This is a genomic window from Xanthomonas sp. AC360 (assembly GCF_979258225.1).
In genome coordinates, this window is record NZ_OZ409846.1 from 856,959 (window position 1) to 914,629 (window position 57,671).

47 protein-coding genes, 2 other RNA genes and 2 pseudogenes (2 of these 51 cut by a window edge) are annotated in these 57,671 nt (G+C 64.6%); 16 read left to right on the forward strand and 35 right to left on the reverse strand.

Annotated elements, in window-relative coordinates:
• The 5 genes from ACZZ0O_RS03845 to dusA all read right to left on the reverse strand — a co-directional run.
• On the reverse strand, positions 1-1,168 hold the 5' portion of the coding sequence (locus tag ACZZ0O_RS03845; protein WP_463592269.1) for a DUF1800 domain-containing protein. Its footprint begins 422 nt before the window's first position; 1,168 of the gene's 1,590 nt are visible here — the first part of the coding sequence; the start codon lies at positions 1,166-1,168; its stop codon lies off the left edge, out of view.
• A gap of 123 nt (positions 1,169-1,291) precedes the next feature.
• Positions 1,292-2,662 (reverse strand): ATP-binding protein, encoded by a 1,371-nt coding sequence (locus ACZZ0O_RS03850; RefSeq protein WP_172797239.1) that lies wholly within the window; start codon positions 2,660-2,662, stop codon positions 1,292-1,294.
• Between the two features lie 74 nt (positions 2,663-2,736).
• Positions 2,737-3,420 (reverse strand): response regulator transcription factor, encoded by a 684-nt coding sequence (locus ACZZ0O_RS03855; protein WP_002808458.1) that lies wholly within the window; start codon positions 3,418-3,420, stop codon positions 2,737-2,739.
• A 71-nt stretch (positions 3,421-3,491) separates the two neighbouring features.
• Positions 3,492-3,800, reverse strand: coding sequence for a hypothetical protein (locus tag ACZZ0O_RS03860; protein WP_463592540.1), 309 nt, complete (start codon positions 3,798-3,800; stop codon positions 3,492-3,494).
• Positions 3,801-4,136: 336 nt separating this feature from the next.
• Positions 4,137-5,141, reverse strand: coding sequence for a tRNA dihydrouridine(20/20a) synthase DusA (dusA, locus tag ACZZ0O_RS03865; RefSeq protein WP_463592270.1), 1,005 nt, complete (start codon positions 5,139-5,141; stop codon positions 4,137-4,139).
• 208 nt (positions 5,142-5,349) lie between these two features.
• Here dusA and ACZZ0O_RS03870 point away from each other — a divergent pair, with 208 nt between their 5' ends.
• Complete coding sequence (locus tag ACZZ0O_RS03870; RefSeq protein WP_463592541.1) at positions 5,350-5,661, forward strand: NIPSNAP family protein; 312 nt, start codon at positions 5,350-5,352, stop codon at positions 5,659-5,661.
• On the opposite strand, the gene ACZZ0O_RS03875 is transcribed toward ACZZ0O_RS03870, so the two are convergent.
• The 7 genes and pseudogenes from ACZZ0O_RS03875 to aroE form a co-directional block, all read right to left on the reverse strand.
• A complete protein-coding gene (locus ACZZ0O_RS03875) occupies positions 5,601-5,825 on the reverse strand; it encodes a hypothetical protein (protein ID WP_055847177.1) in 225 nt (74 codons plus the stop codon). The genes ACZZ0O_RS03870 and ACZZ0O_RS03875 overlap by 61 nt on opposite strands.
• A 1,048-nt stretch (positions 5,826-6,873) precedes the next feature.
• Positions 6,874-7,449, reverse strand: coding sequence for an ankyrin repeat domain-containing protein (locus tag ACZZ0O_RS03880; protein WP_055847175.1), 576 nt, complete (start codon positions 7,447-7,449; stop codon positions 6,874-6,876).
• Between the two features lie 57 nt (positions 7,450-7,506).
• Positions 7,507-9,012 carry a catalase KatB gene (katB, locus tag ACZZ0O_RS03885; protein WP_193552479.1) on the reverse strand — a complete coding sequence of 502 codons (1,506 nt, stop codon included), beginning with the start codon at positions 9,010-9,012 and terminating at the stop codon, positions 7,507-7,509.
• Between the two features lie 512 nt (positions 9,013-9,524).
• Positions 9,525-11,661, reverse strand: a pseudogene (dinG, locus tag ACZZ0O_RS03890) (ATP-dependent DNA helicase DinG).
• 292 nt (positions 11,662-11,953) lie between these two features.
• Positions 11,954-12,181: a hypothetical protein gene (locus ACZZ0O_RS03895; RefSeq protein ID WP_055847167.1), complete on the reverse strand. Its 228-nt coding sequence runs from the start codon at positions 12,179-12,181 to the stop codon at positions 11,954-11,956.
• Positions 12,178-12,531 (reverse strand): hypothetical protein, encoded by a 354-nt coding sequence (locus ACZZ0O_RS03900; protein ID WP_055847164.1) that lies wholly within the window; start codon positions 12,529-12,531, stop codon positions 12,178-12,180. Before ACZZ0O_RS03900 ends, ACZZ0O_RS03895 begins: the two co-directional genes overlap by 4 nt.
• Positions 12,532-12,541: 10 nt before the next feature.
• Positions 12,542-13,393 (reverse strand): shikimate dehydrogenase, encoded by an 852-nt coding sequence (aroE, locus tag ACZZ0O_RS03905; protein ID WP_055847161.1) that lies wholly within the window; start codon positions 13,391-13,393, stop codon positions 12,542-12,544.
• A 52-nt stretch (positions 13,394-13,445) separates the two neighbouring features.
• On the opposite strand from aroE, the gene ACZZ0O_RS03910 reads away from it, so the two are divergent.
• The gene (locus ACZZ0O_RS03910) at positions 13,446-14,327 is read left to right on the forward strand and encodes a TolB family protein (protein ID WP_463592271.1); all 882 of its coding nucleotides are present in this window, start codon (positions 13,446-13,448) and stop codon (positions 14,325-14,327) included.
• 604 nt (positions 14,328-14,931) lie between these two features.
• Here the strand turns inward: ACZZ0O_RS03910 and ACZZ0O_RS03915 are convergent.
• From ACZZ0O_RS03915 to ACZZ0O_RS03925, 3 genes are all read right to left on the reverse strand, one after another.
• Positions 14,932-17,466, reverse strand: a complete 2,535-nt coding sequence (locus tag ACZZ0O_RS03915) for a PepSY domain-containing protein (RefSeq protein WP_463592272.1) — start codon at positions 17,464-17,466, stop codon at positions 14,932-14,934.
• A 376-nt stretch (positions 17,467-17,842) separates the two neighbouring features.
• Entirely contained in the window at positions 17,843-18,832 is a 990-nt protein-coding gene (gene hemB, locus ACZZ0O_RS03920; protein ID WP_316689210.1) for a porphobilinogen synthase, read from the reverse strand.
• Positions 18,833-19,046: 214 nt separating this feature from the next.
• A complete protein-coding gene (locus ACZZ0O_RS03925; protein WP_193589340.1) occupies positions 19,047-19,289 on the reverse strand; it encodes a hypothetical protein in 243 nt (80 codons plus the stop codon).
• A 213-nt stretch (positions 19,290-19,502) separates the two neighbouring features.
• Between ACZZ0O_RS03925 and ACZZ0O_RS03930 the strand changes: the two genes are divergently transcribed.
• Positions 19,503-19,578: non-coding RNA, sX9 sRNA (locus tag ACZZ0O_RS03930), on the forward strand.
• A gap of 59 nt (positions 19,579-19,637) precedes the next feature.
• Positions 19,638-20,093 (forward strand): hypothetical protein, encoded by a 456-nt coding sequence (locus ACZZ0O_RS03935; protein WP_115529411.1) that lies wholly within the window; start codon positions 19,638-19,640, stop codon positions 20,091-20,093.
• A 75-nt stretch (positions 20,094-20,168) separates the two neighbouring features.
• Here the strand turns inward: ACZZ0O_RS03935 and ACZZ0O_RS03940 are convergent, their stop codons facing one another.
• The 5 genes from ACZZ0O_RS03940 to ACZZ0O_RS03960 all read right to left on the reverse strand — a co-directional run bounded on the left by ACZZ0O_RS03940 (position 20,169) and on the right by ACZZ0O_RS03960 (position 26,130).
• Complete coding sequence (locus tag ACZZ0O_RS03940) at positions 20,169-21,959, reverse strand: DUF885 domain-containing protein (protein ID WP_463592273.1); 1,791 nt, start codon at positions 21,957-21,959, stop codon at positions 20,169-20,171.
• A gap of 68 nt (positions 21,960-22,027) precedes the next feature.
• A complete protein-coding gene (locus ACZZ0O_RS03945; RefSeq protein WP_463592274.1) occupies positions 22,028-22,510 on the reverse strand; it encodes a cytochrome c oxidase assembly factor Coa1 family protein in 483 nt (160 codons plus the stop codon).
• Positions 22,511-22,573: 63 nt separating this feature from the next.
• A complete protein-coding gene (locus tag ACZZ0O_RS03950) occupies positions 22,574-24,811 on the reverse strand; it encodes a S9 family peptidase (protein WP_463592275.1) in 2,238 nt (745 codons plus the stop codon).
• 306 nt (positions 24,812-25,117) lie between these two features.
• Positions 25,118-25,405, reverse strand: a complete 288-nt coding sequence (locus ACZZ0O_RS03955) for a hypothetical protein (protein ID WP_463592276.1) — start codon at positions 25,403-25,405, stop codon at positions 25,118-25,120.
• A gap of 35 nt (positions 25,406-25,440) precedes the next feature.
• Positions 25,441-26,130 (reverse strand): glutathione binding-like protein, encoded by a 690-nt coding sequence (locus tag ACZZ0O_RS03960; protein ID WP_115514187.1) that lies wholly within the window; start codon positions 26,128-26,130, stop codon positions 25,441-25,443.
• A 412-nt stretch (positions 26,131-26,542) separates the two neighbouring features.
• Here ACZZ0O_RS03960 and ACZZ0O_RS03965 point away from each other — a divergent pair, with 412 nt between their 5' ends.
• From ACZZ0O_RS03965 to ACZZ0O_RS03985, 5 genes are all read left to right on the forward strand, one after another.
• Complete coding sequence (locus ACZZ0O_RS03965) at positions 26,543-29,557, forward strand: TonB-dependent receptor (RefSeq protein WP_463592277.1); 3,015 nt, start codon at positions 26,543-26,545, stop codon at positions 29,555-29,557.
• 152 nt (positions 29,558-29,709) lie between these two features.
• A complete protein-coding gene (locus tag ACZZ0O_RS03970; protein WP_055847138.1) occupies positions 29,710-30,411 on the forward strand; it encodes a SapC family protein in 702 nt (233 codons plus the stop codon).
• Entirely contained in the window at positions 30,401-31,414 is a 1,014-nt protein-coding gene (locus ACZZ0O_RS03975; protein WP_463592278.1) for a cupin-like domain-containing protein, read from the forward strand. Before ACZZ0O_RS03970 ends, ACZZ0O_RS03975 begins: the two co-directional genes overlap by 11 nt.
• A 10-nt stretch (positions 31,415-31,424) precedes the next feature.
• Entirely contained in the window at positions 31,425-32,990 is a 1,566-nt protein-coding gene (locus tag ACZZ0O_RS03980; RefSeq protein WP_055847132.1) for a tryptophan halogenase family protein, read from the forward strand.
• Positions 32,991-33,129: 139 nt separating this feature from the next.
• Complete coding sequence (locus ACZZ0O_RS03985; protein WP_311239327.1) at positions 33,130-34,140, forward strand: energy transducer TonB; 1,011 nt, start codon at positions 33,130-33,132, stop codon at positions 34,138-34,140.
• Positions 34,141-34,945: 805 nt separating this feature from the next.
• On the opposite strand, the gene ACZZ0O_RS03990 is transcribed toward ACZZ0O_RS03985, so the two are convergent.
• From ACZZ0O_RS03990 to ACZZ0O_RS04015, 6 genes are all read right to left on the reverse strand, one after another.
• A non-coding RNA gene (locus ACZZ0O_RS03990) (sX9 sRNA) lies at positions 34,946-35,022 on the reverse strand.
• Positions 35,023-35,139: 117 nt separating this feature from the next.
• Positions 35,140-36,333 carry an ABC transporter permease gene (locus tag ACZZ0O_RS03995; RefSeq protein WP_311239328.1) on the reverse strand — a complete coding sequence of 398 codons (1,194 nt, stop codon included), beginning with the start codon at positions 36,331-36,333 and terminating at the stop codon, positions 35,140-35,142.
• Positions 36,330-37,076, reverse strand: coding sequence for an ABC transporter ATP-binding protein (locus ACZZ0O_RS04000; protein ID WP_463592279.1), 747 nt, complete (start codon positions 37,074-37,076; stop codon positions 36,330-36,332). Before ACZZ0O_RS04000 ends, ACZZ0O_RS03995 begins: the two co-directional genes overlap by 4 nt.
• Before the next feature lie 31 nt (positions 37,077-37,107).
• Positions 37,108-38,691 carry an alpha/beta hydrolase gene (locus ACZZ0O_RS04005; protein ID WP_463592280.1) on the reverse strand — a complete coding sequence of 528 codons (1,584 nt, stop codon included), beginning with the start codon at positions 38,689-38,691 and terminating at the stop codon, positions 37,108-37,110.
• 55 nt (positions 38,692-38,746) lie between these two features.
• Positions 38,747-38,947 carry a helix-turn-helix transcriptional regulator gene (locus ACZZ0O_RS04010; RefSeq protein WP_055847119.1) on the reverse strand — a complete coding sequence of 67 codons (201 nt, stop codon included), beginning with the start codon at positions 38,945-38,947 and terminating at the stop codon, positions 38,747-38,749.
• Entirely contained in the window at positions 38,944-39,531 is a 588-nt protein-coding gene (locus ACZZ0O_RS04015; RefSeq protein WP_115554863.1) for a hypothetical protein, read from the reverse strand. Before ACZZ0O_RS04015 ends, ACZZ0O_RS04010 begins: the two co-directional genes overlap by 4 nt.
• 644 nt (positions 39,532-40,175) lie before the next feature.
• Here ACZZ0O_RS04015 and ACZZ0O_RS04020 point away from each other — a divergent pair.
• Positions 40,176-41,735: a GH39 family glycosyl hydrolase gene (locus ACZZ0O_RS04020; protein WP_463592281.1), complete on the forward strand. Its 1,560-nt coding sequence runs from the start codon at positions 40,176-40,178 to the stop codon at positions 41,733-41,735.
• A 121-nt stretch (positions 41,736-41,856) separates the two neighbouring features.
• Here the strand turns inward: ACZZ0O_RS04020 and ACZZ0O_RS04025 are convergent, their stop codons facing one another.
• Positions 41,857-42,129: a metal/formaldehyde-sensitive transcriptional repressor gene (locus tag ACZZ0O_RS04025; protein WP_055847097.1), complete on the reverse strand. Its 273-nt coding sequence runs from the start codon at positions 42,127-42,129 to the stop codon at positions 41,857-41,859.
• Between the two features lie 65 nt (positions 42,130-42,194).
• Between ACZZ0O_RS04025 and dmeF the strand changes: the two genes are divergently transcribed.
• The gene (gene dmeF / locus ACZZ0O_RS04030) at positions 42,195-43,196 is read left to right on the forward strand and encodes a CDF family Co(II)/Ni(II) efflux transporter DmeF (RefSeq protein WP_463592282.1); all 1,002 of its coding nucleotides are present in this window, start codon (positions 42,195-42,197) and stop codon (positions 43,194-43,196) included.
• Positions 43,197-43,283: 87 nt separating this feature from the next.
• Here the strand turns inward: dmeF and ACZZ0O_RS04035 are convergent, their stop codons facing one another.
• Positions 43,284-44,111 (reverse strand): ferredoxin--NADP reductase, encoded by an 828-nt coding sequence (locus ACZZ0O_RS04035; protein WP_323523510.1) that lies wholly within the window; start codon positions 44,109-44,111, stop codon positions 43,284-43,286.
• A 35-nt stretch (positions 44,112-44,146) separates the two neighbouring features.
• On the opposite strand from ACZZ0O_RS04035, the gene ACZZ0O_RS04040 reads away from it, so the two are divergent.
• The 5 genes from ACZZ0O_RS04040 to ACZZ0O_RS04060 all read left to right on the forward strand — a co-directional run bounded on the left by ACZZ0O_RS04040 (position 44,147) and on the right by ACZZ0O_RS04060 (position 48,602).
• Positions 44,147-45,145, forward strand: a complete 999-nt coding sequence (locus ACZZ0O_RS04040; RefSeq protein ID WP_463592283.1) for an ABC transporter ATP-binding protein — start codon at positions 44,147-44,149, stop codon at positions 45,143-45,145.
• Positions 45,142-45,954, forward strand: a complete 813-nt coding sequence (locus ACZZ0O_RS04045; protein WP_193552480.1) for an ABC transporter permease — start codon at positions 45,142-45,144, stop codon at positions 45,952-45,954. The genes ACZZ0O_RS04040 and ACZZ0O_RS04045 overlap by 4 nt, the downstream gene beginning before the upstream one ends.
• Before the next feature lies 1 nt (position 45,955).
• The gene (locus tag ACZZ0O_RS04050) at positions 45,956-46,534 is read left to right on the forward strand and encodes a hypothetical protein (protein WP_463592284.1); all 579 of its coding nucleotides are present in this window, start codon (positions 45,956-45,958) and stop codon (positions 46,532-46,534) included.
• A 116-nt stretch (positions 46,535-46,650) separates the two neighbouring features.
• Positions 46,651-47,589: a 2-dehydropantoate 2-reductase gene (gene panE, locus ACZZ0O_RS04055; RefSeq protein WP_463592285.1), complete on the forward strand. Its 939-nt coding sequence runs from the start codon at positions 46,651-46,653 to the stop codon at positions 47,587-47,589.
• Between the two features lie 497 nt (positions 47,590-48,086).
• Positions 48,087-48,602: a hypothetical protein gene (locus tag ACZZ0O_RS04060; RefSeq protein WP_055847079.1), complete on the forward strand. Its 516-nt coding sequence runs from the start codon at positions 48,087-48,089 to the stop codon at positions 48,600-48,602.
• A 138-nt stretch (positions 48,603-48,740) separates the two neighbouring features.
• Here the strand turns inward: ACZZ0O_RS04060 and ACZZ0O_RS04065 are convergent, their stop codons facing one another.
• From ACZZ0O_RS04065 to ACZZ0O_RS04095, 7 genes and pseudogenes are all read right to left on the reverse strand, one after another.
• On the reverse strand, positions 48,741-49,151 hold the full coding sequence (locus ACZZ0O_RS04065; protein ID WP_115514689.1) for an acyl-CoA thioesterase: 411 nt from the start codon (positions 49,149-49,151) through the stop codon (positions 48,741-48,743).
• Between the two features lie 270 nt (positions 49,152-49,421).
• Positions 49,422-49,748, reverse strand: coding sequence for a thioredoxin family protein (locus ACZZ0O_RS04070; protein WP_463592286.1), 327 nt, complete (start codon positions 49,746-49,748; stop codon positions 49,422-49,424).
• Positions 49,720-50,205 (reverse strand): flavodoxin, encoded by a 486-nt coding sequence (locus ACZZ0O_RS04075; protein ID WP_115514208.1) that lies wholly within the window; start codon positions 50,203-50,205, stop codon positions 49,720-49,722. Before ACZZ0O_RS04075 ends, ACZZ0O_RS04070 begins: the two co-directional genes overlap by 29 nt.
• 88 nt (positions 50,206-50,293) lie before the next feature.
• Positions 50,294-51,337, reverse strand: a complete 1,044-nt coding sequence (locus ACZZ0O_RS04080; RefSeq protein ID WP_115514209.1) for a ribonucleotide-diphosphate reductase subunit beta — start codon at positions 51,335-51,337, stop codon at positions 50,294-50,296.
• A 179-nt stretch (positions 51,338-51,516) separates the two neighbouring features.
• A pseudogene (locus ACZZ0O_RS04085) lies at positions 51,517-54,014 on the reverse strand (ribonucleoside-diphosphate reductase subunit alpha).
• Between the two features lie 1,291 nt (positions 54,015-55,305).
• The gene (locus ACZZ0O_RS04090) at positions 55,306-56,346 is read right to left on the reverse strand and encodes a DUF475 domain-containing protein (RefSeq protein WP_463592287.1); all 1,041 of its coding nucleotides are present in this window, start codon (positions 56,344-56,346) and stop codon (positions 55,306-55,308) included.
• Positions 56,347-56,452: 106 nt separating this feature from the next.
• A protein-coding gene (locus ACZZ0O_RS04095; RefSeq protein ID WP_055847053.1) for a bifunctional acetate--CoA ligase family protein/GNAT family N-acetyltransferase crosses the window boundary here: on the reverse strand, positions 56,453-57,671 show its end. The gene runs 1,490 nt beyond the window's last position; 1,219 of the gene's 2,709 nt are visible here — the last part of the coding sequence; its start codon lies beyond the right edge, outside the window; its stop codon occupies positions 56,453-56,455.

Sequence of the window (57,671 nt, forward strand, 5' to 3'; positions counted from 1 at the left end):
GTTGCGCCTGTGCAAACTCTGCAGAATTCACCATGGTCTGCATGACCTTGGCGATATCGCCATCGCTGCGCTGGAAGGTGCTGGCCATGCGCGCGACCAGTGCCGGCGGCGGCGTGTCGCTGACGAAGTACTCGGCCATGCGCTGCGAGACGAAGCGTGCACATGCCGGCTGGCGCACCAACAGTTGCACGGCGCGTTCGATTTCATCCAGCCCACCGCCGGCAATCGGCTGACCCAACAACACCTTGTCGCCGGGTTGATGGCGCGCTGGATTGAATTCGAACACTCCTTTGCGCACCACCTGCGGCTGGCCACGCACGGGTACTGGCACGGGCGGCGCACCTGCGGCCTTGATCGGCACCAGGCCCGCGCCGGTGAGGATCAACGCCAGCTGCTGCACGTCCTGCTGGGTGTAGCCCCCATGCACGCCGAGGGTGTGCAGTTCCATCAGTTCGCGCGCGTAGTTTTCGTTGACCTTGCCCTTCGCGTTCTTGGCGTTGTCCAGATACTCGAGCATCGCCGGGCTTTGCAGCGTGGCCATAACAAGATCCGCAAACTTGCCGGTGGCGTTAGGGCGGATCGCGTTTTCCATGTAATCGGCGGCCATCCACTTCACGCGGCCTTTGTCGGCATACACGCTGAAGTGATTGAGCCAGAACCACACCAACTGCTCGCGTAGCTGATCCGGCGCGTACACCGCGCGCAGTAATTGCGCCTGACGCGCCTGGGTGAGCATCTGTCCGCCGCGCGCTTGCCAGTCCTTGCGCAAGGCGACTTTCTCATCGCCGTCGGGCATGGCTTGCAGCCGAATCTTGTCGGCCTCGTAGCGGGTCAACAAGGTTTCCAGCGGGGTGTGCAGTGCATCGAAGCCTTGCAGCTGCGCGCGGATCGGTGCCGGTAACACAGCGTCGTCACTGGGTTGGAGCAGCAATGCGCCATAGCGCTTGGGGCCAAGCCGTTGCAACTGCGCGGCGCCATCGGCATCCACACCGTAGGTGGCACGTTGCAACCAGCGCGTCTGGGTCGGCGTCAACGGCGCTTCGGCAGCGTGGCCGAGGGCGGCAACCGCACCACCGGCAAGCAGCAACGCCAGGCGCCACCTGCGCGGCCATCGCCGTGGCAAAGGATGCGTTTCCGCGCAAGAGACCTGTGCAACGCGCTCGATCATGCGGCTCTCCATCGCAACTGCCTGCAACCGGACCAGTATGGTCAAGCAAACGTTCGAGGCGTTAAACGGTTGTCGGAGCAGCGCAGGCCATTGCCCACGGGTTCATCCGAACACGCAGGCGCGTCACAGCCCCGGAGGCAGGGTCACATCGAAGCGGGCGCCGCCCAGTTCCTGCGAGCGCACCACCTGCAGTTCACCGCGGTAGGCCTTGATCAGATCCTGCACGATCGACATGCCGATGCCATGCCCCTGCACGCGCTCATCGCCACGCACACCACGCTGCAGAATCTTGGCGACATCTTCCGGCGCAATGCCGGGGCCGTCGTCTTCCACCGACAGGATCAGGCCGGCACGCCGGCTGCCGGTGGTCGGACCCGGCTGTGCGGTCAGCAGCACCCGGCTGCGCGCCCATTTGAAGCCGTTTTCCAGCAGATTACCGAGCAGTTCCTGCAGATCGCCCGGCTCGCCATGAAAGCGCGCATCCGGCGAAATGTCGAACTCGCACAGCACGCCCTTGATCGAATACACCTTCTCCAGCCCGCGCACGATTTCTTCGGCGGACGGCTCGATCGGCAAGGGCGCGGCAAACAGCTTGTGACCGCTGGAGGCAGCACGCGCCAACTGATACGACACCAGATCGTTCATGCGCCGCAGCTGCACGTCCATCTCTTTATGCAGATCGTGCTCGGAGGCGCCGCTGTCGAGCTGCGTGCGCAGCACCGCGATCGGCGTCTTGAGGCTGTGCGCCAGATCGGCCAGCGTGTTGCGTTGGCGCTCCAGATTGTCGCGCTCGCTCTCGATGAAGGCGTTGATGCTGTCAGTCAGCGGCTCCAGCTCGCGCGGATGCTGTTCGCTCATGCGCTGAATTTCGCCGCGCTGCACCTTGGTCAGCTCGTTGATCACACGCCGCAGCGGGCGCAGGCTCCATTGCAGGATGAACGCCTGCAGCACCAACAACACCACGCCGGCACTGCCGAGGTAAAACCACACCGCGCCACGGAACACACGCAGCTGCGCGCCCATCGAGCGCGCGTCTTCCATCACATAGATGGTGTAAGGAATCTCGCCGCCGTGTTCGCGTTCGACGTAACTGACGCCCAGACCATAGCGATACAACTGGCCCAGGCTGCCATCGATCTGGGTCATCTCCAGCGGGCCGATGAATTCTTCCTGGCGCGGCTCCAGCATGCGGCCATGCGGAATGTTCGGGCCTTCGGCCGACATCGAGGTCCAGCTTTCGTCGGGACGCACGACTTCCACATACAAGCCGCCACCGGGCACATCGAAGCGCGGGTCGGGCGGTTGCCCGCCGATGTAGATCGAACCGTCGCGGACAAAGTCGATGTTGGCGGCGTAGGCAGAGGCGTAGTTCTTCAGCCGCTCACGCAGGTTCTTTTCGGCGGTATCGGCAAAGGCGACATCCAGCGCGTAGCCCGCCAACGCCAGGAAGGCCACCAAGCTGAGGCTGGCGGCCAACAGCTGGCGGGCCTGCAGGGAGCGCGGCCGCCAACGTCTGTACCACTTGGAGCGGCCCGGCACCTGATCTTCCTGTTTACCGACGCGCGGACTCAGCCTTCGGTACGCGGGATGGCGAAGCGGTAGCCCCGACCACGCACGGTCTCGATGGGCTTGAGTTCACCATCCGGGTCGAGCTTCTTGCGCAGACGACCGATGAACACTTCGAGCACGTTGGAGTCGCGATCGAAGTCCTGCTGATAGATATGTTCGGTGAGGTCGGCCTTGGAGACCAGTTCGCCGGCATGCATCATCAGGTACTCGAGCACCTTGTACTCATAGCTGGTCAGATCGACGTTGGCGCCGTTGACGCTTACCGTCTGCGCGGCCAGATCCAGTGCCACCGGGCCGCATTCCAGCGTGGGCTTGCTCCAGCCAGCGGCACGGCGCAGTAGCGCGTTGACGCGAGCCAGCAGCTCTTCGACATGGAACGGCTTGACCAGATAATCGTCGGCGCCCTGCTTGAGGCCTTCGACCTTGTCCTGCCAGCTCGAACGCGCGGTCAGGATCAACACCGGGAATTTCTTGCCTTCGTCGCGCAGCGCCTTGATCAGCTCCATACCCGACATCTTGGGCAGGCCAAGGTCGATGATGCCGACGTCGAACGGCACTTCGCGGCCCATGTACAGGCCTTCTTCGCCGTCTTGTGCAGCGTCGACCGCAAAGCCTTCACGCTTCAGACGCGCGGCAAGGGTCTCGCGCAGCGGAGCTTCGTCTTCGACCAAAAGAATACGCATGCACTCTCCCTAGTAACGTTATCGGCCAACGGCCGGGGAATTTATGAGACTGAACGCAGAACTATCTACGTTCAGTGGTTATCGCTGCGTGGTGGCGCTGGCGGATCGGGCGGGGCAGCGCTGGGCGGTGGAGCGGCCTGCGGCTGCTCTAGCTCGTCCACGGTGTGGATGCGCCCGTTCTTCAAGTACTTGACCCGATTGAGGTTGCCGCCATCGTACGGCACACGCTCGGCAGCCAAAATTTGTCCACCGGTAGACCGCTGCACATGGCGGATGGTGTCCGACAAGGTGCGGCTGTTACCGCGTGCAGATGCCGGCATGCCCTCGCGACCACCCTGCACCATGGGATACCCCTGACCCCACGCCGACGGCGCGGCCAGGACACCCCAGAGGGCGACCAGGGCGACATAGCGAACGCGGCTGAGCGGATGGGTCACAACTGGATCCTAGCGGGTTGTTCAGGAACATTCAAAATTCGTAAAACCGAGCATGCATCACACAATGCCTGGGTTCCGTAAATTGAGCCAAATTCTTGATTTTTGGGGGTGAATCCGATCTGAACTTTTTAGCTTCGTGTTAACGCCATTCAGCCAAATGAATGCCACGAAGGAGCAGACGCCCTGCCAGCAAGGCTTTCGCGCTCGATGACGGACTCCGAGACCGTAATCAACAACGGTCCTGGCCTGCCTGTTCAGCTAATGCAAGCGCTGGGCCAATCAGGCAACGACGCGCCAGAGCTGGCTGTCGGTTCGCTGCAATGCCTGCTCGACCAGCTCCCAGCCAGCGCCCGGACGGTGTGCGCCCTCGCTCAGCACCTGACGGAACGCCCGCCCGCCTGGCTGCCCATGGAACAGGCCCAGCACGTGCCGGGTGATGTGCTTCAGCGCCAGCCCCTGTTCCAGTTGGGACTCCACGTAGGGACGCAGCCCACGTAGCAGCGTCTCGCGCGCCTGCACCGGGCGTTGGGTCAGTGCGGCATCGAGCTGATGCAGGACATACGGGTCGTGATATGCGGCGCGACCGAGCATCACGCCATCGGTCTGCTGCAGATGCGCCAGCGCGGCGTCGACGGCGGCGATGCCGCCATTGAGCACCACCGGCACGTTGGGACGCTCCTGCTTGAGGCGATACGCCCAGTCGTAGCGCAGCGGCGGCACCTCGCGGTTTTCCTTCGGCGACAGGCCTTTGAGCCATGCATTGCGGGCGTGCACTACCACCATCGCCGCGCCGGCTGCGACGACTTGATCGACAAAGCGGGCGAACACGGCGTAATCGTCGTCATCGTCCACACCCAGGCGGCATTTGACCGTGATCGGAAGCTGGGTGGCCGCGCACATGGCCGCGACGCACTCGGCCACCAGCGCCGGCTCGCGCATCAGACAGGCGCCGAAGCGCCCCGCCTGCACGCGATCGGACGGGCAGCCGCAGTTGAGGTTGATTTCGTCATAGCCCCATTCCTGCGCGATACCGGCCGCCTGCGCGAGCAGGGCCGGATCGCTGCCGCCGAGCTGCAGCGCCAGCGGGTGTTCGACCGGGTCGAAACCGATCAGCCGCGTGCGATCGCCATGGATCACCGCGTTGGCATGCACCATCTCGGTATACAAGCGTGCGGACGGCGCCAGCAGGCGGTGGAACACCCGGCAATGCCGGTCGGTCCAGTCCATCATCGGGGCAACGGATAGGCGCAAGGAGGCGGTGTAACGATCGGCAGAAGCGGTCATCGACGGTTGGCCGCAGCGAGCGGCCATTGGAATGCGAAGCAGGATCAATAGCTTACACGGGCGTCGATGAATCTGCGGCAGTGCGACCTGGCATGCTGAGGCGCCGTGACGCCGGACCCGGCCGCACGATCACCTGCTTGCTGCGCTAGGGGACCGACCGCTATCAACTGGCCGAATTCGAACACGACACGCGGTGTGGATCCCGCTGGTGGCGCGCTTTGGCGGCCAGCATCACGGCTATTTTCTGCCGTCGGAAGGGGCGAACAACATCGCGTTGGCGCTGTTTTCGTTTCCCTCGCGCGCCGAGTACGAACGCTATCGGGTGGCATCGCTGCAGGATGCGGGGTGTCTGTCGGCGTTGCCTAAGTGGAGCGAACGCGGTGCATCGTCAATGACGAGCGCAACTTCTTGGGTCCGGTACTGGCGTAACGCTGCGCGCGTTTCCGGACGTAGGTGCGATTACGGGTTACGGAAGCCAACACGCTCTTCGGCGCTCAGCGGCTTGCCGAGGGCGTGGTAAGAGGCAGCCAGGGTGATCAGGGACGTGCCCATCACCGCGTAGAAGCTCCACGAGGTGGCCAATACGTGCACCTGGCCGAACACCAGCGCGACAACGGCGGTGGCGGTGCACAGCACCATGGCGAGCAGGGACATCAGGAAAGGGATGGAAGGATCGAGCTTCATGGCCGGGGGTTCCAAGGTGCGATAGCTTCAGCATCGGCGTTCCTGGCTCGTTCTTGAACTGTTTTTTGCGCTTTTTTCGAAGCAATTTTAAGCAAGTCAGCGCGCGCTCAGTTTTATGTCAAAGCCTTGGCGCACAAGGGTTTCGACGTCAGAAATCTCCTGACAGGATGGCAGAAAAATCATCACCACCGCCAGACTTCCAACGCAGGCGTGGCGGAAAACCGACGGGATGGCCATCACGGTTTGGCGTGGCCGCATCCAGGTCGCTTACGTCACGATCGTGTGCTGTCGTTGCCCTGCTGATTTGCGCGCGACACACGGAGGTGATCGCGCCGGGCAGCCCCAGATGCAGGCAGCAGCCCGGTCAAAGACGTGTCCGTCCGCGCGGTTGCCGGAACCGTGAGACATCGTGGCCAGGGGCGTGCGGAGCCATCCGGACGCGTCGGTGCTCTGGGCTGGATGCCCTACTCGTCGTCTGTCCGCAACAAGCGCGGGGACCAGGAGCGGTTAACACCACTGGCGGGCAGTTGTCAGGTGGGCGTGGACGCTACGCTCAGAGCCGGAGTGGACGAATGTGGTCATGCCGCACTGAACAACGTGCACGCCGTCTGGCGGCTGCACCATCGCTTGGTGAGCTGCGCTAAACCTGCCTACGCACTCTCATACCTTGACCGCATGCCGAGCGTGGCCATTGAGCGCTATCGAAGGCCCTGCGACTGGCTGACAACGCTAGCGACCAAGGATCGAATAGATGCGGACGCTACGGAGCTACCGCAGCCTCCGCGTGATACATGCCGAATTGGGAGCATCGGCCGCGCCGATCTGGAAGGCTTCGCGGCCGTGGCTGGACGATGGTCTTGTTGGCCGCTTGCGCGCACTAAGGTCGCTGCCGTTCGGAGCATTGGTAGCGTGATGGCAAAACACGCCTGGCGGATGTTGCTGCGGACTATCGTCCGCGCCCCGGCCAGTGGCGCACCCTCAAGAACAGCTTACACAGGCGCGCAACTTGCGGAGCATGCACGGCCGCAGGTCGCGCTACCGAACACGCTCAGCGTGCCGGGGCGGTGGCGAATTCGCCGCGCTGCAACTTGGTCACATCGTTGCCCTGCCCGTCCTTGAGGCTGAGGTCAGCGCCCTTGGCGGCCAGGTCCTTGAGCACGTCTGTCCGCTGGAACAGCGCTGCATACATCGCCGCGGTCTGGCCGGCGTTGTTGCGTTGGTCGGGTGCGCAATCGGCCTGCATCAGACGCTTTGCGATGCCGAGCTCGCCTTTGAAGATCGCGCCCATCAGCGCAGTGTTGCCGCGTTTGTCCTGCGCGCAGGGGTCGGCTCCTGCGCTCAGCAACTGCTCTACCGCCGGGCGTTGGCCGTGGTAGGCGGCCAGGATCAGCGCGGTATAGCCCTTCTCATCGCGGGCGTTGAGGTCGTAATGCGAGCGGATGAACTCGGCCAGCATCTCCTGGCGGCCTTCGCGCGCGGCATCGAAGAAGTACTCACGTAGCTGCAGCTTGATCTGCTCGGGGCTGGACGTGGATGGGGTAGTCGCTGCGGGCGTGGCAGACGGCGAGGCAGCGATGGCTGGCGCACATAGGGCGCTCAGCATGATCAATAGCAGAGTGCGCATATCGCTCTCCCAAGACGGGGACGGCACCGCGGCGTGGCCGCGATGCCGTCGGATGGATCAGTCCTGCAGGCTGGAGGCCAGCTGCTTGACGCGGGCCAGGTCGCCCTTGGCAACACGGGCCACACCGGTGCCGTACTCCGGGTCGGCTTTGTACAGGAACGACAGGATGATGTGCTTGCTCTCGGTGTCGGTGTTGGACAGCGACTCGCCGAAGCTCTGCACCAGATCTGCACGATCCTTCTTGCCGTAGGAGCGGTACAACTCACCGGCCTGCTTGAAGTTCTGCTCTCGGGTGATCTTAGCCTGCTGGGTGGTACCGGACAGCGGCAGTTCGCTGTAACGCGCGGCGGTGTCCTGCGGACGCGGCTCCAGGCGGCTCGGCTCGTAGTTCACGCCGCTGCTGGTCTGACCGATGTTGCCCTGACCATCCTGATTGCCGTTATTGACGGCCACGCGCGGACGGTTGACCGGCAGGCTCAGGCCGTTGGCACCGATGCGATACAACTGGGTGTCGGCGTAGGAGAAGATACGGCCCTGCAACAGGCGGTCTTCAGACGGTTCGATACCCGGCACCAAATTGGCCGGCGCCATCGCGACCTGCTCGGTCTCCTGGAAGAAGTTGTCGACGTTCTTGTTCAACACCATCTGGCCGACCTTCTGTTCCGGCACGTCCGGCCAGATCTTGGTGGCATCGAGCGGATCGAAATCGAACTTGGCCAGGTCTTCCGGCTTGAGCACCTGCACATACAGGTCCCACTTTGGGTAATCGCCCTTCTTGATCGCGCCGACCAGATCGTTGGTCAGGTGGCTGTAGTCCTTGGACTGTACAGCGGCAACCTGCTTGGGATCGAGGTTCTTGATGCCTTGCAGCGTTTTCCAATGGAACTTGACGTAGTGCACTTCGCCCTGCGCGTTGACCAGCTTGTAGGCGTGCACGCCGTTGCCATCCATGAAGCGATAGCCGGCAGGCGTGCCTTCGTTGGAATACAGCAGCGTCAGCGTGCGCGTGCCTTCAGGCACGTGCGAGAAGAAATCGAATCGGCGCGAGTCGTCGTCGAGATTGGTGCGCGGGTCCGGCTTGAACGCGTGGACCATGTCGGGGAACTTGATCGCATCGCGGATGAAGAAGGTGGGGAAGTTGTTGCCGACCAGATCCCAGTTGCCTTCGCTGGTGTAGAACTTGGTCGCGAACCCGTGCGGGTCGCGCAGCGTTTCAGGCGAGTGATTGCCATGCACAACGGACGAAAAGCGCACGAACACCGGGGTCTTTTCGCCGGCGCTGAACACCTTGGCCTTGGTCAGGGTGGACAGATCGGCAGTGGCAGTGAACTCGCCTTTGACACCGGTACCGCGCGCATGCACGACGCGCTCGGGAATGCGCTCGCGATCGAAGCGCTGCAGCTTCTGGATCAGCTGCACGTCCTGCAGCAAGGTCGGGCCGTTGGCACCTGCCGTCTGCGAATTCTGGTTGTCGCCAACCTTGGCGCCGTTGTCGCGGGTCAGTACAGATTGGGCGAAGACCGGCGGAGCGATCAGCGTGGGGGCTAGCAGGGCTAGCACCATGAGGGATCCAGGGCGCATGGCGTCAGCTCGTGTTGAAGGACCTGAATCATGGCGAGCGGGCCGAAGTGTGAAAAGTCATTAGTTATGATCGCAGCGATAGGCGAACATGATGATGACTGCGTTGCGTGATATGCATCGCTTTTCGTGTGGCAGCGTGTTGCAGATAACGCGACTGCTTCAGCTTCAAGCGTCTCGTCTGCATTCGCGTCGCATGACGTCACTACCGAAAAACGTAGGCCGATGCTGCACTGCAAGGCGATGCAACGCGAAAAAACACTGCATCTGCAGCAACCAACGCGATGCCTGACAAGCAACTGCGCCCGTATGCATGCATGAGGTGACACAGGCTGCGCATGATCGCTCGCGGCGGCATGCCGGATGACGACGCTGCCATGCGTGGCAGTTGCTATGCAGTGCTCAAGTACAACCTTGTCGACCGAGACCAGGCGGTTGAGATCACTGAGCGCTTGAGATCACTGAGCGCTGCATTGGCATGCTACGTGCCGATGCACTCAGCGCCCGATCACCCGCTTGAACGGCGGCAAGGCATCGATGATGCGTTTGCCGTAGCGACGCGTCAGCAGGCGAGAGTCGAGAATGATCACGCGGCCGTGGTCATTGGAGCTGCGGATCAGCCGCCCTGCAAACTGGGTGAGCGTGCGTAGCGCATGCGGAATCGCAATCAGGTTGAACGCATTGTGGCCGCGGCTTTCCAGCCACTCGCTCAAGGTCGACGTCTGCGGGTCGGTCGGCACCGCGAATGGCACCTGGGTGATGACCACCGTGGTGCACGCATCGCCGGGCAGGTCCAGGCCTTCGCCAAAAGAATTCAAACCGAACAACACCGAGCCTTCGCCAGCAGCGATGCGGCGCATGTGTTCGGTGATCAATTGCGACTTGTTGCCTTCGCCCTGCACCAGCACACGGTTGCGCTGGGCCAGCGGCATCAGGTCGGCGACCTTCTCCATCTTCCAGCGCGAGGTGAACAGCACGATGCTGCCCTTGGCGTTCCAATCCAGTTCGCGCACCAGATACTTGGCCACTTCCTTGGGATGCCCTTCGCGGTCGTCCGGGGTGACCGGAAAATTGGGCACGATCAGTTCGGCCTGATTGGGCAGGTCGAATGGCGAGGCCAGCGAGGCCATTTCGGCGTGATCGGGCAGGCCGTTGTCGATGGCGAAGGATTGGAAATCGCCACCGCCAGTGAGCGTGGCCGAGGTCATCACCACCGAATCCACTTCGTTCCAGATCATCGTGCGCAGCACTTGCGCAGCCGACACGGGAGAGCAGTGGCAGATCAGATCACCCTCGCGCGAGAGGGTGATCCAGCGCGCCATCGGCGGCTGCCCTTCCTTGTCTTCGCGCCGCCAGCCACTCCACAGATTGTGTTGCTGCTCGGCCATTTCCAGCGCCAGGCCCAGGTTGCGTTGCAGGCGTTCGCGTGCGGCATCGTCCTGCTTGCCCTTGGCCACTGCGCCATGTGCGGCATGCACCCAGTTGAACAGCGCGCGGGTTTCTTCGCCCAGTTCTTCGATGGCCGGGCCCCACTGCGGCGGCAACTTGCCGTTGGCGGCACGCCACAACGGATCGCGCTCGCCAGGCTCGGGCTTCCACACGCGCTCGACTTCGGCATGGAAGGCCTTGAGCAGTTTGGACACGCGCGCGGCCACCTCAATGGCTTCGTTGGGCAGCAGGTTGCCGACCTTGTCCTTGTCCACCGCGCGATAAGCGGCGGCAATGAGAATCTGCATGCGGCCAGTGCGCTTGGCCATCTCGTCCAGCGGCAGATTGGCCGCGCCCTGGTCGATGGCCACGCCGGCGATGTGATGGCCTTCGTCGAGCACCAGCAACATGTCCGATGGCGGCGCGATCAGCGGCTGGCCGTTTTCGGCATCGCCCAACGACAGCGAGGACAGCAGCAAGGCGTGGTTGGTGACCACGATCTGCGCTTCGCGCACATCGGTGCGTGCCTTGAGCACCGGGCATTGCGCGGCATAACTGCAGCGGCGCCCCGCACAGCCGGAGGCGGGCGTGGTGATGCGCATGCGCAACGGCACCGAGACCTGCTCGGGGGCATCGTCCAGGTCGCCGCTCCAGGTGCGCGCGGCGTAGGCCTTGGCCAGCCGTTTGGCCAGATCGGCATCGACGGGGCTGAGCGGGCGATCGTAGAGCGCCTGCTCGTCTTCGAACATGGCGTTCTGGCTGGTGTCGCCTTCCAGCTCGGCGGCATTGCGCGTGCACAGATAGCGGGTGCGGCCCTTGGCCAGGGCGACGGTCGCTTCCAGGCCGGTGGCTTTGAGGAAGGCAGGGATATCGCGCTCCACCAGCTGCGACTGCAGCGCCACGGTGCCGGTGCTGATCACCAGCTTCTTTTTGGTCGCCAGGGCGATCGGCACGCCGGCGGTGAGATAGCCCAGGCTCTTGCCCACCCCGGTGGGCGCCTCGGCGATGCCGATGCCGCCGGAGGTCGGCCAGCGCACGCGAGACCAGACCGATCATCTGACTCTGCGCGCGACGGGTGGCAAAGCCGGGCGTATTGGCCTGCAGCTTGGCGTAAGCGTCGCGGATGCCGGCCTTGATCGGGTCGGTCAGCACACGCTGGGCGGGGACGGGCGCGGACGGCGCAGCCGGTGGGGCAAGGTCACTCATCGCGCTATTTTCGCACGGACCGGCGCAGCGCCTGCGACCGAGACGCGCGGCAGCTGAACCTGTTTGCCGGGTGCCCTTGCACGGTTTGGCGACCGATGTCCGGAGCGGATGACGCAAGCGCGCGCGTCGGCAGATGGCGGCGAATGCTGCACGCGGGATCTGCGTGCACGCTGCGCTTGCCGCTTTCGATCAACCCTGGTCCTTCTGGGCGCCACTCAGAGTTGCGTTGGCGGTGCTCGAAGACCGGCGACCGCCGCGGACACCCCACAGCTGGACTCCGTGGAATGTTGGATCAACCGCGTCGCGGCCAGGCGTAGCGCGCCCAGACCACGCCGATCACGGCCATGGCCACGCCCATCGCCAGCATGCCGATGCCCACACCGGCCGGACCGAAGCGTTCGTACAGCAGTCCGCCCCGGTTGACGGTGGCCAGCGCCTGCGGATGCAGCAACGTCCAACCGCCCTGCCCTGCACAGATCAGCCCGACCAGGACGAGCGCCAACGCCTTGAGCGGGATCATGCGCGCGGACCCGCAGCAGGCGGCAGCCGTTGCAGGCTGCGCGCCAGGGTCCAGACCAGCACGCCGATGCCCACGCCTTGCACGGCGGTCAGTACGAAGCGGCCGACGCCCATCACCAGACCAATCTGGCGCACGTTGCCTTGCTGCAGCAACAGCATCGGAATCGCCTGCAAGGCCACCTCGGCCAGCACACAGCCCAGCAGCAGCCACAGCCCGGCCAGCGCGGCACGCCGCAGCGGTCCGTGCGGGGCCCGCCATAGCAATACCAGCCCCAGCAACAAGGCGATCAGCATCGGCACCCGCGACAACAGGCTGGTGATCAGGCTGAGCAGGATGTCGGTGGTGGTCATGGGCAACGGCTCAGTCCGCGCTGACCAGCACGGCGTCGCGCGCGCGCAGCGCGGCATAGACCGGGTCGGTGTCCGGACGCACGCCATGCCACAACGCGAAACTTTCCGCGGCCTGCTCCACCAACATGCCCAGGCCGTCGATGGCGTAACGGCAGTGCGCAGCACGTGCCCAGGCCAGGAACGCGATGGCGGTTTCGCCGTAGTTGAGATCCACCGCGGCGGTCAGGCTGTTGACCAGGCCCAACGGCAGCGAGAACGCACCGGCGTCGCGGTCGCGCCCGGCGGCGGTGGCGTTGACGATCAGCTCGAAGTCGCCCAGTTCGCGCAGGTCTTCGATGTAGCGCGACACCACCCGACCGGGTTCGCCCAGCGCATCGCACAGCGCATCGGCGCGCTCGGGCGAGCGGTTCACCACCACCATCTCGGTGATGCCGGCATCCAGCAGCGCCGGTGCCACCCCGCGTGCGGCGCCGCCGGCGCCCAGCAGCAACACGCGGCGACCGCGCAGATCCAGGCCGTGGCGATCGGTGAGGTCACGCACCAGGCCAACGCCGTCGGTGTTGTCGCCCTGCCACTGGCCATCGTTACGCACGAGCGTGTTCACCGCTCCAGCCAGCTGCGCGCGATCGCTCAGGCTGGCGGCCAGCGCAAAGGCGGCCTCCTTCAACGGCAGGGTGACGTTTGCGCCCTTGCCGCCTTCGTCGGCGAAGCGCTGCAGCGTGCTGGCGAACGCGTCCGGCGGCGCATCGATGGCGGTGTAGTCCAGCGCGATGCCGGTCTGCTTGCCGAAGTCGGCATGGATGGCCGGCGACAGCGAATGGGCGACAGGGTGACCGAACACGGCATAACGGGATACGGGCATGAAACGCTCTCTGGTTGACTAGACTGGGCGCGACTTGGAGCAGGAACACCGCATGCAACTTCGATGGACGCCGCTCGCGCTGGCGGCGAGTTTACTCTTCGTCCCGTCCGCGTCGGGACTTGCCGAGTTCGGCATCGAAGGCATGGGTGTGGTGTCCACGCCGGCCAACGAGGCGCACGCCACGCTCAGCCCGGACGGGCAGCGCATCGTCTGGGCCAGCGACCGCGCCGGCGGCGCCGGGGGGTGGGACCTGTGGCAGGCGCAGCTGCGCGGCGGGCGCTGGCAGGACGCGCAGCCGCTGCCGCTCAACACCGCCCAGGACGAGATCACGCCGCTGTTCAGTGCCGATGGACGCTGGCTGCTGTTCGCCTCGTCGCGGCCCGGTGGCGCCGGTGGCAGCGATCTGTACCGCGTGCCGGTGGATGCGCAAGGCGGCCTGGGCGCGGTGCAATCGCTGGGTGCGGCGATCAACAGCCGCGGCGACGAGCGCGCACCGAGCCTGTCGCTGGACGGCACGCGCCTGCTGTTCGCCAGCGATGGCCACGGCGGCGCCGGCGGCCTGGATGTGTTTGTGGCGCACTGGGACGGGCGCGCGTTCACCGCGCCTGCGCCGCTGCGCGACATCAATACCGCGGCCGACGAACTGGATGCGGCCTGGCTCGGCGACGGGCGTGGCCTGGTATGGGCGCGTGGTGCTGTCGATGGCCCCAGCCAGTTGCTGCTAGCCACATGCAACAACGGGCACTACGCCCAGGGCCAGCCGTTGCCGCTGTCGTTCAACGGGCCGCAGGAGCGCACGTTTGCGGCGGTGGTGGATGCGTCCAAACCGGGCGAGCTGCTGGTGACCGGCAGCGCACGTGCACCACGCGCGGGCCAGCTGGATCTCTACCGGATGAAGGCGCCGGCGGTGGAGGGCGATGCCAGCTGCCGCTGAGGGCGGATGGATGCGCGAAGTCAAAACAAGAGCGGCTGGCAAAGCACTTCGCGCAGGTCTATTTCAAAGCAGAGGATGTGGGTCTTCAATGCAGGGCAGCTGCGCTGCGGCCTGGTTGTAGAGCTGCTGACTTGCGGCTTGGCTGCAGCGCTACAGAGCGCTGACTTGCGGCTTGATCTGCGGCTAGGCTGCAGGGCCCACCCGCCTACCATCGCGGGACACGCTGCAAGTACGTCCTTGTCAGCTATTACGCGGCATCCTGGCCGCGTAAGGTCCCGCGACGGTAAGCGGGCAAGGGTCCGTCGAGATAGTCGGTGTGCACGGTCAAGAGCAGTGACGTGCATTTTGGATAATGGTGTGCCAACCACCCAATGCCGATGCACCTTGCGCGAAAGACGCTTTTCACGGGGCCACTGACCAACTCCCTGGTGCGCTGCCCTCCCTGCTTGCGGGGCCCTGTAGCGGCATGGATGCTGCCACCGAGCCTGCACGGACGGATGCACGGCGTGTCCCGCGAGCGGTGAGGGCGCCGCGCACTCGACCAAGCAGGCTTTGACGTGTTGTTAGCCCCTCCAAGGCTGCGACGCAGTGGTCATGACTGTGCTCAATACACATCGCGCCGATAGCGGCCCGCTGCCGTCAGCGCATCCACGCGGGTGTCGCCCAGCAGCTCGCGCAGCGTGACGTCGACCGCGCGCGCCATGCTGTCCAGGCTGCCGCAGACATGGATCACCGCACCGCGATCGATCCAGTGCCGTAGCGCGTCGCCGGCGTCGCGCAATTGATGCTGCACGTAGCGCTTGTGCGGCTGATCGCGCGAGAACACCCAATCCAGTTGTTGCAGATGACCGCTTGCCTGCCAGGCCTGCAGTTCCTCGGCCAACAGCCGGTCGTGTGCGGCATGGCGTTCGCCGAACAGCAGCCAATGCCCGTGCATGCCGGCCAGCTCGGCCTCGCGCAACAAGGCGCGCAAACCGGCGATGCCGGTGCCGTTGCCGATCAACACCATCGGCGCCGCTTCGATGCGATGGAAGCCGGGATTGGTGCGCAGCCGCGCGCGCACCGCCGCCCCCATCGGCGCATGACAGATCAACCAGCCCGAGCCCAGCCCTGGACTGCCATCGCTGCGGGTGGTCAGGCGCACCACCGCCGTGGCCACGCCATCGGCCGGCACGCTGGCCAGCGAGTAGTCGCGCGTGGGCAACCAGTCGCAGGCATCCAGCCAGGTTTGTGGATCCGGACACGGCGCGGGCGGCGTCGCGGGCGCGGGCGGCAGCACACGCTCGGCAGCGGCCTGATGCAGCGGCAGCAACTGCGCATCGACATGCACCAACGCATCGGACGACAGGCCCCACGCCACCAGACACGCACGCACCTGCGCATCGGCGTGCGCAGGCTGCACTTCGAGGATATCGCCCGCCTGCCAGTGCGCCTCAAACGGTGGCTGCAGGTCGATACGCCAGATCGGCGCGCCCTCGCTGCCCGGGTTGAGATGGGTGCGCGACGACAGCGCCCACTGGGTCAGGCGCGGACGCGTCAGCGCAACCGCGGCCAGCGGCGCGCCGGCAATCTGCGCCAGCTGCGCATGCCATTGCGCCAGCGCCTGCGGATCGGCGTTGTCCATTTCCACGGTGGGAAATAACGCGCGTGCACCCTGCGCGTCCAGCCACTGCTCGATGCGCCGCGAAAACCCGCAAAACTGCGCGTATTGGCGGTCGCCCAATGCCAGCACCGCGTAGGCCAGCTGCGGCAAGCCGATGCGTTGGCGCATCAGTTCGCGCTCGAACGCGCGCGCCGCATCCGGCGGCTCGCCATCGCCGAACGTGCTAATCACCAGCAAGGCATGCCGGGTGGCCTGCAGTTGCTGCGCATCCACCTGCGCCAGCGCGCGCACCTGCACCGGCAGGCCGGCCGCTTGCAGATGCCCGGCCGCCTGCCAGGCCAGCCGTTCGGCAAAGCCGCTCTGGCTGGCGAAGGCGATCAACCACGGCTCGGCCTGCGAGGCCGGCGGTGCGTTCTGCAGCACCACGCGTGCGGCGCGCAGCTCGCGCTTCTTGCGGCGGCGATCCAGGTACAGCATCCAGCCGCTGATGAAGAACACCGACATGCCGAGGCTCGCCAGCATCACCACGATGCGCCCCGGCAAGCCGAAGAAACTGCCCGAATGCAGCGGGAACATGCTCACCAGCCATTGCTGGCCGCGCGGCAGCCGCGCGTAATCCTGGCGCTGCAGCAAGGCACCTCTGGCGGCGTCGATTTCCAGATTGTCGTAGGCGCGGTCGTGGTCGGGCCGGTCCGGCAAAAACCGCACGCTCATCGGCTGCCCGGCACGGGTGGGCACCCGTAGATCCAACGCGGCGTGATGGGTCCCAGGAATACCATCCAAGGTGCGCTGCACACGTGCGAAATTCACCGTCGCCGGCCGATGATCGCCCCCGTCGCCGCGCATGGCCGGCTCCTTGCCGAGCAAGGCCACCATGCCGTCGCGGTACCAGTCGTACGACCAGGTCAGTCCGGTCAGCGCGACCAGCAGATAGACCAGCAGACACCAGGTGCCGAATACCGCATGCAGGCTCCACAGAAAACTGCGCCCCTGCCGCCGCCATTCCACCACCCACCAGGTCCGCAGGCTCCACCAGCGCCGCGGCCAACGCAGATACAGCCCGGACGCGCAGAAAAACAGCAGGATCAAGGCGCACGCCCCGGTCACTGCCTGGCCGCGTTTACCCGCAGTCAGATTGCGGTGCAGGTCCTCGATGAACGCAAACGCCCCGCTCAGGCGCGGTGCGGCGACACGCGCGCCGGTATAAGGATCGAAGTACACGCGCCCGCCGCCCTTGCCCGCCAGACGTGCGGTGGATGGCCGCGCGCCGGTGGGGTCGATCAGCATGCGTGTCACCGCCTGCTGTTTTCCTGCGTCGCGCGGCAGCAGGTCGAGGCGCTGCAGCAACACATCCACCGGCAACACACGCTCGCCGGCGGCATGCCGCACCGCCAGCTGCGCGATGGCCGGGTTGGCCAGCCGCACGATTTCGTTTTCGAAGGACATCAGCGCGCCGGTCACGCCCATCACCGACAGCACCAGCCCGGCGGTGATGCCGAGCAGCCAGTGCAGTTGGAACAGAACCGTCTTGAACACGCGCGAACAACCTGAAGCAGCAGGGCTCGCTATTGTAGATGAGAATCGTTATCGCAGTTGACGCACTTGGTTCGATCACGGTTGCGTGGTCTCGTAGGCGGTCTGCCTGACTACGACTCCTGCGCATCCGGATCAAACGCTTAGTTGTCAGCCTGCGTTGTCAGGCCGACGACGTGCCAGATACGGGAGGTCGATCGCATGGCATCAGATCAAATCGCTGCAGCGCGAAGCGGGCCGGCTATGCCGGTCCATGCAAACACGCGGAAGATCCGACCGAAACGATCGACGACCTGCTTCACTACATCGCACCCACCTGCAGCGGCATCCACGAAAGATGCCACCACAGCGCCGCTCCACGCAGCACGTCTGGGCGCGCTCAGCCTTCGCGCAACCAGCGCGCCACTTGTGGCGCGAAATACGTCAGCACGCCGTCGGCGCCAGCGCGCTTGAAAGCCATCAGCGCTTCCAGCACGCAGCGGCGCTCGTCCAGCCAGCCGTTGGCCGCCGCCGCCTTGAGCATCGCGTACTCGCCGCTGACCTGGTACGCAAACGTCGGCACGCGGAATTCTTCCTTCACCCGACGCACCACATCCAGGTACGGCATGCCCGGCTTGACCATCACCATGTCCGCGCCTTCTTCCAGGTCCAGCGCGATCTCGCGCATGGCCTCGTCGCTGTTGGCCGGGTCCATCTGATAGGTGGTCTTGTCGGCCTTGCCCAGATTGCCGGCGCTGCCCACCGCATCGCGGAACGGGCCGTAGAACGCCGAGGCGTACTTGGCCGAATACGCCATGATGCGCACGTTGAGATGGTCGTCGGCATCGAGTGCGCGGCGAATCGCGCCGATGCGGCCATCCATCATGTCCGAGGGCGAAATGATGTCCACCCCGGCCTGCGCATGCGACAGCGATTGCTTGACCAGCGCCTCGACGGTGATCTCGTTGAGCACATAGCCGGTGTGATCGATGATGCCGTCCTGACCGTGCGTGGTGTACGGGTCCAGCGCCACGTCGGTCATGATCCCCAGCTCCGGGAAGCGCGATTTGAGCGCGCGCACCGCACGCTGCGCCAGACCGTCCGGATTCCAGGCTTCGGCGGCATCCAGGCTCTTGCCCGCCGGGTCGATCACCGGGAACAGATCGATCACCGGGATGCCCAGTTCCAGCGCGTTTTCCGCCTCGCGCAGCAGCTCGTCCAGCGACAGCCGCTCCACGCCCGGCATCGAGGCGATGGGCGCGCGGCCGGATAACTCATGCACGAACACCGGCCAGATCAGGTCATCGGTGGTCAGCGTGTTTTCGCGCATCAACCGACGCGAAAACGCATCGTGGCGCATGCGACGGGGGCGATAGTGCGGATGGGCCATAACACGGCTCCTTGAGATAGCGCGTCAGTTTACGCCCGCCATTGCGTGCGGGACGCGCTGCGACGCAGTGTCGCAGCGCTGCAACGGCATGGCAGGCCGCGATCGGCGTGGCCTATCTGCAGGTCGGGCAGCGCTCCCAAGGCTGGGGATGCAAGCCCTGCCCGATGCGTGCGTCGACACACGCCGACGCGCATATCCCCCTGTCGAAAGCGCCCTAGATCACCCCGCCACCCAGGCTCAGGCGGATCACTCCAACCACGATCACCAGAGCATTGAGCAGCAAGCCGGTCTTGGCCCGGCCGCGGTTGCCGGCCGAGGTGAACAACAGCGCGATCGCCGCGATCAGCGCACCCACCGCCGCGAACGGAATCAGGAACCAGTTGCCCCATCCCAGCAATGGGATGAAGGCCAGCACCATCCACAACAGCGCCACAATGCCCCAGAGCAGGCTGATCAATCCCACGTGCCACCTCGTCTATCAAAGAAACGCCGAGCTTAACGGGGCGGCAGCCAAGACGCCGTGGGCGGGCGGTCACCCTGACCAATGGCGGCTTGGCGGTAGCCTCACATGGGCGTGGCTAGGGTGCGACGAGGCACGGAGCGATCCAGTGCGACTGACAAACCCATTGGGCAGCCGCCGCCAGGTGCCACGGCGGGCGCTCGGTGCGGACTGGACCGCTCGTACACAGTGGCTCCTCCGCGTCGCCAGCACCTATCTGACGGCGGTTTGTTACCTCGTGTTAGCCACTCTTCAGTCCGGGCGCCGGATCATCGCCGTCATCACCAACATTCAGGGGGCCACATCATGAACAGGCATTTCGTCGTCGGCGCTGCACTGGCCCTGCTGCTGGCCGGCTGCGCCAGCAGCTCCAAGGTGATGCTCGGCCAGGCGCGCGCGCCGATCGACCCCACCCAGGTGCAGGTCTATTCGCACGCCCCGGTCGGCTCGATGGAGATCGCCCAGCTCGAATCCACCAGCGCCGCCGGCTTCGGCACCCAGGGCCAGACCGATGCCGCCGTGCAACGGCTCAAACGCGAAGCCGCCAAGCTCGGCGCCAACGGCGTGGTCATCGTCGGCGTCGGCTCCGAGCGCTCTGGCGGCGGCCTGTCGGTGGGCGGCGGCAGCTACGGCGGCCGCGTCGGCGGCGGTTTGGGGATCGGCATTCCGACCACGCAAAAGCGCGCGGCTGGGATGGCGATCTGGGTGCCGGCGGGGGCGGAAACCGGCGCCATGCCGGACGCACCACCTCCAGCGCGCTAACCGTCCAACGGCTTTAAACAACGCAGGCATGAGGCGGCGACGACCGCTGCCGCATGCCTGTGTTGCGCCGTGTGCTCAGCGCTTGTTCTGCTGTGCCGGAACGAACTGCGTCTCCACCGCCTTGGCCAGCTGGTCCGGCGGGAGCAGGCCCTGGTCGAGCAGGAAGTTGTTGAACGCCAGGCGGTCGAACTTCTTGCCTAGCGCCAGTTCGGTGCGCATGCGCAGTTCGAGGATGCGGGTGTAGCCGTAAAAGTAACTGCCGGCCTGGCCGGGGGCGCGGACGGTGTAGCGGTCCAGTTCCTGGCGAGTCATGGCGGGCGAGAGGCCGACGTCGTCTTCCAGTACCTGGCGGGCGCGTTCGCGGTCGATCAGGCCCAGGTTGAGCATGGGGTCGAGCATGGCGCGGGCGGCGCGCAGCAGGCGGAACTGCAGGGCGATCAGCTGCCCGTCGAGCGGCTCGTATGGGACCATTTCGGCTTCGGCATACAGCGCCCAGCCTTCGACGTTGACCGAGTTGAACGCGAACATGCTGCGCGCCAGCGAGACGCCGCGTTCGACCATGGCGGTGAACTGCAGTTCGTGGCCAGGGCGGCCTTCGTGGGCGCTGAGCGTCCAGGCGGCCGAGCCGAAGTTGAAGTCGTCGTACTGCTCCTTCTTGGCGCCGTCGGCGGTCGGGTTGCCCAACGGCAGCACGAACTGGCCTTGCTGGCCGGTGTTGCCGATCAGCGGTGCCGGCAGGAAGTGCGGTGCCGGTTGCGCAGCGCTTTCGGCGGCACTGCCCAGGCGCATCTGCATCGGGCGGTTGGGCACATCGACGATGCGCTGCTGACGAATGATCGGATCGATCTGGTCGATCACGCCGCGGTAGTAGGTTTCCAGCTGGTCGTCGGCGATGGTGTTGCCCTTGAGCGCACGGATCACCTGCACATAATCGCTACCCTGCACGCCCTTGGCCTTGGCCACCAGCGGGGCGAGCTGGCGCATGGCCGAGCGCGTTTCCATGAATTCCAGCTGCGCGCGCTGGATCAGCACCTGCGGGGCGATATCGATGCCGACCTGCTTGAGCTGGAACGCATACAGCGGCTCGGGCAGACGGGTGTCCTTGCGCGCCTTGGGCAGCACGTTGGTGCGGGTCCAGCTGGCGTAATCCTTGAGCTGGATGGACATGGTCTTGAGCGCGTCGTCGGTGCCAGCGATCTTGTACTTGGCGAACAACTCGCCGATGCCTGCGATGTAGGTGTCCACGTTGGCCAGCGCCTGTTCCACTTCGCGCTGGGTGGGCTGCAGCAACGCCTTGTTGCTCAGCTTTTCCTCGTAGCGCTGCCGCGCTAGCGTGGTAGTGGGCGTACTCCCCGGCGCCAGGCCGACATAACGCTTGAGGCGGTCCAGCGCTTTGGCGCGGCGCTCGGGCACGGTCTGGTCGGACAGCAGACCGTTGAGGCCACTGAAGACCGCCTCAGGCGCGTCGCTCCAGGGCAGCAGATAACGCTCGTTGAGTTCGCTGCCTTCGATGTTCTGCTCGGCAGCGCCGATCATGATCTGCAGGTCCTGGCGCACATTGGCATCGCGCTCGGTGGCGAGCTTGGTTTGCAGCGTGGCGCGCGCCTTGCGCATGGCATCGCGATAACGCGCGGCGTTGTCCGGCCCCAGGTCGACAACCTGATCGTCGTAGCCGGGCACACCGAAGAAGCTGGCGTATTCGGGCTGGAACGGCGCCTGCGCGTTGAGCAGGATCTGCGCATATCCGTTGCTGGTCTGCACCCAGGCCGGGCTGGCGGGTTGTGTGGGCGCGGTCTTGCCGGTCTGTGCCTGCAACGGCAACGAAGAACCGAGCGCCAGCGCAACGGCGAGAACGAGTGGCTTCATGAGGCAGATCCGCGAATTGAGTAGCGCGACCCTACGCATCTGCGGCGGCGGCAGCAATCCGCCTTAAGTCATGGCGTACGGGGCTGCGACTGCGCGGGAGTTGCAGACGTCGCTGGCGACAGGTTGATCGGGTCGCCGTGTGGACCGGCAAACGTCAGGGTCTGGTAGGTCCAACGGCCGTGCATGCGCGTGGCATCCACTTGCACGTTGCCGCTACCGCGCGGCCCGTGCAGGCCCACGCTGAAATGCGCCTCGCCAATGTCGCCGACATAACTGATGCTGCCATCGGGCAGAAACGCTTCGGTGATGGGAGTGCCCAGGGTCTGCACGACATGCGTGTCGGCCTTGGCGATGCGCAGCGCGTCGCGGTACACATCGCTGGATTTCACTGCCGCAGTAATCACGTAGATCAACGCGCCGATCACCAATGCCAGCAGCAGAAATAGCGCCACGCCGATGCCGGGAACGACCCACTTCCAATGCCGGCTCCAGAACTCGACAGAGCGCAAACGATGCGGCGATGCAACGGGAATGGGGGGCGGCAGCGACATGGCACTCCGTGTGCGAACGCAGGGGAAACCGACAGGCGATACGTCTAACGCAGCGGCAACCGTCTACTGCTGTGACGGCACCAGGCAGCGCTGCAAAAACGCCTCGGCGGTCTTGTACCGGTGCAGTGCATTACTGCCGGATAGCCCGTGCTTTGCGCCTGGATACGTCATCAACTCGAACGGCGTACCGCGCTGCTGCAGCTCGCTCATCAACGCGGTGGAATTGGTGAACAGCACATTGTCGTCGGCCATGCCGTGGATCAGCAGCAGCTTGGCCTGCAGGCCATCCAGGTGGGTGGCGACGCGCGCGTTGCGATAGCCATCGGCGTTGCCGGCCGGCAGGTCCATGTAACGCTCGGTGTAGTGGGTGTCGTACAGACCCCAATCGGTCACCGGTGCACCGGCTACGCCGCAGGCATAGGCGTCGCTGTGTTTGGCCAGCAGCATCAGCGTCATGTAGCCGCCGTTGGACCAGCCCTGCACGCCGATGCGCGCCGGATCCACCCAGCGCTGGGTCTTGAGCCAGGCCACGCCTTGCAGCTGGTCGTCCACTTCCACCGTGCCCTGCTTGCCGTACAGCGCGCCACCGAAGTCGCGGCCGCGTCGCGGAGTGCCGCGGTTATCCAGTGAAAACACCACGTAGCCGCGCTGCGCAAGATATTGATCGAACAACGCATCGCCACGGCTGGGCCACGCATCGAGCACGGTTTGTGCAGCGGGGCCGCCATAGACATAGACGATGACCGGGTAACGCTTGCTCGCATCGAAGTTGTCCGGCTTGGTCAGCCGGTAGTGCAAGGGTGTCTTGCCATCGGCGGCGGTGAGCGTGCCGAAATTGATCGGGCGCTGTGCGTCGCGGTACCTGGCATACGGATGGTGCGGATCGGCCAAGTCGTTCTTGAGCAAGGTGGCGATTTTTTCGCCATTGGCACGAAACAGCTCGATCTGCGGCGGTGTGGTGGTGTTGGACCAGGTGTCGACATACACGCTGGCGTTGTTGGCGAAGCTGGCCGCATGCGTGCCATTGGATGTCGAGCGTTTTTCGATGACGCCGCCGGCCAGCGGCACTGCATAGAGGTGGGTCTGCGTGGGCGAGTCCTTGCTGCCGGCGAAGTACACCAGCCCGGTCTGCTCGTCGACGGCCAGCAGCGCGTCTACCACCCAGGCGCCGGACGTCAGTGGCGTGAGCGTGGCGCCGTCTTCGGAGGCGAGGTACAGATGTTCGTAACCACTGCGCTCGGAATTCCAGACAAAGCGGCCGTCCTTGAGAAAACGCAGATCGTTGGTGAGTGGTACCCAGGTCGGCGAGCTCTCGGTGATCAGCGTGCGTTGCTTGCCGCTGGCAAGCGTGCTTTCAATCAGCTCGAGCCTTTTTTGATCGCGCGATTGACGCTGAAAGGTCAGCCGCTGCGCATCGCGCCAATCCACACGTGCCAGGTAGATGTCCGGCTGCTTGCCCAGATCGATCCACGTCGGTACGGCGGCGGCGCGCGGTGCGATCACGCCCAGCTGCACGGCGACGTTCGGTTGCCCGGCCTGCGGGTAGCGCTGGCTGATCACCTCGGTGTGGTCGGCATAGACCTCCGGGCGTTTTTGCACCGGCACCTGCGCTTCGTCGATGCGCGCGAAGGCGATCGCCGAATCGTCCGGCGCCCACCAGTAACCGGTGTGGCGATCCATTTCTTCGTCTGCGACGAATTCGGCCACGCCGTTGCCGATGGTCTCGCTGCCGTCGCGGGTGAGCTGCAGCTGTTTACCGCTGGCCAGGTCGATCACCCACAGGTTGCGCTCGCGCACGAAGCTGACAAAACCGCCCTTGGGCGAGAGCTTGGCGTCGGTGGCGAAGCCTTCGCCGTGGGTCAGCTGGCGCACTGCGGCGGCGCCGGTCTTGTGCAGGTCGTACAGATACAACTCGCCCCCCAGCGGGAACAACAACGCCTGCGCATCCGGCGCCCATTGGTAATCGACGATGCCGGTGAGCGCGGCGATGCGTTGGCGCTCGCGGCGGGCCTTTTCCACATCGCTGAGCGTTTCGGTGCCGGGCAACACCACTTTGGAGTCGACCAGCAGCCGGGTCTGGCGGCTAGCGATGTCGTATTCCCACAGATCCAGCTGGTTGCGGTCGCTGTCCTTGCCGCGCAGGAAGGTCACGCGTGAGCCGTCCGGGGCCACCTTGGGCTTGAGCAATGTCGGCCCCGACAGCGGCAACGGGCCGGTGATGGCCTCCAGGGTGAGTTTTTCGGCGTGGGCCATGGGGACGGTGCTGAGCATGAGGGCAAGGGCGGCGAACAGGGCGCGCATCGAAGATCCTGTCTGAAGACAGCGCACAGGATGCGGGCACCTGGGGTGTTTGAGAAGCGTGGCGATGGTGTGTGCTCGCCACGGGATGGTGCGCGCGTGGGTGGGTGCGTGTACTGCAGGGCTGTGCTGGGGGGTGTGGTCGTTCTGCTTTGGGCGAGCAGAAGTGCGTTTGAGCTGGCGGTTGCAGTTGGCGCGCTGCGGAGGGTGCATGCGCATTGCATGCGAAGCAGATTGCGGGGCGCGGTAGGTCTGCCGCTACTTGCGTACCCTCACCCCAACCCCTCTCCCGGGGGGAGAGGGGCTCGATCAGCCGCGTTCGATTTGTCGCGTGCGGTTGATGTGCGCGAGTGCCGCTGCTAACTCTTTGCTGCTGCTTGCTGCTTGCTGTTGCTGCTTGCTGTTGCTGCTTGCTGTTGCTGCTTGCTGTTGCTGCTTGCTGCTTGCTGTTGCTGCTTGCTGTTGCTGCTTGCTGTTGCTGCTTGCTGTTGCTGTTGCTGTTGCTGTTGCTGTTGCTGTTGCTGTTGCTGATGCTGATGCTGCTTGCGTTTGCTGTTGCTGTTGCTGCGCAGTTGCAACAGTCGCCGCGATCGCCACGCGTACTGCTGCGCAACTGCTCCTACTGCGTTGCCTCAGCGCTTGCCGAACAGGTGCTTGCGCTCTTCGTCGCTGAGCGGCTTGCCGGCATTGGGGTTGACCTGCTCCTTGAGCGCATACGCACGCTGGGTGGCCGGGCGGGCGGCGATGGCGGTGTGCCAGCGGTGCAGATTGGGAAACGCTTCGAAGTCGGGCTTGAGGTCGCCATACACCTGCAGCCAGGGATAGCTGGCCATGTCGGCGATGCCGTAATCGTTGCCGGCCAAAAACGCATGCTCGGCCAGGCGCTTGTCGAGCACGCCATGCAGGCGGCGGACTTCGGCGTTGTAGCGATCGATGGCGTAGGCAATCTTTTCGGGTGCGTAGACGTTGAAGTGGCCCATCTGGCCGGTCATCGGGCCCAGCCCACCCATCTGCCAGAACAACCACTCCAGTGCGGCGATGCGGCCGCGGGCGTCGCGCGGCAAGAAGCGGCCGGTCTTCTCTGCCAGATACAGCAGGATCGCGCCGGACTCGAACACCGCCTGCGGCGCGCCGCCATCCGCCGGGGCATGGTCGACAATGGCCGGCATCTTGTTGTTGGGCGAAATCTTCAAGAATGCCGGCTCGAACTGGTCGCCCTTGCCGATGTTGACCGGCTTGAGCGTGTAGTCCAGCCCGGCCTCTTCCAGGAACAAGGTGACTTTGTGGCCGTTGGGGGTGGGCCAGTAGTACAGATCGATCATTGGTTCGCTCCGGTGCGTAAAGGGTGATCAGCGCGGCTGACTGTGGGACCACGGCAGGCAAGTGTTCGGCAGGCCTGCGAGGCGCCGAGGTCGCCACCCGCCCCCGCCCTGCTGAACCTGCCTGCCGCACCTACGCGCCAACTCCGCTCGGCTGAATGTGCGCAGTCGCCATGTCGGTCGCCCTGGAATAGCTGCCACTGTGTCATCGACGCCCGATGGTACGGCCAAGCGATCGAGTGCGGCTGCATCAAGCGATGCGCGTATTGGAACGATGTGTGACGCCATTGGCTTGCGGCCGATGCTGCACTGCAAATTGACTTTGTTAAGCCAGCGCTAACAAATGCGCGATTGCTGTTCGACCTTTGCCTGTCCCGTTTGGGGCCGGCTTTCTTTGCTTGGGGATGGAATCATCGTGAGAGAGCTACGCACCCTGCCGCGCACGCGGCGCTTGACGTCTGCCTTGTTGTTCGCATTGTCGACGCCGCTGGCCGCGCAAACCGCGCCGGCGCCGCAGTCGGCCTCGACCGTCCCCGGCTCCAGCCAGGCAGACCCTGCCACGCTCGATACCGTGCAGGTCAGCGGTATCCGCGGCAGCCTCACCTCGTCGATGAACGTCAAGCGCGACGCGCAGGGCATCGTCGACGGCATCGTGGCCGAGGACATCGGCAAGTTCCCCGATACCAACCTGGCCGAGTCGCTGCAGCGCATCAGCGGCGTGTCGATCGACCGTTCGCTGGGTGAAGGCTCGCGCGTCACCGTGCGTGGCGTCGGCCCGGACTTCAACCTGGTGCTATTGAACGGCCGTCAGATGCCGGGCGCCAGCATCGAAGAATCCAATGCCTCCAACTCGCGTGCGTTCGACTTCGCCAACCTGGCGTCCGAGTCGATCTCCGGCATCGAGGTGTTCAAGACCAGCCGCGCCAGCACGCCCACCGGCGGCATCGGTGCCACCATCAACATCAAGACGGCCCGGCCGCTGGACAACCCGGGCATGCATGCCAACGTGGGCCTCAAGGGCGTGCACGATGCGTCCAACGAGAACCTGCCCGGCCGCCTGCAGGGCGATTCGCTGACGCCGGAAATCTCCGGCATCTTCAGCACCACCTCGGCCGATGGACGCTTTGGCGTGTCGTTGAGCGGCAGCTACCAGGAACGCGACTTCGGCTACAGCCAGGTCGGCGTACCCAACGGCTGGCGCTCGTTCCGTGGCGATTCCACCGCCTACGGCACCATTCCGCAGCCGGGCACGCCGGGCTCGGAGAACATCGTCAACCGCCCCGGCCCGAACGATATCTACTCGGTGCCGCAGAACCTCAACTACCGCGTGGTCGGCGTTGAGCGCCAGCGCACCAATGGCCAGCTGGTGCTGCAGTACAAACCGCTGGACAACATCACCACCACGCTGGATTACACGTACTCGGAAAACAAGATCCAGCAGCAGCGCAACGAAATGTCGGTGTGGTTCAACTACGGCCCCTCCGCCAGCGCCTGGACCAATGGTCCGGTGGCAGGTCCGATCACCTACTCGGAAATCGTCAACCCGGCTACCAGCGATCTGGCTACCGCCGGCTCCAACGCCGCGACGCGCAACCAGAACAAGTCGCTGGGCTTCAACGTGGATTGGGCGGTGAACGATCAGTTCAAGCTCAACTTCGATATCCACCGCTCCACCGCCGAAGCCGGCGCGGACAGCCCGTACGGGTCGAGCAATTCGCTGGGCGTGTCCGGCTTCTACCGCGGCACCTCGGTGGTGGATTTCAGCAAGGATTTCCCGGTGTTGCAGCAGCAGCTGGGCTTTGGCCTGAACGGGCTGGACCCGTCGCGCACGTTGGTCACCGGCTCGGCGTTCCGCAACAGCTACATGAAGTCGGAGATCGACCAGGCGCAGGTCAACGGTGACTTCACCTTCGAAAATTATTCGCAGTTGAAGTTCGGTATCGGCAGCACCGAAGTGAAGAACCGTTCGGCGTTCTCCAACGTGCAGCGCGATACCTGGGGCGGCAACGGCACCGCGGCTGATTACCCGGACGATCTGTGGATTCCGAGCTCGTTCGCGCAGTATTTCGATGCGATCGGCGGCAGCGGCAACCCGGCCCAGTTCAACCAGTTGTTCCTGTTCGACTTCGAGCGCGCACGTCAGGCCGCCGCGCAAGCTGCGGGCGATGACGCGCTGTACCGCATCTCGCCGGTGTTCAACACCGACCGCCGCGTGACCGAAAAATCCAAGAACGCCTACCTGCAGTGGAATAACAGCTGGGACGATCTGCGCGTGCCGATCAGCCTGGCCGCCGGTGTGCGTTACGAAGAAACCAAGGTGGACGCGCAGGCGCTGGTGCCGGTGGCGGTCGGCATCGATTGGGTCGCCAACAACGAGTTGCCGATCCGTCTTGCCGACTCGGCCTTCGCCGGCGGCAGCGGCAAGTACGAATACTGGCTGCCCAGCCTGGACCTGAGCTTCAAGCTCACCGACGACCTGGTGCTGCGCGGCAGTTACGGCGAAACCATCGGCCGTCCCGGCTGGGGCGACATCCAAGGCGGGCAGACGCTCAACCAGATCGCACGCCTGGAAGGCGGCACCGGCCAGGAAGGCAACCCCGGCCTGAAGCCACTGCTCTCGCACAACATCGATGTTTCGCTGGAGTGGTACTACAACGATGCCAGCTACGCCTCGGTGGGCTTCTTCCGCAAGAACATCGACAACTACATCGGTGTGACCACGCGCAACGACACCGCGCTGGGATTGAACACCCCGGTGGGCGGTGCGTACTGGAACGAAGCGCTGGGCAACGGCTGCGCCTCGGCCGACCTGACCTGTATCCGCAACTACATCTTCCGCAACCGCGGCGGCGCGCCCGGCGTGGTGCGCGGGGCCGACGATGCCAACGGCAACGCCACCGGCGTGATCAGCGGGCAGCCCGGCGACCCGGTGGCCAACTTCGCCATCACCGCGCCGGCCAACCAGCGCTCGGCGTCGCTGGACGGTTGGGAATTCAACCTGCAGCACATGTTCGGCGTCAGCGGCTTCGGCGTGTCGGCCAACTACACCATGGTCGACTCCGGGCTGACCTACAACAACGCGGTGATCGGCGAGCAGTTCGCGCTGGAAGGCCTGAGCGATTCGGCCAACGTGGTCGGCTTTTACGACAAGGACAAGTGGCAGGTGCGTGCGGCCTACAACTGGCGCGACGAATTCCTGGCCGCGCGTTTCGACGGCAGCGGCCAGCCCAACCCGGTCTACACCGAAGCCTATGGCCAGCTGGATCTGAGCATCGGCTACCAGTGGAACGAGAACCTGTCGCTGAGCCTGGAGGCGATCAACCTCACCGACGAAGTGCAACGCCAGCACGGCCGGCAGAAGAACCAGATCGTCTATGCCACCCAGACCGGCCCGCGCTACATGCTGGGCCTGCGCTACAAGTTCTGGTGATGTAATTGCGGCACCGAGCATCCCGGCAGCGCGTCTGCCGGGATGCTTGCACGACCTTCCTGCGACAGGTGCAGCACGACAGCGGCACTTGCCGCGCGAGGGGTAACTGTCCAAGCATGGGCCACGCGCCCCCGCGTGATGTGGCGACCCCCATGACCAATGCTGTGTTGTTGAACAATCTCGATCACCGCGATCTGCGCGTGATCACCGCCTATGGCGCCGCCTATGGCGATGACGTGATGTCGGCGGCGACGTTTCCGCAGGAATTCCGCCAGCTGCAAGGCCAATACCCGATCGTGTTCCACCGCAACGATAGCGGGCGGTTTCAACCGCTGGCCCTGCTGGGATTACGCCTGGGCGAAAACCTGTTTCTGGACGGCGCGCGCTGGGATGCGCCGTATGTGCCGATGGCGATCCAGCGCCAACCGTTTCTGATTGGCCAGCAACCGGAAGGGCCGATGGTGCACGTGGATCTGGACAGCCCACGCATCAGCACCCAGGACGGCGAGCTGCTGTTCCGCGAACACGGCGGCACCACCGATTTTCTGTATCACATCAGCCAATTGCTGCGCACGCTGCACGATGGGCTGGCGGCGAGCGACGCCTTCGTCGAGCGCCTGCTGCGCTACGAGTTGCTGGAACCGTTCGTGTTCGAAGCGACCCTGGATAACGGCCTGGACTGCCGGCTGGCCGGCCTGCACACCGTGCACGAAGAACGCCTGCGCGCGCTCGGCAAGACGGCGCTGCTGGACCTGCACCGGCATGGCGATCTGGAGCCGCTGTACATGGCGGTGGCCTCGGTCGCGCAATTCCGCCACCTGCTCGAACGCCTGAATCGCCGCCATGCCGGCTGAGCCGCGCGCCATCGACGAACGCCACGGCCTGGATCCGCAACAGCTGGATCCTGCGCTGCTGGGTTCGACCACGCCGCTGGTCCTGCGCGGGCTGGTGCGCGACTGGCCGTTGGCGCAAGCCGGTGCGCAGTCCGCGCAGGCGGCCGCCGCGTACCTGCGTGGATTCGATCGCGGCGAAGCGGTGGTGGCGCAAGTCGGGCCACCGGAGATCGGCGGGCGGTTCTTCTACAACGCGGACATGAGCGGCTTCAACTTCCGCCCCGAGCGCGTGCCGCTGGCGGTGGTGCTGGACACCTTGTTGCGCGACCTGCACAACGCGCAGCCGCCGGCGATCTATGTCGGCTCCACCACGCTGGACACCTACCTGCCCGGCCTGCGCGCGGCCAATCCCATCGCGCTACCGCAGGCCGAGCCGCTGGCCAGCATCTGGATCGGCAACCGCACGCGGATCGCCGCCCATCAGGACCTGCCGGACAACCTGGCCTGCGTGGTCGCCGGGCGCCGCCGCTTTACGCTGTTTCCGCCCGAGCAGTTGAGCAATCTGTACATCGGCCCGCTGGATCTAACCCCGGCCGGTCAGCCGGTCAGCCTGGTGGATATCGCCGCGCCGGACCTGCAGCACTTTCCGCGCTATGCGCAGGCGCTGGAGCATGCCGTGGTCGCCGAGTTGGAACCGGGCGATGCGCTGTTCATTCCCAGCATGTGGTGGCACCACGTCCAGGCGCTGGAAAGCTTCAACGTGCTGGTCAATTTCTGGTGGCGGCAAAGCCCGGCCTACATGGATTCGCCGATGAACGCGCTGATGCTGGCGTTGCTCACCCTGCGCGACCTGCCGCCGGAACAACGCGCCACCTGGCAGGAGGTGTTCCGGCATTACGTGTTCGAAGCCGATGAGAGCACTGCCGCGCACGTGCCCGACGCGGCGCGCGGTGTGCTGGCCCCGATGGACGACAACCGTGCCCGCAGCCTGCGTGCACGCTTGCTGCAACGCTTGAACCGCTGAGGACTGACGCATGTCGTACACCGCCCCCTTGGACCCCCAGCAGCGCCCGGTGCGGCGCGTCGTCATCGCCGGTGGCGGCACCGCCGGCTGGATGGCTGCCGCCGCACTGTCCAAGCTGCTGGGCCGGCAGTTGCAGATCACCCTGGTGGAGTCGGATGAGATCGGCACGGTAGGCGTGGGCGAAGCCACCATCCCCAGCCTGGTCACCTTCCACCGGCTGCTGGAGATCGACGAAGCCGCGTTCATGGCCGCCACCCAGGCCACCTTCAAACTCGGCATCGGCTTCGAGCATTGGCGCGATGTGGACAAGCACTACATCCACTCCTTCGGCCACACCGGCACCGATCACTGGAGCGCGGGGTTTCACCACTTCTGGTTGAAGGGCCGCCAGCGCGGTGTGGCGCGCGACTTCGGCGACTACTGCCTGGAATTACGCGCCGCCCAGGAAGGCCGCTTTGCGCATCTGCCCAACGGTGGCATGAACTACGCCTACCACCTGGATGCGGGTCTGTATGCGCGCTTCCTGCGCCGCTTCAGCGAAGGCTTTGGGGTGCAGCGCATCGAAGGGCGCATCGGCGAGGTGCAGACCGACCCGGACAGCGGCTATCTCACTGCGCTGACGCTACAGGACGGCACCCGCGTGGAAGGCGACCTGTTCATCGATTGCACCGGCTTTGCGGGGTTGCTGATCGGCAAGACGCTGGGCGTGGGCAGCGACGATTGGTCGCGCTGGTTGTTTGCCGACAGCGCGCTGGCGGTGCAGACCGAGTCGGTGGGCCCGCCGGTGACCTATACGCGGTCGCGCGCGGATCAATCGGGCTGGATGTGGCGCATTCCGCTGCAGCACCGCGTGGGCAACGGCATCGTGTATTCCAGCCGGTATACCGATCAGGACAGCGCACGGGCCGTGCTGGAGCGCAACCTGCAAGGACGTGCGCTGACCGAACCGCGGGCGCTGCGCTTCACACCCAATCAGCGCCACCGCGTGTGGGAAAAGAACTGCGTGGCGTTGGGGCTGGCCAGCGGATTTCTGGAGCCGATCGAGTCGACCAATATCCATCTGATCCAGCGCGGCATCGTCCGCTTGCTGCAGACCTTTCCGCAGACGATCAACGCGGTCGACATCGCCGAATACAACCGCCAGGCGGCCGATGAGATCGCGCATATCCGCGATTTCGTGATCCTGCATTACCACGCCACCGATCGCCGCGACACGCCGTTCTGGCGCGACTGCGCAGCGATGGACATTCCCGACTCGTTGCGCCACCGCATGGAGCTGTTTCGCCAGAGCGGGCGCGTGTTCCATCAGGGCAACGAGTTGTTTGCAGAGAACTCCTGGGTGCAGGTGATGCTGGGCCAGGGCATCACCCCGCAGCAGCACCACCCGGTCGCCGACCTGATGGGCGATGCGGAGCTGCGCCATTTTCTGGAGAGCATCCGCCAGCGCGTGGACGCGACCGTGGCCACGTTGCCTCCGCATGCGGACTTCCTGCGTCACCACTGCCCCGCCCCGCCGCTGCCCGACCCGGCCGCCCGCGCGCCGTCCGATGCGGCGCTGGCGGCCCCGGCAGGATGAATTTCGCATCCGGCTGCGGCAACCCTTGGCTTACACCGCCCCAGCAATGCTAGATTGCGGCATTGCCGTCCATTGCGGGAACAATGGCCGGCGCTCGCCGTAGCAACGTTATCTTTCGCACTCGGGGTAAGGGGGACGCATGTTGGATCTGACACAGGGCCGTATGGCACGCCGGATCGCGCCGGTCATTTTGCTGGTTGGCCTGGCTGCCTGCTCCAAGCAGGAAGACAAGGCCGCCACCACCGCGCCAGCCACCGGCGCTACGCCGGCAGCATCGGCTGCGGCACCGACGCCCGCCACCGCGGTGTCGCCGCAGGTGCAATCGATGGCCGCCGATCAGTTGCGCGAATCGGCCACCAAGGCGTTGCAGGACAACCGCATGTACGCCCCGGTTGGCGACAACGCGGTGGAGTACTACCTGGCCCTGCGTGAGAAGCAGCCGCAGGACGCCACCGTCAACAGCGCGCTGACCGACCTGCTGCCGTACACGCTGATCGCCGCCGAACAAGGCATCAGCCGCGAAGAGTTCCCCGAGGCGCAGCGCCTGATCGCGCTGATCGAAAAGGTCGACCCCAAGGCACCGGCACTGCCGCGCCTGAAGTCGGGCCTGGAGACGGGCATGAAGACCGCCGCCAACCGCTCCGAGCAGGATGCCGAGCAGGCCAAGAAGTTGGTCGAGGACAAGGCCAAGCAGGCCGCCGAGCAGAAGCGTCTGGCCGAACAGCAGACCCGCGAAGCCGCCGCTGCCCAGCAGATTGCCGCCCAGCAGGAAGCCGCCCGCCAGCAGACCGCCGAAGCCGAGCGCCAGGCCGCTGCCCGCCGTCAGGCGGAGGCCCCTGCCCCGGCCGCACCACGCCCGGCACCGGCAGCCGCCGCAGCAGCAGCGCCCGCTGCACAGTCGCTACGTCCGATCAGCACCCCGGCACCGCGCTACCCACCCGAAGCGCTGCGCGCCGGCACCTCCGGCGAAGTGCTGGTGGAGCTCACCGTGGGCACCGACGGCTCGATCACCGCCTCCCGCGTGCTACGCGCCAACCCGCCGCGCGTGTTCGATCGCGAAGCGCTCAACGCCGTGAAGCGCTGGCGCTTCGAGCCGGTTGCCGCACCGGTCACCACCCGCCGCACGCTGTCGTTCAATCCGGGCGGTTGAGCCCGCGCTGGGGAAGGCGTCGCTACTTGCCGACGCCACCCTGGATCCCACGCCCCTCAATACCGGCGCGCTGCAGTAGGAGCGCGCCGGTATTGAGGGGCGTTGCGGGATCGGAGATCGCCCGCACCGGGATCACAGGCGTCTAGGACTGCAACCGGCGCGCGCTTCCGCACTTCGCCGCTGCTGATTGACGCAACAACTATTGGAAACGCAAAAGCCCGCAGCGATGCGGGCTTTTGCGTTGTGGAGCGCGTGTGGCTGCACGTGGATGTGCGACAGCGACGTCCCTCATCGAGAGCGTTACTGGGGCGTGCTGGCCGTACCCTCATCCGGCGCTACGCGCCACCTTCTCCCGGTGGGAGAAGGGAGCTGCTTGGCTTTGTGTGAGAAGAGAGCTGCTTCGTTCGACGGGAGAAGGGAGCTGCCTGGCGCTGTGTGAGAAGAGAGCTGCTTCGTTCGACGGGAGAAGAGAGCTGATTGGCTCTGTGTGAGAGGAGAGCTGCTTCGTTCGATCGGAGAAGGGAGCTGCTTCGTTCAATGTGAGAACGAAGCAGCACCTTTCGATGACAGCGGAAACTGCTTGGCTCGATCAGAAACGCCGCGCCTGCCATCGCCAGCCACCGATCACGTGACCGCGCATGCCCCTCTCCCGTCGGGAGAGGGGTTGGGGTGAGGGTACGGTGTCACCAAATCCACGCAGCGGCCAGCCGATCAGCAACCTCACCAACCATGTTCACCGAACAGCCAGTCGTTCGCCATCATGCGCATGCCGTCATCCACTCGCTACGCACGACACACCAAGAGCGACCAACAAACCGTAACGAACAGCCGTCAGGTGGGTGCAGACGGCCCGCCCATAACCGGCGTGTGCGACTAGCCTATGCCGACTCCAGGCATCGGCCGTGCCCGCCTGGTGGTCACGCCGTAGTTGTATTGGCCGCTCTAAACCAAACGCACGACGCGCAGACCATCACTGCCACTGCACGCTTGTCGAACCACTTACCCCGAAATCGCCAAGCGCTCCTGGTGATAGCGACGTACCGCCGCATACCACAACAGCCCAGCCACGCCGAAGCCGGCCAGCAGATACACCGCCCAGGTCTGCGCGTTGATGGTTTCGTGGCGGATCACCTTGAGCAACATCTGGTTCTGCGCCAAAAACGGCACCGCAAAATGCCACAGCTGCGTCTTCAGCGGATACGCCATCAATGCGTAGCCGGGCAGCATCGGCAGCAGCAGCAACCAGGTCATGTGCGCCTGCGCTTCCTTCATGCTCTTGGCCGCGGCGGCCAGATAGGTCAGTAGCGAGGTACCGACAAACAGCATCGGCACCAGGATGAAGAGCATCTGCAGCATCGGCACGAAACCCACATTGAGCTGGCGCCCCAGATTGGACGACGACAACTGCGCGCTCAACTTGAAGGCCAGCAAGGTCAGCAACAACGACACCATGCCGATCACGCAGGCGGCGGCGATCTTGCCGCTGACAATCGCACTGCGTGGTGCCGGCGTTGCCAGCAGTGGTTCCAGCGACTGCCGCTCACGCTCGCCGGCGGTGGCGTCCAGAATCAACGACGCGCCGCCCAGGAACGAGGTGATCACCAGCAGCACCGGCAACAGCATCGCCATCATCTGCCCGCGCTTGGCTTCGGCAGTGGCCAGGTCCTGTGCGGCGATTTCCAGTGGCCGGCTCACCTGCGCATCGATGCCACGCGCCAACAGACGCAATGCGCCGACCTGCTGGCTGTAGCCGCTCAATGCTGCCTGTAAGCGCAGGCTGGGCACGTCGGCCTCGCGGCGGGTGCTGTCCTTGATGATTTCCACCAGCGCCGGACGGCCTTCGCGCCAATCGTCGGCATAGCTGTCGCTGATGCGCAGCGCCACATCAACATCCTGGTTGCGAATGGCCGTCGTCAGGTCCGCTGGCGCATCCACGGCGTTGAGTCCCTGGGCGGCGAGAAACCGCACCAGATTGGGTGCGTGTTCGCGGCCGAGCGTGGGGATGTCCAGCGGCTTGTCGATCTGCGTACGCACGCGGCTTTCGCTCAAGGCGCCCATGCCCAGGATCAGGATTGGATACAGCAATGGCGACAGCAGCAACGCCAATGCCAGGGTGCGGCGGTCGCGCGAGATGTCGCGCAGTTCCTTGCGCAGCACCGTCCACCACGTGGCCAACAGGGAGCGCTTGCTCATGCGTGCAGTCCTTCTTCCGAGCCGATCGACTTGACGAAGGCGTCTTCCAGGTTGTCTTCACCGGTGGCGGCACGCAGTTCGTCGGCGCTGCCGGACGCCACCACCGTGCCCTTGGCGATGATGACGATGCGATCGCACAGCGCCGCCACCTCTTGCATGATGTGACTGGAAAAGATCACGCAGCGCCCTTCCGCACGCAGCTGCTGCAGGAAGCTACGCATCGCGCGCGTGGTCATCACATCCAGGCCATTGGTGGGCTCGTCCAGAATCACGTTGCGCGGGTCGTGCACCAGCGCGCGCGCAATCGCGGTCTTGGTGCGCTGCCCCTGGCTGAAGCCTTCGGTCTGGCGATCGAGAATGTCGTCCATGTCCAATGCGCTGGACAACACGCGCGTGCGCTCGGCGATCTGGCTGCGCGACATGCCATGCAACTCGCCGAAATAGGCGATGTTTTCGCGTGCGCTCAAGCGCTTGTACACGCCGCGCGCATCCGGCAACACGCCCAGCGCACGGCGTACCGTGACCGGGTCGTGCGCGGCGTCCACGCCATCCACGGTGACACGCCCCTGGTCCGGCGACATCAAGGTGTAGAGCATGCGCAAGGTGGTGGTCTTGCCGGCGCCATTGGGGCCGAGCAAGCCGGTGATCTGGCCGTCGGCGGCGCTGAAACTGACCCCATCGACCGCATTGACCAGCCCGGTCTTGGTCTTGAACGATTTGTGCAGATTCTCGACGACGATCATGCGTGCGCCTCCGTGGCGTGGTCGATGCGGCTCATGGTTCCCATCCGTTGAACGAGGTGAACGCAGGCACGTTGTTGAGGCTGGCCACGCAGCTGGCATCCAGCGCCTTGGCGTCGGTGGTCTGCAGAAACTGGCTCAGCACCTTGGGCATGCAGCCGAGCCGGAACACGCCATGCCCCTGCCCCGGCGCGATGATGTGGCGGCCGTTGGGCAGACCCTGCAACACGCGCTGCGCGTAGCGCGGCGGTGTCACCGGATCGAGCTCGCCGGACAGCAGCAGCACCGGCAGCGTCGATGTGAACGGCTTGGCTGCATCGGCCGGTGCCGGTTTGGCGGGCCAGACCTTGCACGGGGCGAAGAACATCTCGGCCACCTCATTGCCCAGCAGCGTGGCGTCCTTGTCCGTGGGTGCGCGGTAACGCCCGGCATCCTCGCTGCACAACACCGACCATTGCATGGCGCGATTCATCTGATCGGACATGTCCGACGCGCTCATCTGCGCCAACGCCATCAACGATGCATAGCGGCCTGCGGCGGCTTCGTCCAGCACCAGCGGCAGCAGGGAGGCGGTTTCCGGTGCATACGAAAATCCAAACGCCAGTCCCACCACCGTATCGGCGGTCACCTGTTCGTGGCGCAGCGCGCCGGTGCGCGGGTCGCGGTAGTCCACTGCCACCGGCGCCTGGCGCAAACGCTCGACCACCTGCCGCAGCTGGGTGCGGGTATCGACCGTGAAGCGTTTGGCGCATGCCGGCGTGGACGCGCATTGCTTGGCCTGCAGCGCAATCGCATCTTCGAAGGTGCGCGCAAATTCGCCGCCGATCACCAGATCGTTGGGCGCCACGCCATCGAGCACCACGCTGCGGGTGTGCTGCGGGTAATGCATCGCGTACTGCTGCGCCACACGGGTGCCGTAGGAGCCGCCGATCAGATTGAGCTGCTGCACGCCCAAGGCCGCGCGTACCGCATCCAGATCGGCGATGGCCTCGGTCGTCGTGAAGTAGCGCGGATCGGCGTCGTTGCGCAAACCGTCCGCGCACCGCCGCGCATAGTCGGTGAGCTGTGTCACGTTGGCGGCGGCGCCACCTGGCATCTCCAATGGCTTGCCGGCGCCATCGCGGCATTGCAGCGGATGCGATCCACCGGTGCCGCGCTGATCGACCAGAAAAAGATCGCGCTGTTTGCGCACCTCGCGCAAGCCCATGTCCACGATCGCGGCCACCTGCGTGGCCGACTGGCCTGGGCCGCCGGCAATGAAGAACACCGGGTCCGGCGTGCTGCCCGCGCCGGCGTTGCTTTCCAACCAGGCGATCTTCAAGTCGAGCATGCGCCCATGTGGCGCCGCCGGGTTCTCCGGCACTTTCAGCTGTGCGCACTGCGCTTCGATATTGCCCGCCGCGCTGCCGGAACTCAGCGTGCATGGTGCGAATTGCAGGCTGCCATAGCGATTGCCGGTCGCAGTGTCTTGATGCGTGTTTGTAGCACGCGGCTGCGTTTTGCCCGGCCCGTATGCGCCGGCGTTGCCTGCAGCAGGCATCTCTGCGCGTTGGCATCCTGCGGCCAGCAGCGCGGCCAGCACGGCGGCGGCCACATTCAGTTGCTTCAGCATGTCCATCCTCTCCTAGTGCCCATTCCCTGACGTTGCCGACGGTCGGTTGTGACCACCGCAACTACTGATCATCGTCATACAGAAACACGTGCTCGATCGGTTCGCCGAACAAGCGTGCGATGCGAAACGCCAATGGCAGGCTGGGATCGTACTTGCCGGTCTCCAGCGCATTGATGGTTTGCCGCGACACGCCCAGCTGCTCGGCCAACTCGCCTTGCGACCAGCCGCTGGCTTCGCGCAATGCACGTACCCGACTCTTCATTGATAGCGGCGTGCATTGATGGCCTTGGTGAAGCCATAAGTGATGCACAGCACCGGAAACACCCAGATCATCGCCGCCGCTGCCGGCACCGCGATCAGCTGCGCCGATTGCAGGAAGCCGGCGGTCATGTACGCCAGGCTCACCAGACCTGCCGCAATGGCGATCGATTCCAGCTCGATGCGGCGTTGCATTTCATCCGAATCATGCACAAAACGCGCCACCGCACGGACCACGAACATCAGCAGCAAGGCAGGCAGCAGCGCAATCAGCACACGCATCCAGTTGGCATCCACACTGGCCAGCAGATGCCGCCAGCACAGCATGACCACGACGTAGGCCAGCATCGGCGGCGCGAGCTCCGTGTGATATCGGCGGACCAACGCAGGCGGCGCGCTGTCGCGAAAGCTGCCGCACGAGACGTGCAGCATCAGCGCCACCAGCAAGCCGCCCAGGCCGACGCCGATCAGCAGCCCCTGGGCGTAATCGCTCACCTGCCATGGCAGCCAGCGCCGCAAGGCACCCAGCAGAATCAGGACAACGCTGCAGACCTGCAGTACACGCAGCGCCACTGTCTTGGCGCTCATCGTGCGCCCAGCGATGTCGTGGACGCCTGCGCGTGGATCGCTGTGCACTGCATGGCAGTACAAGCAGATTCCTTGAGCATCACAGCACTGCAAGGCAATGCGTGCACCGGCGACATGTTTGCGCTGCTGTTCACCCCACACCCCTGTGTCAAGTTCCCTTGACACAGAGAGTGCGCGCAGATTTGGGGCGTGTCAAGCATCCTTTACACCGATGTGGAGCGGATGCGTGCGTTGATCGTCATCGCCGCTGAAACTGCACTGCACCGCTAATACCCGCCGACAAAATAGAGCGAGTGGCTGCCAAGCGGATGTGGACGGCGCACATAAACACCGAGTGCAGGAGTGGTGCATACCGATTCCGATCACCGGCCGCATCGGCATGATGGTCGCGCAGCCGTTTGGTCAGTCGCGCCAAGTTGCCACCATGGCGGCGCCTGCACGCTTCGTGTCGCTGATGCGGCGGCTAACGAACGCGACTGCGGTGCGCCATCGCAGGTGGAAATACCACAGCTGCTCGCGCAAGCCAGCACACGCATTCCGTTACCCTTGACCACCCGGCAACGGCCACCACCAGAACGATTACGCGCCTTCACCGCGCATGTGCGTTCCGCATTGGTTGCCGCTCAACACCATCAGGAGAGACGATGCGGTTTCCCATCTTGCTTGCGATGACGCTGGCCTGCAGCACGGCATTACCGGCGCCGGCGCACGCCGCCGCACCGCGCGACATTGCAGTGGATCTCTCCACCGCCGGCAAGCCGGTGGATCGCTTCGCCACGCTGTCGGTGGGCTCGGATTTTCCGGGCACGCTGATCCGCGCCGAGACGCAGGCGCATCTGGTGCCTGCCGTGCAGGAACTGGGATTTCGCTACATCCGCTTCCACGATGTCTTCCACGATGCGCTTGGCACCGTCAAAGAAGTGGACGGCAAGCTGGTGTACGACTGGACCAAGCTGGACCAGCTGTACGACGCATTGCTGGCCAAGCGCATTCGCCCGTTTGTCGAGCTGGGCTTTACCCCAAGCGCGATGAAAACCTCCGAGCAGACATTGTTCTACTGGAAGGGCAACACCTCGCATCCGGATCCGGCCAAGTGGACCCAGTTGATCGATGCGTATGTGCGGCACATCCGCGACCGCTACGGTGCCGATGAAATACGGCAATGGTATTTCGAGGTGTGGAACGAGCCGAATTTGAAGGACTTCTGGGAAAACGCCGACCAGCAGGCCTACTTCGATCTGTATGCCAACACCGCGCGCACCATCAAGGCAATCGACCCGCAGCTGCGCGTCGGCGGCCCGTCCACTGCCGGCGCGGACTGGGTGCCGGAGCTGCTGGCCTTCGTTGCCAAGAACAAGCTACCCATCGATTTCGTCACCGCGCATACCTATGGCGTGGACGGCGGTTTTCTCGATGAAGACGGCAAACGGGACGTCAAGCTGTCCGCATCGCCGGATGCCATCGTGGGCGATGTGCGTCGCGTGCATGCGCAGATCAAGGCATCGCCGTTTCCGCAGTTGCCGCTGTATTTCACCGAGTGGAGCAGTAGCTACACGCCGCGCGATTATGTCCACGACAGCTATATCAGCGCGCCCTACATCCTGACCAAACTCAAGCAGGTGCAAGGGCTGGTGCAGGGCATGAGCTACTGGACCTATACCGATCTGTTCGAAGAACCCGGCCCGCCGCCGACGCCGTTCCATGGCGGGTTCGGGCTGATGAATCGCGAAGGCATTCGCAAGCCGGCGTGGTTTGCCTACAAATATTTGAACGCGCTGCAGGGCCGCGAAATTCCGCTACCCGATGCGCATGCGCTGGCAGCGGTGGATGGCAAGTACATTGCCGCGCTGGTGTGGGATTGGCAGCAGCCGGTGCAGGCGGTGAGCAATACGCCGTTCTATACCAAACTGGTGGCCGCCACCGAGAGCGCACCGCTGCAGTTGCGCATGACCAACGTGCCCGTAGGCAACTACACCTTGCAGGTGCGCAAGACCGGCTACCGCCGTAACGACCCGCTGTCGCTGTACATCGACATGGGCCTGCCCAAGGCCTTGGACCAGACCCAGTTGACCCAACTGCAGCAGGCCACGCGCGACACGCCCGAGCAGGACACACGCATCCGTGTCGGCGCCGATGGCCTGGTGGAGGTCAATGTGCCGATGCGTAGCAACGATGTGGTGCTGGTGACCTTGCAGCCGCGCTGAGCGATGCACCGCCGATGTTGCCAGTCACGTCATCGCCGTGGCTGGCAGCGCGCAGGGATGGACGCTGCGATTGGCGCCGCTGCGCAGGTAATCCGCGCACGGTATCAAGCCAGCAGAGGCGTCACTTCAGATAGGTCTTGAGGATGGCGGCGACATCGTCGACCGCCAGCTCCCGGTCGCCCAGCGCATCCGGCGCGGCCACGTGATGCTTGAGATGTTCGCTGAGCAACTCGACCATCAACCCCTGCGCCGCACCACGGAACGCGGCGACCTGGGTCAACAGCGCGGTGCAGTCCACGTCCTGCGCCAAGGCTTTCTCGAGCCCCTCCACCTGCCCGCGGATCCTGCGCACGCGCGCCAGGAGCTTGGATTTATCGTGGTTCAGATGTGACATTGCGCTATACCCCATGGGGGTATCTCAGATACCCTATGGGGGTATCGTAGCCAGGGCTCACACCGATGTCGATCACGCCCTCCGCGCCCCACTGCGCGCAGTCGCACCGCTTTGCCAGCACCAACCCGCTGGCCGAGCGCAACACCCGCAAGGCCGTGATCCTGACCGTCGTGATGATGGTGGTGGAGATCGTCGGCGGCTGGACACTCAATTCCATGGCCCTGCTCGCCGATGGCTGGCATATGAGTTCGCATGCGCTTGCATTGGGGCTGGCGTTGTTCGCCTACCGCTTTGCGCGGCGGCATGCCACCGACCCGCGCTTCACCTTCGGCACCTGGAAGGTCGAGGTGCTGGGCGGCTACAGCAGCGCGCTGCTGTTGCTGGGCGTAGCCGGCCTGATGGCCTTCCAGTCGGTGGAACGGCTGTTCTCGCCCCAGCCCGTCCAGTATCAGGAAGCCACGGTCATCGCGGTGATCGGCCTGCTGGTGAATCTGATCTGTGCGTGGTGGTTACGCGACTCGCATGCGCACGGGCACGATCACAGCCATGGGCATGAGCACGCGCATCATGCTCACGGTCACGGTCACGCGCATGGTGAGCATGATCACCACCACGACGGTCACGCCGATCTGAATCTACGTGCCGCGTATCTGCACGTGGTCGCCGATGCCGCCACCTCGGTGCTGGCGATCGTGGCCTTGGTCGCCGGCATGCATTGGGGGGTGACGTGGCTGGACCCGCTCATGGGCATCGTCGGCGCGGTGCTGGTCACCGTGTGGGCGTGGGGACTGCTACGCAGTACCGGCCGCGTGCTGCTGGATGCGGAAATGGACGCGCCGGTGGTGGCGGAAGTAAGGCAGGTCATCGCCGAGCTTCCGCATGCGATCGACATCGCCGACCTGCATGTGTGGCGCGTCGGCAGCGATCGCTATGCCTGCGTGCTCAGCCTGGTGACTGACGCAGACATCGATGCGGACCTGGTCCGCGCTGCATTGCAGATTCACGAAGAACTGGTGCACATCACGGTCGAGCTGCAACGCCCGCCACTGCACACAGCGCGGGCATAGCCTCGCGCATGTGCAACCGCAGGCACGCTGCATGACGGTGCAGCACGCCTGCGGTTGCCGGCGCCATCGCGGCGGCGCCGGCGGTCCTCAGGTCTTTGCCGGTGGCGGACTGACGTATTTTTCGCGACGAATCTGCGCGTTCGGCAGACCGGCGGCCTTCAGTGCCTCGACGCAGGTGTCCACCATGTCCGGGTTGCCGCAGAGATAGGCGATATCGGTCTGGGCATCGGGCGCGAATTCGGGCAGATGCTGCTGCACATAGCCGTGCCGCACATCGGCATGCGGCGAGTCAGGCAGCTCGCGCGACAAACACGGCACGTAGCGGAACTGCGGGTGCGCGTCGGCAAACGCGCGGAAATCCTCGCCGTACAGCAGCTCGGCCGGGGTGCGCGCGCCCTGCAGCAGGACAACCTGCACGCCACGGCTGGCGATCGCCTCGGCCAGCAACGGCAGCATCGACCGGTACGGGGTGACCCCGGTGCCGGTGGCGATCAGCACATAGCGCTGGTTGGCATCGCCCGGCGGCAGGCAGAAACGGCCATACGGGCCGCTGGCCTGCAACTGGTCGCCGATCTGCAGGCCTTCGAACAGCGCGGTGGCCGAGCCGCCGGGCACGAAGCTCACCGCGATATCCACCGCCTCGCCCGGTCCCAGCGCGTGGTCGTGAATGGTCGCCAGCGAATAGCTGCGCTTGGTCGGCGTGCCATCGGCGCCGCTGAAATGGATCTGGATGAACTGCCCGGGCTGGAAATCCAGCGGCTGCCCGTCGTCACGCACGAACTGGCAGTGGGCCACGGTGGGCGCAATCATGCGCCGGTCGACAAGCTTGAGGGGAAATTGAACAGGCACGAACGTATTTAGGACAGTCTGTGATCGGGGCTTGCCCCCGCGGGCTTCTATAATAACGGCCTGCAACTCGCTGCGCCGTCACGCTGACGCGAAGGAACACCTTGAATTCCCCATCTCCGATCACCGCACCCGCCCTGCGCGTGTGCGATCTGCGCAAGACCTACGACAACGGCACCCAGGCGCTCAAGGGCGTGTCGCTAGATGTGGCGCCAGGCGATTTCTTCGCCCTGCTCGGCCCCAACGGCGCCGGCAAATCGACCCTGATCGGCATCATCAGCTCGCTGGTGAACCTGTCCGGCGGGCAGGTGGAAGTGTTCGGCACCGATCTGGTCGCCCATCGCAGCGAGGCGATGCGGCTGATCGGCCTGGTGCCGCAGGAGGTCAACTTCAATCTGTTCGAAAAGCCCTTCGACATCCTGGTCAACTACGCCGGTTTCTACGGCATGCCGCGTGCGGAAGCCGAGCGTCTGGCCGAAGTGGAGCTGCGCCGCGCACACCTGTGGGAAAAGGCTCAGGTGATGAGCCGCACGCTGTCCGGCGGCATGAAACGGCGGTTGATGATCGCCCGCGCGATGATGACCCAGCCGCGGCTGCTGATTCTGGACGAGCCCACCGCCGGCGTGGACATCGAGATCCGCCGCGATATGTGGCGCGTGCTGAAAGAGATCAACGCCGCCGGCACCACCATCATCCTGACCACGCATTACCTGGAAGAAGCCGAGCACCTGTGCCGCAACCTGGCCATCATCAACCACGGCCAGATCGTCACCCAGGGGCCGATGCGCGAGCTGCTGGCCAAGCTCGACGTGGAAGGCTTCCTGTTCGACATCGACGGTGACCTGCCCACGCAGCTGCCGGCGATCGAAGGCACCACGCTCACCGCCATCGACAGCCACACGTTGGATCTGGACATGCCGCGCGCGATGGACCTCAACCGCGTGTTCGCCGCGCTAGGCGATGCCGGCATCCGGGTGCGCTCGATGCGCACCAAGAGCAACCGGCTGGAAGAATTGTTCGTTCGTCTGACCGGACCCGGCGAGACCCTCGCCGACCCGGCTCCTGCTACAGCGGCGCCCATGCGCCCGGCAGGTCACCCATGAGTTCCCCGGAGCCTTCGATGTCCGCTGTTCCCGCAACACCCCGCCAACGCAACTGGATTGCGCTGGGCACCATCGTGCGCCGCGAAGTGCAGCGCATCCTGCGCATCTGGGGCCAGACCCTGGTGCCGCCGGCCATCACCATGACGCTGTACTTCCTGATCTTCGGCGGGCTGATCGGCTCGCGCGTGGGCGACATGGGCGGCTATACCTACATGCAGTTCATCGTGCCGGGCCTGGTGATGATGAGCGTGATCCAGAACAGCTACGGCAACATTTCGTCGAGCTTTTTCGGTGCCAAGTTCGGCCGCCACGTGGAAGAACTGCTGGTCAGCCCGATGCCCAACTGGGTGATCCTGTGGGGCTACGTGTCCGGCGCGGTACTGCGCGGGGTAATGGTCGGTGCGCTGGTGCTGATCATCGCCATGTTCTTCACTCCGGTGCGCATCCCGCATCCCTTCGTGACGCTGACTACCGTGCTGCTGGGCGCGATCATCTTTTCGCTGGCCGGCTTCGTCAACGCGGTGTACGCCAAGAAGTTCGATGACGTGGCGATCGTGCCCACCTTCATCCTGACCCCGCTGACTTACCTGGGCGGTGTGTTCTATTCGGTCAAATTGCTGCCCGGCTGGGCCGAGGCGGCCACGCATGCCAACCCGATCTTCTACATGGTCAACGCCTTCCGCTACGGCCTGCTCGGCAGCTCCGACGTGCCGATCTGGGTGGCCTACGCGCTGATGCTGGGCTTTGTCGCCGTGCTCAGCGCGCTGGCGCTGTGGCTGCTGCGGCGTGGGGTGGGGTTGCGGAGCTGATATGGATCGCAAGCATGTGACGCAGAGCGTGGAGGGCTATTCGCATGCGCTTCTTGCGCATGCAGCACGCTCTTTCCTCGAAAAAAACGAAGATGCCACCGAGGAGCAAACTAATCAGTTCGCTCTAGGGGCCATGATGATGTGCTGCTTTGCTTTGGAGGCCTACTTCAACCAACTCGCGCATGCACTACACGAACGTCGAATGATTCTGCAGCTCGAGGACATCAAGGATTTTGAGCGCAAAGCACCTGATCAAAAATTCCTGGAATTGACTAATGCCTTAGATCTTACGCTGGAAAGTATCTCGCTTACGACGGTGAGTCAATTCTTCAATTTCCGCAACAAGGTCGCTCATGCAAAGCCTTATGCGCGCGAAGACGAGGACACCACATGGAAAGGAACTCGGCCGCGCAATCCCAGTACAGATCCGCCTTGGGCGAAGCAGGCGAGGCCGATGGAAGCACGTCGATTCGTAGAAAATATGGAAAAATTCATAAGCCACATGAATCAAGCTAGCCTGCAAAAGCTAGGTCAAAATTTCCCGCTAGATATCCTTGGCAGAGCTAGTCAGATCTACTGACCCAAACAAAAGGCCCCGACGATTCCGCCAAAGCCTGATGCCGACCGAGAATCCCCGATCCGGCTGAAATAATAGCTGACGTCTACGCGTTCGAATTAAGTTGAAAGGAATTTTTCATGCGTATCTTGATCCTGGGCGCCGGCGGTACCGGCGGCTATTTCGGCGGACGTCTGGCGCAGGCCGGCGTGGACGTCACCTTCCTTGTGCGCGATGCGCGCGCGGCGCAGTTGCAGGCCGAGGGCTTGCGCATCCGCAGCCCGCTGGGCGATGCGGATCTGCAAGTGGCGCATGTCACTGCCGCTGCCTTGCCGGCGCTGGTGGCGCAGCAGCCGTTCGATCTGGTGATGCTCAGCTGCAAGGCCTACGACCTGGATAGCGCGCTCGATGCGATTGCACCGGCCGTGGGCGAACACACCACGGTGCTGCCGATTCTTAACGGCCTGCGCCATTACGCGGCGCTGGACGAGCGCTTCGGCGCGGCGCGGGTGCTGGGCGGGCTGTGCTTCATCAGCGCGACCAAGGGCGAACAGGGCGAGATTCTGCATCTGGGCAAACCGGCGGCGATCACCTTTGGCGAGCGCGATGGCAGCGCAGACTCGGCGCGCGTGCAGGCGTTTGCCGCAACGTGCACGCAGGCGGGTATCGATCATGTGGCCAGCACCCAGATCGCGCAGGAGCAGTGGAATAAATACAGCTTCCTCACCGCACTGGCAGCGGCCACCTGCCTGATGCGCGCACCGGTCGGCGCGATCGTCGCCACCGACGATGGGCGTGCGTTGATCAACGGCGTGTACAACGAATGCCTATGGGCCGCCGATGCGGCCGGCCAGACGATTCCCGAGCCGGCGCGTGCGAAAGCTTTGCAGACCTTGTTGCAGGTGGATTCGCCGTTGAAGGCGTCGATGCTGCGCGATCTGGAAGCCGGCCAGGATGTGGAAGCGGCGCAGATCGTTGGCGACATGCTCAAGCGCGTGCGCGAGACCGGTCGCAATGCACCGCTGCTGATGGCGGCGAATGTGCATCTGCAGGCGTATCAGGTGTTGCGGCATAGCTGAGGGTGTTGGAGTGCGTGCGAGCGGTTGGGCTACGTGTAAACCGCCCCCCCCATCCGCCCTTCGGGCACCTTCCCCCGCAGGCGGGGGAAGGGAGCAGTGAGCAAGGAGCAAGGAGCGGGGATGACGGTAGCTACACGGCACTGGGCCGATGGCCTCCGTCTCCACTACACCTCGTTGCTCTGGTACGTCCCTTCTCCCGCTTGCGGGAGCTACAGCTCGTTGCTCTGACACGTCCCTTCTCCCGCACGCGGGAGCTACACCTCGTTGCTCTGGCACATCCCTTCTCCCGCACGCGGGAGCTACACCTCGTTGCTCTGGCACATCCCTTCTCCCGCTCGCGGGAGCTACACCTCGCTGCTCTAGCACGTCCCTTCTCCCGCTTGCGGGAGAAGGTGGCGCAAAGCGCCGGATGAGGGACCGCCGGGTTCGCGTAGCCTTCGCGCTGCAACGACGCGTTGCGCACGATGCTCTGCGTCCCATCGCCCGCGTCGCCTCCCATGAAGCTGCTCAGCCACCTGTTCCGTGCCGGTCACTTCGTGATCCTGGCGTTTTTCGTGCTGTGCGCGGCGGGGCTGGTGGGGATGGCCGGCTTGGAGTTGTGGCATGGCTTCACCCCGGGCGGCGACATGGTGGTGCGCGACCGCTTCAACGTGGTGCTGGAGGCGATCGGCCTGCTTACCGTGGCGCTGGTGACGCTGGAACTGGGCCAGACCATCTTCGAAGAAGAGATCCTGCGCGACGTCAAAGTCAGTGGCCCCACCCGCGTGCGCCGCTATCTGTCGCGGTTCTTCGTGGTGATCGTGATTGCGTTGGCGATCGAAACGCTGGTATCGATCTTCGAGCTGATGCACGAGGACCCAGCCAAGCTGCCGTATGCCGCAGCGGTTGGCCTGTGCGCGGCGCTGTTGCTGATCGCCTGGGGCGTGTTCGTCAAACTCAATCGCAGCGCCGAAGAACTGGAACCCGAAGCGATGGAAGAAACCAAGCGCGAGGACCGCGAGGTCCAGGAATAACAGCGGCGATCTGGCAACTGCGCAATCATCGAGCGGGGGTGGCTGCGGCGAGTGCCAGGTGCGCGCTGCGCTGCGGTGCGTGCGCCCTCGCCGCTTGCAGCCGGCGTGCTCGCAACGCTGTGACCGCGCTGGTCCTGATCAGCTAGCGCCAGCAGCTGGCAACGGCGGCACCATCGTCGGCTTGCCATCGGCATCCAGGGCGATCATCACGAAGTGCCCGCGTGTGCACAGCTCGCGCGCGCCGCTGAGCAGGTCTTCGGCAATCAGCTCCACTTCCACCTTGATCGAACTGCGCCCCACCGACACCACCCGCGCGATGGTTTCCACCATCTGGCCCTGGCGGATCGGCAGCTTGAAATCCACCTGGTCCGAGCGTGCGGTCACCACCGCACGCCGCGCATAGCGCGAGGCGGCCAGAAACGCGGCCTTGTCCATCCACGCCAACGCCTGCCCGCCGAACAGCGTGCCCATGTGATTGGTGTGGTTGGGAAACACGATTTCGACCATGCGCACTTCGGTCGGCGGTGGCGTCTGCGGGCTGTCTGACATGGCGAATTCCGTTAAGAGGACTGGTTGGTCGATGCGTGCAGACGCGATTGCAGCAGCGGCGTGCGCGAGCGCGTAGTGCAGGCCATGCCGCATGGGCGGGCACCGGCATCCGGTTGCACGTAGCGGCCCGCCGATTGACAGCTACAGGCAGGCGCACCGCGCATCCATCGCACGGGTGGTGCGATGGCTTGTCTCGGTAATGCCCTCGCGGCCGGGGCCGCTCCTACAGCAGCGCTAGGGCGTGCCGGCGCGTTGCGAACAGACGCAGGTTCAGAGGCTGGTCTTGACCGCTGTCTCTATCTGCGCCGGCGACTGGAAACCAGGCAGGCGCGCCACTTCGCTGCCGTCGCGGTATAGCGCCAGGGTCGGCGTCTGGCGCAGCTCCAGGTCGCGAAAAAATTCTTCGCCCACCACTTCCAGCTTGACCTTCAACAAGGCCACACCTTCGGACGCATCGCTGTTGGCGAACTTGGTCAGCGACATGTCGAGCATCTTGCAGCCTGGGCAATTGTCCTTGTAGAAATCCACCAGCGCGCGCGGGTGCGCGGCCAGGGTCTGGGTGTAGTGCTCAGGCGACGTGACGGTAATGGTGTGCATCATGGGGATCGTGTTTGCATTGAGCTAGAACCTCGTCGGTCCAGGCGGCGATGGCCTGCGCGTCGCGCTGGCCGTGGGGCATCTGTTCGATGGTCAAGCGCGGAAATGGACTGGCGAAAAACTGTGCGATGCGATGCACCGCACCGCAAAAATAGTCCTCACCCCACTGCGTTTCGCCCGTCCCGAAGACGGCAACACGCGGCGGCTTGCCCAGCGTTTCGACCAGTTCGACGATGAATCGTTTCATCTCCGACGGCGTGCGCCCGCCGTTGTCGGTCCAGCTGCCAAACAGAAACAAGTCGTACTGTCCCGGCGCATGCGGCACCTGTTGCAGCCGCTGCACATCGGTTTCCAACCAGGTCACCGTGTGCCCGGCCGCCTCGCAGTGCAGCGCGACACTGCGCGCCACATCGCGGGTATTGCCGCTCAACGATGCCAGTGCCAGCAGGATGTTCATTTGGCGGGGGCAGGGAATGGAGAATGGAGAATCGGAAGAGCGCGCTGCTGTCTGCTTTTGCCATTCCCGATTCCCTATTCCCAATTACTTACAGATCGTCGAACCCATTATCCGAATTGGTCTTCTTGTACGACGCATTGCGCATTTCGAAGAAGTCGGTTTTGGTTTCGGTGAAGTTGTCGGCGTAGGCCTTGATCCACGGCATCACGTTGTCGTTGGCGCCTTCGTACAGCTTCTCGATGCCAAGCATGCCGGCCATCTTGTTGGCGCGATACTTCACGTAGCGGATCATCTCGTCCACGTCGATGCCGTCGATGCCGTCCAGCACTTCGGCGGTCCACACCGTTTCCAGATCGATCGCGTGCTCGAACGCCTTGTGCACGTAGTCGGTGAGCTGGTCGCCCTGCAGCGCCTGGTTCTCGCCGATGATGGCGCGAATCAACTCGCTGATGAACTTGGAATGCGCCAGCTCATCGCGGTTGATGAAGCTGATGATCTTGCCGGTGCCGGTCATGCGGTTCTGGCGGACCAGATTGTAGAAGTACGCAAAGCCGGAATAGAAGTTGATGCCTTCCAGGATCGAGGACTGGATCAGCGCGCGGATCAGCGTTTCGGCGGTCTTGTCGCGCAGGAAGTCGTCGTAGGCGCCCATGATCGGCGCATTGCGCTTGATGATGGTCGGATGCGTGCGCGCAAGCTCGAACACGCGGTTCTGATCGGCCAGGCCGGTGATCGAGGCCAGCACGTAGCTGTAGCTCTCGTTATGGATCACTTCCTGCTGGCCGATGATCGCGGCATTGGCATGCGCGGCCGGGTCGGTGATGTATTCGGCGACGTTGTAGATGAAGCGCGTCTGCGGCGAATCCAGCGTGGCCAGCAAGCCGATGATCGAATCGTAGGCATTCTTTTCGCGCGACGACAGCTCGTTGTACTGGCGCGCATCGCCCTTCATGTCCACCTCGTCGGGGATCCAGAAGTTGGTCGACAGCTCCTTGTACGCCCGATAGAAGGACGGGTACGGAATATCGTTCCAGTTGAGGATGCCGGAGGTCTGACCATTGATGATGCTGGTCGAACGGTTCGGGTGGCGCGGCTCCAGAATTTTGATGCGTTCAAGCGGTGTTGCAGACATGGGTTTCTCTACTCGTGTTCCGGGTCTAGCTCGCGTGTGGAGCGGGACGACGGCGGCAAAATCGCGCTGGAGGAAAGCCCCCTAAGTTAGGGGGCGCGCCGAAGGCGCGGGGTGTGGGAGCTGGTGAAGCAGGGTCCACGGTTCGCAACGCGAACCGTGGAAGCGAAGCGCGAATGCGCTTAGCTACTGCACCACTCGCACTCACTGATATCGATGTCGTTGGAGCGCACGTAGTACGTGGTCTTCAAGCCTTCGCGCCAGGCGGTCATGTGCAGATCCAGCAACGTGCTCGCACGGATGGTGCTGGGCACGTAGAAGTTGAAGCTGATCGACTGGTCGATGTGGCGCTGACGACGCGCGTTCTGGCGCACGCTGGCGAACTGGTCGACCTTGTAGGCGCCCTTTTCGTAGTACGGCCAGGTTTCCAGCGACAGGCCCGGAGCGGCGACCGGACGACGGAAGTCCTTCTTTTCTTCGTAATAGAACGCGCTGTAGATCGGATCGATCGACGCGGTGGAGCCGGCGATCTGCGCGGTGCTCATGTTCGGCGCCACGGCCAGCATCCACGCATTGCGCACGCCATTGACCGACACCTGTGCCGACAACTCCAGCCACTGCGGGCTGTTGTAATCGCGCGCACGGAAGTACTCGCCGTTATGCCAGTCGCTGCCGCGGAACACGCTGTAGGTGCCCTTTTCCTTGGCCAGCTCCATGCTCGCCTGGATGGTCAGGTAGTTGATGCGCTCATACAGTTCGTCGCTGTAATCCTCGGCTTCCTTGGCATTCCAATGGATGGCCTTCTGCGCCAGCAGGTGATGCCAACCGAAGGTGCCCAGGCCGATGGCGCGGTATTTCTGGTTGGTGATCGTGGCCTGCGGCACCGGCAGCTGATTGAGATCGATCACGTTGTCGAGCATGCGCACCTGGATCGGGATCAACCGCTCCAGCACGTCGGCGCCCAGCAGATCGGCCTGGTCGTCCTGCGCGATGATCGCGCGGCCCAGGTTGATCGAGGACAGGTTGCACACGACGAAGTCGCCCGCCTTCTTGGTGGTGACGATCTGATTGCCGCTGATGATCTCCTGCATCATCCGCGTCGGGCTCATGTTCTGCAGGATCTCGGTGCACAGGTTGGACGAATAGACCATGCCCTCGTGCTTGTTCGGGTTCTTGCGATTGACTTCATCGCGATAGAACATGAACGGATTGCCGGTTTCCAGCTGGCTGACCATGATGCGCTTGAAGATTTCGATCGCCTTGACGGTCTTGCGCGTGATGCGCTCGTCGGCAACGACTTCTTCGTACTTGCGACGGAAGCTGCTGTTGGCGTCGCCCTTCTTCTCGTCGTAGAAATCCTGCAGGTACCAGCCCTTGACCCGCTTGACCTCATGCGGATCGAACAGATACCAGTCGCCGCGACGCTCGACCGCTTCCATGAACAGGTCCGGGATGCACACCGAGGTGAACACGTCGTGCGCGCGCAGGCGCTGGTCGCCGTTGTTCAACCGCAGATCCAGGAACGACTCGATATCGCGGTGGAAGATGTCCAGATAGACCGCGATGGCGCCCTTGCGCTGGCCCAGCTGATCCACCGACACGGCGGTGTTGTTGAGCTGCTTGATCCACGGCACCACGCCGCCGGACGAATTGGACACGCCGCGGATCGCCGAACCGGACGAACGCACATAGCCCAGGTACGCGCCCACGCCGCCGCCGTGCTTGGACACGCGCGCCACGTCGGTGTTGGAGTCGTAGATGCCCTGCAGGCTGTCGTCGACGGTGTCGATGAAGCAGCTCGACAGCTGGCCGCCGACCTTGCCGGCGTTGGCCAGCGTCGGTGTGGCCACAGTCATGTACAGGTTGGACAGCGCCCAGTAGGCCTCGCCCACCAGCTGCATGCGGCGCTCGCGGCTACCCTTTCCGGTGCCGATCTCGTCCTGCATCAGGTACAGCGCAATCGTCAGCCAACGCTCCTGCGGCAGCTCGAACACGCCGCGCGAGTTGTCGGTGGCCAGGTAACGGGTGGCCAGCAGGTACAGGCCGTTGTAGGCGAACAAGGTGTCGCGCTCGGGCGCGATCATCTTGCCGGCTTCGATCAGCTCGTCCTTGGAATAGCGGCGCAGGATGTCGTTGGAATAGACATTACGGTCGGCCAGGCTTTCCTGCAGACCGACGAACGAGCCGTACTTCTGGCTGGCGTCGTAGAAGCGGTTGCGGCTGGCGCGCTTGTACAGGCGGCGCAGGTACAGACGCGCAGCGAAGTGCTCCCACTCCGGGGTGGTCAGATCGACGCGGGCTTCGGCCTCGCGGATCAGGTGGTCGACCAGGTCGTCGGCATTGACGCTGTCCTTGCGATCGACAAAGCCGAACACCGAACGCTTGTAGTCGGCCACGTCCAGCTGCGGGAACTCGGCATGGATCTGATCGATGGCGCGCTCCAGGCGCTCCGGCTCGAACGGAATCTTGCGATTGCCGGCTTCCTTGGTGATCCAGGTGGAAACGGTTTGTTCTTCGATGGTCTGTGCGTGCATTGCAATGGCTTGGCGGGGGGCGGCACGACGTCCGACGGGTCGGTCAACTCCGGCGCGCTACGGGCGGGCGCGCTGACACTGGCGGGAACGCTGGTGTTGGTTAGGGTACCGGCGGCGATCGCGGCAAGGGTGTCGTTGGTGGTCATGCGTCCTCCATGCGTAGGCACACGAACCCGCTCGGGGACGGGCTACGACCGGTTCCGGACTCCCTGGACAGCGATGACGGTGCGGGACGACCAGCACGCAAGACACGCAGTCTGCGGCGGCATCGCCATCACCAGCCATCTCCTTACCGGAGATTCCACGGCCGCCACCGCGCGGTGTGCTGTCGCGTGGTGGTCAGTGGCGAAACAACCGCAACCCCATCGGCCCACGCAGTCCGCTCCACGGCGCTGCCCTGGATGACTGGATGAAACCGAATGCGGTTGCGGCGAGGAGGCTGATCGACCGCGTACCTACCGCAGTTCGTGCTCTTTCAGGTCCAGCTGCTTGGGGCAGCCAACCACCGACTCCCCCAAGATAGTGGGGTAGCTGGGAGGGGTCAACACCAAATGTAGGAAAAAACCGCAAACCCTTGTGGCACAAAGCACTGTCTGACGAACGGTCGCCGCCGGGCCGCAGGACCCGCCAATTCGACTGCGCAGTCAAGGCCCAAACGGGCATTTTTGCTGACCAGTTGGGTTCGGTTGGGTTGGCTGCGACACGCATCGATGCTGAAGCCGGTCACAGTTGGCCGTCACTGCCTCAGCCGGCACCGCACGCTTGGCGCGCTGCTCTAACAGCAGCGTATCCGCAACACGCGCCAAGACACTTCATCAGTACGGAACCCCGCAACCAAGCATCGCCCGGGCGATTGACCGACGCGGAGCGATGTCGCGCGGCACACCCGGCAACACCAGGAACGCGCCACTGCCGAATCCAGGTCGAGGGCGCGGTGCCCTCACCGCTCGCGGGACACGCCGTGAACCCGTCCCTGGGGACCGTGTGGCGGCATCCATGCCGCCACACGGTCCCGCAAGCGGTGAGGACACCGCACCAGAACGTTGGTCGGTGGTCGCGTGAAAGCTGCTTGATGCGCGTTGCGCATCAAACATTGATCCGGCGCGTCACGATCCGACAACGCGCATCAAGCCCTGCTCCTACCCTGCATACCCACCATCTCGACGGGTCCTTGCCCGCCCACCGTCGCGGGACCTTACGCGGCATGGATGCCGCGTAAGAGCCTCCAGGAGCGGATTCACGGCGTGTCCCGTGATGGTGGGCGGGCAAGGGCCCTGCAGCAAACTCACAGCGCCGCGGGCAGGCAAGGGCCTTGCAGCCAAACCACAGAACTAGCAGCACCCGTCCGTCAGCAACGCCGTCCGATGGCCGCGAAGGCGCTGTCAGGCCGCTCTCAAGTGAACAGCGTGACGCCTTGGGCGCGGCCGGTGCGCAGCTTCAGATCTCGGTCGTGCCGATGTGGTGGCGCTTGCGGTAGCGGATCGACGACCACACCGAGGCGACGATGAAGGCCACGCCGATCAGGCCGGTCAGCACTTCCGGCACGTGGTAAACGGTGCCCACCAGCATGATGATCGCCAGCACGCCGATGGCGTAATGCGCGCCGTGCTCCAGAAACACGAACTCGTCCAGCGTGCCCTTGTGCACCAGGTAGACCGTCATCGAGCGCACGAACATCGCGCCGATCGCCAGGCCCAGCATGATGATGACCACGTCGCGGGTGATGGCGAATGCGCCAATTACGCCGTCGAACGAGAACGAGGCGTCCAGCACCTCCAGGTACAAGAACGCTGCAATGCCCGAGCGCTTGGCCGGGCCCATGCCGTCTTCGCTCTCTTCGGACTCGAACAGGGCATCCACGCTGCCCACCAGCAGATACAGCAGGATGCCGCCCAGACCGGCGAACAACACGCTCTGGAAGATCGCCTCGGGCAGGAACAGCTTGGTGCACAGCAGGACCGTGACCGCCACGATCACCGACATCGCATCGGCCTTGCCCAGCTTGCCGACCAGCCGCTCCACCGGGCCGAGCCAATGCAGCTTGCGCTCCTGGTCGAACAGGAAGTTGAGGAACACCAGCAGCAGGAACATGCCACCGAAGGCGGCGATGGACGGGTAGTTGTCGGTCAGCACCTGGCTATAGCGCTCCGGCTCCTTGAGCGCCATCTGCATCACCGGCACCAGGCCCATGCCGGTCGCCACCGACACGATCACGATCGGGAACACCAGCCGCATGCCGAACACCGCGATCAGGATGCCCACGGTCAGGAACAGCTTCTGCCAGAACGCGTTCATGTGCTTGAGCACGCCGGCATTGACCACCGCGTTGTCGAACGACAACGACACCTCCAGCACGCTCAGCACCAGGCACAGCCACAACGCCTGCCACAAACCCATTGAGGTGGTGTGACCCCACCAGGCGGCAACGCCCAGGCAGACGGCGGCGACCAACAACGACATTCTGAACTCGCGAAACATTGACACTCCCAGGCGGGCCGAGACGACAGCCGGAACAACGGGCCAGGGCAAAGCCCGGCAGATCCGGCGTGCGGTGGAGGATGGGGGACCGCGGCGTGACGCAACGTCAGGCCGGGCGCGGCTCGCCCATTATAGGGAGTGTCACCGCCATCAGGGTCGCATCGTCCGGATCCGGGCGTACGCCAAAGCCCAGGCTCTGGCACATCGCCAGCATGGTGCGGTTCTCGCGCAGCACCTGGCCTTCGATCTGCTTCAGGCCCAGCCAGCGCGCGTACTCGATCATGATGCGCATCAGTTGCCAGCCGATGCCGTGGCCCTTGAGATCGGAGCGGATCAGGATGCCGTACTCGCCACGCTCGTAATCAGCGTCCGCATGCAGGCGCACCGCGCCAAGCATGTCGCCGGTCTTGGGGTCGATGGCCACCAGCGCGATCGAGCGGGCGTAATCGAGCTGGGTCAGGCGGGCGATGAATTCGTGGCTGAAATGCTTGACCGACTGGAAGAACCGCAATCGCAGGTCTTCGTCGGTGACGCGCGCGAAGAAGGCGCGGAACAATGCATCGTCTTCCGGGCGTACCGGGCGCACCAACGCATGGGTGCCATCGCCGAGCGCGATCTGGCGCTCCCATTCCTTGGGGTACGGGAAGATCGCAAAACGCGGATGGCCGCGGCCCTTGTGCAGCTTGCGCGCCGGTGCCACCGCCACGCGGGCATCCAGCGCGATCACGCCATCGCGGTCGGCCAGCAGCGGGTTGATGTCCAGCTCGGTGATTTCCGGGATGTCGGCCGCCAGCTGCGCCAGCTTGACCAGCACCAGCGCCACGGCGCGCTCGTCGGCGGCCGGCACGTCGCGGTAAGCCTTGAGAATGCGCGAGACGCGGGTGCGGCCGATAAGCTCGTGCGCCAGGCGCAGATCCAGCGGTGGCAACGCCAGTTCGCGGTCGTTGATCACCTCCACCGCGGTACCGCCACGGCCGAACACGATCGCCGGGCCAAACACCGGGTCGTCGGCAATGCCGGCGATCAACTCGCGCGCCTTGGGCCGCAGCACGGTGGGCTGCACGATCACCCCTTCGATGACCGCGTTCGGCAGCGCGGCGCGGGCACGCGCCAGGATGCCGGCCGCCGCCTCGCGCACCGCCGCCACGCTGGACAGGTTCAGGCGCACGCCATCCACGTCGGACTTGTGCGCGATGTCGCCGGACAACACCTTCAAAGTGACCGTACGCCCCATTGCCAGCAGCGGGTCGGCCAGCAAGGCGGCCTCGTTGGCGGTGGTGGCCACCTGCAACGGCACGATCGGGATGCCGTAGGCGGCCAGCAGC

Coding starts and splice junctions, on each gene's coding strand:
- ACZZ0O_RS04010 (WP_055847119.1), bottom strand. CDS start 38,947: ATGAAGAGTCGGGTACGTGCATTGCGCGAAGCCAGCGGCTGGTCGCAA.
- ACZZ0O_RS03970 (WP_055847138.1), top strand. CDS start 29,710: ATGACCAATGCTGTGTTGTTGAACAATCTCGATCACCGCGATCTGCGC.
- ACZZ0O_RS03940 (WP_463592273.1), bottom strand. CDS start 21,959: ATGAAGCCACTCGTTCTCGCCGTTGCGCTGGCGCTCGGTTCTTCGTTG.
- ACZZ0O_RS04000 (WP_463592279.1), bottom strand. CDS start 37,076: ATGATCGTCGTCGAGAATCTGCACAAATCGTTCAAGACCAAGACCGGG.
- ACZZ0O_RS04070 (WP_463592286.1), bottom strand. CDS start 49,748: ATGCACACCATTACCGTCACGTCGCCTGAGCACTACACCCAGACCCTG.
- ACZZ0O_RS04050 (WP_463592284.1), top strand. CDS start 45,956: ATGGATCGCAAGCATGTGACGCAGAGCGTGGAGGGCTATTCGCATGCG.
- ACZZ0O_RS03980 (WP_055847132.1), top strand. CDS start 31,425: ATGTCGTACACCGCCCCCTTGGACCCCCAGCAGCGCCCGGTGCGGCGC.
- dusA (WP_463592270.1), bottom strand. CDS start 5,141: ATGACCGCTTCTGCCGATCGTTACACCGCCTCCTTGCGCCTATCCGTT.
- ACZZ0O_RS03935 (WP_115529411.1), top strand. CDS start 19,638: ATGAACAGGCATTTCGTCGTCGGCGCTGCACTGGCCCTGCTGCTGGCC.
- ACZZ0O_RS04090 (WP_463592287.1), bottom strand. CDS start 56,346: ATGTTTCGCGAGTTCAGAATGTCGTTGTTGGTCGCCGCCGTCTGCCTG.
- ACZZ0O_RS04075 (WP_115514208.1), bottom strand. CDS start 50,205: ATGAACATCCTGCTGGCACTGGCATCGTTGAGCGGCAATACCCGCGAT.
- katB (WP_193552479.1), bottom strand. CDS start 9,012: ATGGTGCTAGCCCTGCTAGCCCCCACGCTGATCGCTCCGCCGGTCTTC.
- ACZZ0O_RS03880 (WP_055847175.1), bottom strand. CDS start 7,449: ATGCGCACTCTGCTATTGATCATGCTGAGCGCCCTATGTGCGCCAGCC.
- ACZZ0O_RS04080 (WP_115514209.1), bottom strand. CDS start 51,337: ATGTCTGCAACACCGCTTGAACGCATCAAAATTCTGGAGCCGCGCCAC.
- ACZZ0O_RS04020 (WP_463592281.1), top strand. CDS start 40,176: ATGCGGTTTCCCATCTTGCTTGCGATGACGCTGGCCTGCAGCACGGCA.
- ACZZ0O_RS04025 (WP_055847097.1), bottom strand. CDS start 42,129: ATGTCACATCTGAACCACGATAAATCCAAGCTCCTGGCGCGCGTGCGC.
- ACZZ0O_RS03975 (WP_463592278.1), top strand. CDS start 30,401: ATGCCGGCTGAGCCGCGCGCCATCGACGAACGCCACGGCCTGGATCCG.
- ACZZ0O_RS04015 (WP_115554863.1), bottom strand. CDS start 39,531: ATGAGCGCCAAGACAGTGGCGCTGCGTGTACTGCAGGTCTGCAGCGTT.
- ACZZ0O_RS03875 (WP_055847177.1), bottom strand. CDS start 5,825: ATGAAGCTCGATCCTTCCATCCCTTTCCTGATGTCCCTGCTCGCCATG.
- ACZZ0O_RS03895 (WP_055847167.1), bottom strand. CDS start 12,181: ATGATCCCGCTCAAGGCGTTGGCGCTCGTCCTGGTCGGGCTGATCTGT.
- ACZZ0O_RS04060 (WP_055847079.1), top strand. CDS start 48,087: ATGAAGCTGCTCAGCCACCTGTTCCGTGCCGGTCACTTCGTGATCCTG.
- ACZZ0O_RS04065 (WP_115514689.1), bottom strand. CDS start 49,151: ATGTCAGACAGCCCGCAGACGCCACCGCCGACCGAAGTGCGCATGGTC.
- aroE (WP_055847161.1), bottom strand. CDS start 13,393: ATGCCCGTATCCCGTTATGCCGTGTTCGGTCACCCTGTCGCCCATTCG.
- ACZZ0O_RS04005 (WP_463592280.1), bottom strand. CDS start 38,691: ATGGACATGCTGAAGCAACTGAATGTGGCCGCCGCCGTGCTGGCCGCG.
- ACZZ0O_RS03995 (WP_311239328.1), bottom strand. CDS start 36,333: ATGAGCAAGCGCTCCCTGTTGGCCACGTGGTGGACGGTGCTGCGCAAG.
- ACZZ0O_RS03855 (WP_002808458.1), bottom strand. CDS start 3,420: ATGCGTATTCTTTTGGTCGAAGACGAAGCTCCGCTGCGCGAGACCCTT.
- dmeF (WP_463592282.1), top strand. CDS start 42,195: ATGTCGATCACGCCCTCCGCGCCCCACTGCGCGCAGTCGCACCGCTTT.
- hemB (WP_316689210.1), bottom strand. CDS start 18,832: ATGGCCCATCCGCACTATCGCCCCCGTCGCATGCGCCACGATGCGTTT.
- ACZZ0O_RS03985 (WP_311239327.1), top strand. CDS start 33,130: ATGTTGGATCTGACACAGGGCCGTATGGCACGCCGGATCGCGCCGGTC.
- ACZZ0O_RS03950 (WP_463592275.1), bottom strand. CDS start 24,811: ATGCGCGCCCTGTTCGCCGCCCTTGCCCTCATGCTCAGCACCGTCCCC.
- ACZZ0O_RS03945 (WP_463592274.1), bottom strand. CDS start 22,510: ATGTCGCTGCCGCCCCCCATTCCCGTTGCATCGCCGCATCGTTTGCGC.
- ACZZ0O_RS03960 (WP_115514187.1), bottom strand. CDS start 26,130: ATGATCGATCTGTACTACTGGCCCACCCCCAACGGCCACAAAGTCACC.
- ACZZ0O_RS03900 (WP_055847164.1), bottom strand. CDS start 12,531: ATGACCACCACCGACATCCTGCTCAGCCTGATCACCAGCCTGTTGTCG.
- ACZZ0O_RS04045 (WP_193552480.1), top strand. CDS start 45,142: ATGAGTTCCCCGGAGCCTTCGATGTCCGCTGTTCCCGCAACACCCCGC.
- ACZZ0O_RS03910 (WP_463592271.1), top strand. CDS start 13,446: ATGCAACTTCGATGGACGCCGCTCGCGCTGGCGGCGAGTTTACTCTTC.
- panE (WP_463592285.1), top strand. CDS start 46,651: ATGCGTATCTTGATCCTGGGCGCCGGCGGTACCGGCGGCTATTTCGGC.